General features: G+C 46.9%; 25 protein-coding genes and 1 CRISPR repeat array. Of the genes, 12 read left to right on the forward strand and 13 right to left on the reverse strand.

The window, feature by feature from the left end:
• The first annotated feature begins 347 nt into the window (after positions 1-347).
• From QUB61_RS01320 to QUB61_RS01330, 3 genes are read left to right on the forward strand one after another with little or no spacing between them, the layout of a single operon-like run.
• A complete protein-coding gene (locus tag QUB61_RS01320; RefSeq protein ID WP_333126673.1) occupies positions 348-3,971 on the forward strand; it encodes an AAA-like domain-containing protein in 3,624 nt (1,207 codons plus the stop codon).
• A 51-nt stretch (positions 3,972-4,022) separates the two neighbouring features.
• The gene (locus tag QUB61_RS01325; RefSeq protein WP_333126676.1) at positions 4,023-7,712 is read left to right on the forward strand and encodes an AAA-like domain-containing protein; all 3,690 of its coding nucleotides are present in this window, start codon (positions 4,023-4,025) and stop codon (positions 7,710-7,712) included.
• A 35-nt stretch (positions 7,713-7,747) separates the two neighbouring features.
• Positions 7,748-8,392, forward strand: coding sequence for a Uma2 family endonuclease (locus tag QUB61_RS01330; RefSeq protein WP_333126678.1), 645 nt, complete (start codon positions 7,748-7,750; stop codon positions 8,390-8,392).
• A 1,042-nt stretch (positions 8,393-9,434) separates the two neighbouring features.
• Here QUB61_RS01330 and QUB61_RS01335 read toward each other — a convergent pair.
• A complete protein-coding gene (locus QUB61_RS01335) occupies positions 9,435-12,686 on the reverse strand; it encodes a DUF4347 domain-containing protein (RefSeq protein WP_333126681.1) in 3,252 nt (1,083 codons plus the stop codon).
• A 1,591-nt stretch (positions 12,687-14,277) separates the two neighbouring features.
• On the opposite strand from QUB61_RS01335, the gene QUB61_RS01340 reads away from it, so the two are divergent.
• Complete coding sequence (locus tag QUB61_RS01340; protein WP_333126683.1) at positions 14,278-14,460, forward strand: hypothetical protein; 183 nt, start codon at positions 14,278-14,280, stop codon at positions 14,458-14,460.
• A gap of 363 nt (positions 14,461-14,823) precedes the next feature.
• Here the strand turns inward: QUB61_RS01340 and QUB61_RS01345 are convergent, their stop codons facing one another.
• A complete protein-coding gene (locus QUB61_RS01345) occupies positions 14,824-18,423 on the reverse strand; it encodes a DUF4347 domain-containing protein (protein WP_333126686.1) in 3,600 nt (1,199 codons plus the stop codon).
• Positions 18,424-19,596: 1,173 nt separating this feature from the next.
• Between QUB61_RS01345 and QUB61_RS39710 the strand changes: the two genes are divergently transcribed.
• The 4 genes from QUB61_RS39710 (at position 19,597) to QUB61_RS01360 (ending at position 22,392) form a co-directional block, all read left to right on the forward strand.
• Complete coding sequence (locus QUB61_RS39710) at positions 19,597-19,911, forward strand: transposase (RefSeq protein WP_445300205.1); 315 nt, start codon at positions 19,597-19,599, stop codon at positions 19,909-19,911.
• Positions 19,912-20,106: 195 nt separating this feature from the next.
• Complete coding sequence (locus tag QUB61_RS01350) at positions 20,107-20,550, forward strand: hypothetical protein (RefSeq protein ID WP_333126689.1); 444 nt, start codon at positions 20,107-20,109, stop codon at positions 20,548-20,550.
• A gap of 931 nt (positions 20,551-21,481) precedes the next feature.
• The gene (locus QUB61_RS01355) at positions 21,482-21,835 is read left to right on the forward strand and encodes a helix-turn-helix domain-containing protein (protein ID WP_445300613.1); all 354 of its coding nucleotides are present in this window, start codon (positions 21,482-21,484) and stop codon (positions 21,833-21,835) included.
• 272 nt (positions 21,836-22,107) lie between these two features.
• The gene (locus QUB61_RS01360) at positions 22,108-22,392 is read left to right on the forward strand and encodes a transposase (RefSeq protein ID WP_333126742.1); all 285 of its coding nucleotides are present in this window, start codon (positions 22,108-22,110) and stop codon (positions 22,390-22,392) included.
• Positions 22,393-22,645: 253 nt separating this feature from the next.
• Here QUB61_RS01360 and QUB61_RS01365 read toward each other — a convergent pair whose 3' ends face one another.
• The 4 genes from QUB61_RS01365 to QUB61_RS01380 form a co-directional block, all read right to left on the reverse strand.
• Positions 22,646-22,798: a hypothetical protein gene (locus QUB61_RS01365; protein ID WP_333126695.1), complete on the reverse strand. Its 153-nt coding sequence runs from the start codon at positions 22,796-22,798 to the stop codon at positions 22,646-22,648.
• Between the two features lie 570 nt (positions 22,799-23,368).
• Positions 23,369-27,025, reverse strand: coding sequence for a DUF4347 domain-containing protein (locus tag QUB61_RS01370; RefSeq protein ID WP_333126698.1), 3,657 nt, complete (start codon positions 27,023-27,025; stop codon positions 23,369-23,371).
• Positions 27,026-27,966: 941 nt separating this feature from the next.
• Positions 27,967-28,503: a DUF4347 domain-containing protein gene (locus QUB61_RS01375; protein ID WP_333126701.1), complete on the reverse strand. Its 537-nt coding sequence runs from the start codon at positions 28,501-28,503 to the stop codon at positions 27,967-27,969.
• Between the two features lie 314 nt (positions 28,504-28,817).
• On the reverse strand, positions 28,818-30,305 hold the full coding sequence (locus tag QUB61_RS01380; protein ID WP_333126703.1) for a hypothetical protein: 1,488 nt from the start codon (positions 30,303-30,305) through the stop codon (positions 28,818-28,820).
• A gap of 73 nt (positions 30,306-30,378) precedes the next feature.
• On the opposite strand from QUB61_RS01380, the gene QUB61_RS01385 reads away from it, so the two are divergent.
• The 3 genes from QUB61_RS01385 (at position 30,379) to QUB61_RS01395 (ending at position 33,838) form a co-directional block, all read left to right on the forward strand.
• On the forward strand, positions 30,379-32,040 hold the full coding sequence (locus QUB61_RS01385) for a glycosyltransferase family 39 protein (RefSeq protein WP_333126705.1): 1,662 nt from the start codon (positions 30,379-30,381) through the stop codon (positions 32,038-32,040).
• 289 nt (positions 32,041-32,329) lie between these two features.
• A complete protein-coding gene (locus QUB61_RS01390; RefSeq protein WP_333126707.1) occupies positions 32,330-32,944 on the forward strand; it encodes a Uma2 family endonuclease in 615 nt (204 codons plus the stop codon).
• Positions 32,945-33,229: 285 nt separating this feature from the next.
• Positions 33,230-33,838, forward strand: a complete 609-nt coding sequence (locus QUB61_RS01395) for a transposase (protein ID WP_333126710.1) — start codon at positions 33,230-33,232, stop codon at positions 33,836-33,838.
• An 864-nt stretch (positions 33,839-34,702) separates the two neighbouring features.
• Positions 34,703-35,044: direct repeats of the CRISPR family, unit length 36 nt; unit sequence GTTTCCATTCAATTAGTTTCCCCAACGAGTGGGGAG.
• Positions 35,045-35,348: 304 nt separating this feature from the next.
• Here the strand turns inward: QUB61_RS01395 and QUB61_RS01400 are convergent.
• Genes QUB61_RS01400 through QUB61_RS01425 form a run of 6 tightly spaced genes read right to left on the reverse strand, consistent with a single transcriptional unit; the run spans position 35,349 to position 42,744 of the window.
• Positions 35,349-36,926, reverse strand: coding sequence for a hypothetical protein (locus QUB61_RS01400; protein ID WP_333126713.1), 1,578 nt, complete (start codon positions 36,924-36,926; stop codon positions 35,349-35,351).
• Complete coding sequence (locus tag QUB61_RS01405; RefSeq protein WP_333126716.1) at positions 36,923-38,668, reverse strand: RAMP superfamily protein; 1,746 nt, start codon at positions 38,666-38,668, stop codon at positions 36,923-36,925. Before QUB61_RS01405 ends, QUB61_RS01400 begins: the two co-directional genes overlap by 4 nt.
• On the reverse strand, positions 38,665-39,090 hold the full coding sequence (locus QUB61_RS01410; RefSeq protein WP_333126718.1) for a hypothetical protein: 426 nt from the start codon (positions 39,088-39,090) through the stop codon (positions 38,665-38,667). The genes QUB61_RS01405 and QUB61_RS01410 overlap by 4 nt, the downstream gene beginning before the upstream one ends.
• A complete protein-coding gene (locus QUB61_RS01415; protein WP_333126722.1) occupies positions 39,090-39,920 on the reverse strand; it encodes an RAMP superfamily CRISPR-associated protein in 831 nt (276 codons plus the stop codon). The genes QUB61_RS01410 and QUB61_RS01415 overlap by 1 nt, the downstream gene beginning before the upstream one ends.
• On the reverse strand, positions 39,896-41,038 hold the full coding sequence (locus tag QUB61_RS01420) for a type III-B CRISPR module-associated Cmr3 family protein (protein WP_333126726.1): 1,143 nt from the start codon (positions 41,036-41,038) through the stop codon (positions 39,896-39,898). Before QUB61_RS01420 ends, QUB61_RS01415 begins: the two co-directional genes overlap by 25 nt.
• Entirely contained in the window at positions 41,017-42,744 is a 1,728-nt protein-coding gene (locus QUB61_RS01425; protein ID WP_333126728.1) for a Cas10/Cmr2 second palm domain-containing protein, read from the reverse strand. The genes QUB61_RS01420 and QUB61_RS01425 overlap by 22 nt, the downstream gene beginning before the upstream one ends.
• A gap of 249 nt (positions 42,745-42,993) precedes the next feature.
• On the opposite strand from QUB61_RS01425, the gene QUB61_RS01430 reads away from it, so the two are divergent.
• On the forward strand, positions 42,994-44,172 hold the full coding sequence (locus QUB61_RS01430; protein ID WP_333126731.1) for a WYL domain-containing protein: 1,179 nt from the start codon (positions 42,994-42,996) through the stop codon (positions 44,170-44,172).
• An 83-nt stretch (positions 44,173-44,255) separates the two neighbouring features.
• Here the strand turns inward: QUB61_RS01430 and QUB61_RS01435 are convergent.
• Positions 44,256-45,104, reverse strand: an 849-nt coding sequence (locus QUB61_RS01435; protein ID WP_333189782.1) for an Hpt domain-containing protein, incomplete at its 5' end; no start/stop codon positions are given.

The following is a 45,104-nucleotide window of genomic DNA, read 5'->3' on the forward strand; positions in this document are numbered from 1 at the left end:
GATCGGGATAATTCGATTGTGTTAACAGGGCGCGTTCAAACGGCAGAACAAAAAGCATTGGCAGAACAAATTGCTCGGCAAAATGCACCGAATATTTCGCTCAACAACCAAATCGTCATTCAGTAGTTCGTAACAGTGATATCATGTCCGCTCGATAGCCCATAATACAATTGCCGGGGCGGGTTTGTGAGATTGTCCGTTTTTGGCAAATATTATTGGTGAACCCGCCCCTACAGGAATCAGGGTAACATACCGGACATGATATCAGTAGAGATGGTGACAAAAATAACGCTCCGACTGCCTCTTCTTCTACTCAACTTTCACTTTTAAACCAACCCATAAACGGCATGACCAAGGTTACATACCAAATTGGTGGCAGTCTCGCCAGTGATGCGCCTACATACGTAGTGCGGCAAGCAGATTCCGAACTTTATGAAGGTTTAAAAGCTGGCGAATTTTGTTACATCCTCAACTCGCGGCAAATGGGCAAATCTTCGCTGTTAGTCCGCACCCTGCACCGACTTCAAGCAGAAGGTTTTCAATGCAGCACGATCGACATGACCCATATCGGCAGCGAAAATATCACTCCTTTACAGTGGTATAAAGGAATGGTTGGAGATTTGTGGCGCGGGTTCAATCTTTTTAGACAAGTTAATTTAAAAACCTGGTGGCGCGACTCAGAAGATGTCTCGTTACTACAAAGATTAAGTCATTTTATAGAAGATATCCTACTGGTTCAATTTCCCCAAGAGCGCCTCTTTATATTCATCGATGAAATCGATAGCATTCTCAGTTTGGATTTCGCTGTCGATGATTTTTTTGCCCTGATTCGGTTTTGCTACAATCAGCGAGCGATTAATCCCGAGTATAACCGCATTAGTTTTGCAATCTTTGGAGTAGCCACGCCGAGCGATTTAATTGCCGACAAAAATCGAACTCCTTTTAATATCGGTCGTGCAATAGATTTGCAGGGTTTTGAACTGTCGTCAGCCCAACTATTAGTTAAAGGATTAGAGACGGTTGTCAGTAATCCTGATGCGGTTCTCAAACAAATATTAGCTTGGACTTGTGGACAGCCATTCCTTACCCATAAAATTTGCTATTTGGCCTATAGAGCCAGCCGGGAAACGGCGGAGGGATTAGTAAAGATTCCCCCGGGAACAGAGGCATTTTGGGTGGATAGTTTGGTGCGATCGCGCATCGTCACTAACTGGGAATCGCAAGACGAGCCAGAGCATCTGAAAACGATAGCAGATCGCCTCCTCCGTGACGAACAACGCGCCGGAAGATTGCTAGGCATTTATCAGCAAATCTTACAATCAGCCCCCCCCCTAACCCCCCCTTATCAAGGGGGGGGAAACTCAGTACCCCCATTATTAAGGGGGGCAGGGGGGATATGTGCCGACGACAGCCGCGAACAAATCGAACTGGTGCTATCTGGATTAGTCGAAAAAAAAGCTGGATTACTCAAAGTTAAAAACCGCATTTATGCAGAAGTTTTTAACCTCGAATGGGTAGAAAAACAATTAGGAAAACTGCGTCCTTACTCCCAAGCTTTCAACGCTTGGATCGCTTCAAAACAAACCGATAAATCGCGACTGTTGCGCGGACAATCGCTAAAAGATGCTTCCTACTGGGCGCAGGGGAAAAGTTTGAGCGATTTGGACTATCAATTTTTAGCCGCTTCTGGCGAATTAGATAGGCTGGAACTGCAGCAGGCGATCGAAGCAGCCAGAGTCAGAGAAATTGAAGCTAGGCTGGCAGAACAACGCCAGCGGTTAGATTTAGAGCGAGAGACAGCTTCGCGACAGCGAAGGTTGATTGGGGCCTTGAGTGGGGCATTAATGGTGGCGATCGCCTCCGGCATTTTCGCCCTGTGGCAATATCACCGCGCCGTCACCAGCGAAATTCAAGCCCTCGCCTCCTCATCCTCGGGGCAATTCGCCTCCCAACAGCGATTAGACGCCCTCACGATCGCCATCAAAGCAAGACGCAGGCTGGGCAGTCTCGCTAATTCCAGCCCCCAGTTGCAATCTCAAGTTCAACAAGTGCTGCAACAAGCTATCTACGGAACGGCAGAATTCAATCGCCTGTCGGGGCATTCCAGCCCGGTTCTGGCAGTTGATGTCAGCCCAGACGGTCAACTCATCGCCACCGGCGGCGGCGACCAAACAGCCAAGCTTTGGCAACCGGATGGCACCTTGCTGCATACTCTCCAACACACGATCAGCAGCGTCTACGCCCTTCGTTTTAGTCCCGACAGCCAGCGCCTGGTGACTTCCAGCGTGGACGGCAACATTTATCTGTGGAGTCGAGAAGGCAAGCTGCTCAAAACCTTTCAGGGACACAAGGCTGCGATCTGGGCGATCGCCGTGAGTCCAGACGGTGAGCGCATCGCCTCCGCCAGTGAAGACAGCACCATTCGGCTGTGGAGTGCCGATGGCAAACTGCTCAAAACCCTGACCGGACATCAAGGTGCAGTTTGGGGTGTTGCCTTTAGCCCGGATGGAAACCTGCTCGCCTCTAGCAGCACAGATAATACGGTCAAGGTTTGGACTCTAGACGGTCAAGTGGTGAGAACCATGGAAGGGCACAGCGCCACCGTTTGGGACGTTGAGTTCGCTTTACTTGCAGACAATAGCGGCACCAAACGTCCCGCCATTGTCTCTGCCAGCGCTGACAACACTGTCAAACTGTGGCAACTCGACGGAACGCTGCTACAAACTCTTAGCGGTCACAGTTCGGAAGTGTTTGAAGTTGCCGTCAGCACAGCAGGCGATGTCATTGCTTCCGCCAGCGCCGACCAAACCATAAACCTCTGGAAGCCGGACGGGACACTTTTGAAAACCCTCAAAGGGCATCAATCTGGAATTAGAGGCGTTACCTTTATTCCCAACAGTCCAATGGTTGTCTCCGCTAGCGACGACAATACCGCTCGACTCTGGAATCCGACAAACCCCTTCTCGAAAGTCCTTTACGGACATGGCGCCACGATTTGGGATGTGGATTTCAGCCCGGACGGCAAGATGCTAGCTTCAGCCAGTTCCGATGGCAGCTTCAAACTGTGGGCGCGAGACGGCACCTTGCTGAAGTCTTTTGCCGGAAATAAAACTCCCGTTCGCTCAGTTGCTTTCCTCTCTGGTACTAACTTTGCCAATCCGGCGATCGCGCCCATCCTTGCTACCGCTGGTGAAGATAAAACGATTCAATTCTGGCAGTTCGACGGGACGCTGCTGAAAACCATTACAGGACATGGGGCGGGTGTGTGGGATGCCTCCGTCAGTCCAGATGGTCGGCTACTGGCTTCTGCTAGCAACGATAAAACCGTGAAACTGTGGAACAAGGACGGCACTTTGCTGAAAACTTTCACAGGTCATCGGGCTAGGGTTTACGATGTGGACTTTACCCCTGACGGACTGAAACTGGTTTCCGCTAGTAGCGACAGCACTGCTCGGTTGTGGAGTCTTGACGGTAGGTTTTCCAAAACCCTAAAGAGTCATCGCAGCCCTGTTTGGGAAGTTGCCATCAGTCCCGACGGTCGCACTTTGGCAACTGCCAGCAGGGATGACACGATTAAACTCTGGACGAGCGATGGTACGTTGCTCAAAACCCTCAAGGGAAATACTAGAGGCATGATGGCAGTTGATTTCAGTCCTGACGGTCAAATGCTGGTGGGGGGAGGCTCAACGGGCGCACTCAAACTCTGGAAAACTGACGGGACAGAAATCACGACGCTAACCGGACATGAAGGGAATGTTTGGGGAGCTGCGTTTAGTCCCGATGGTAAACTCATTGCCTCCGCCGGGGACGATCGCACTGTGATTTTATGGGATCTAGAGCGCATTCTCAAAGGCGATGAACTGGTCTATGCGTGCGATCGCGTCCGGGATTATTTGCGAACGAATGCCGAAGTGAAGGAGGAGGACAGACATTTGTGCGATCGAATTACCAACAATACTCCCAAACAGTGATTTTTTTACTACATAATTAAAATTTCGCCCGCTCCTAACTTACTATTACCTATGAGCGAAATCACCTATCAAATTGGCGGCAGTCTCAATACAGATGCACTCACTTATGTCAAGCGAAAAGCTGATGACGAAATCTACCAAGCCTTAAAAAACGGCGATTTTTGTTACGTCCTCAACTCGCGGCAAATGGGTAAATCTTCCCTGTTAGTCCGCACCTTACATCGACTGCAAAATGAAGGATTTCAATGCAGTACGATCGACATGACGCGCATCGGCAGCGAAAACATCACTCCTTTACAGTGGTATAAAGGTATGATTGCGGAACTGTGGCGCGGCTTCAATCTTTTAGGACAAGTTAATTTAAAAACCTGGTGGCGCGACGCAGAAGATGTCTCCTTACTGCAAAGATTGAGTCATTTTATAGAAGATATTCTACTGGTTCAATTTCCCCAAGAGCGCCTCTTTATATTCATCGATGAAATCGATAGCATTCTCAGTTTAGATTTCGCTGTGGATGATTTTTTTGCCCTGATTCGGTTTTGCTACAATCAGCGAGCGATTAATCCCGAGTATAACCGCATTAGTTTTGCAATCTTTGGAGTAGCCACGCCGAGCGATTTAATTGCCGACAAAAATCGAACTCCTTTTAATATCGGTCGTGCTATAGATTTGCAGGGTTTTGAACTGGACGAAGCCCAACTATTAGTTAAAGGATTAGAAAATGCCGTCAGTAATCCTGAGGCGGTTCTCAAACAAATATTAGCTTGGACTTGTGGACAGCCATTTCTCAGCCAGAAAGTTTGCTATTTGGCCTATAGAGCCAGCCGGGAAACGGCGGAGGGATTAGTAAATATTCCCCCGGGAACAGAGGCATTTTGGGTGGATAGTTTGGTACGATCGCGCATCATCGATAAATGGGAATCGCAAGACGAGCCAGAGCATCTGAAAACGATACGCGATCGCCTCCTCCGTGACGAACAGCGCGCCGGAAGATTGCTAGGCATTTATCAGCAAATTTTACAATCCGATCCCCCCCTAACCCCCCCCGATCGAGGGGGGGGACAATCCGATCCCCCCTTAATAAGGGGGCGGGAATCGGAAGCCCCCTTATTAAGGGGAGCAGGGGGAATCTGTGCCGACGACAGCCGCGAACAAATCGAACTGGTGCTATCGGGATTAGTCGAAAAAAAAGCAGGATTACTAAACGTTAAAAACCGTATTTATGCAGAAGTTTTTAACCTCGAATGGGTAGAAAAACAATTAGGAAAACTACGCCCCTACTCCCAAACTTTTGAATCTTGGAGTGCAGCCAAAACCACCGATTATTCTCGTCTCCTGAGAGGACAAGCATTAAAAGATGCACAATTATGGGCGCAAGGAAAAAGTTTGAGCGACTTAGATTATCAGTTCTTAGCTGCTAGCGAAGAAATAGACAGGCGAGAAGTTCAACAAGCTTTAGAAGCCGAACGCAGCAAAGAAGTTGAAGCGCGACTCAGCGTCGAGAAAAAAAATGCCAGACGGCAAAAGTGGTTTATTGCTGCACTCTCTTTGGCATTAGCGATCGCCCTCTTTCTCGGAACAACCGCATATTCGCAATATCGCCATGCTACCTTGAGCGAAATCAAAGCGATCGCCACCTCCTCCGAAGCCCTCTTCACCTTAGAGCAAAAATTAGACAGCCTGATTGCTGCCATCATTGCCAAGCGCAAACTGCAACAACTCGGTATGGCAAATCCCGAACTAGAAAATCGCGTGCAATTATTACTAGAGCAGGCAGTTTATGGAGCTTCCGAGTTCAACCGCTTTACAGGACATCAGGCGACGACGTTTAGATTAGCAATCAGCCCCGACTCTGAGACAATTGCCTCATCAAGTATGGATAACACGGTCAAGCTCTGGAAGCGAGACGGCACTCTGCAAGCGACTTTTGCCAACAACGGTTTTGTTTGGAGAATGGCTTTTAGCCCCGACAGTAAACTCCTCGCTGGCGCCAGTGGAGACGGTACAGTTAGACTTTGGCAGCAAGACGGTACATCTTGGGCCGGTCCCAAACTCCTACACGCCCTCAAGGGACACAGTACAGAGCTTTCGGGCCTAGCATTCAGCCCAGATGGCGAGACTTTAGCCGCATCCGGTGAGAATAACACCGTTAAACTCTGGAATAAAAACGGCACTTTATTAACCACCCTCGATGATGGCGCTGCGGTTCAGAGCCTTGCCTTTAGTCCCGACGGTGAGATTCTCGTTAGCGGAAATGGGGAGGGTACGATCCATTTGTGGAAAAAAGATGGCCAAGGCTGGGACAAAGCAAAGTTACTGCAAACGTTTCCAGGTCATCCAGCTACTATTCGGGACATCGATTTCAGCCCTGACGGCGAAATATTCGCCTCTGCGAGCGTTGATAGTACGGTTAAACTTTGGCGCTCCCATGCCCCGGCAGGCAATGAGCCACAGCCCCTAGGCACCCTTAAGGGTCACACAGGAGGCGTTGAGGCTATAGATTTCAGTCCTGATGGTGAGATTATCGCCACAGCCAGCGACGATCGAACAATCAAATTTTGGAGCAAAGACGGCAAAGAACTGGCAACTTTTGCAGGGCATCGCGATGCCGTGTGGGATATTGATTTCAGCCCTGACGGCACTTTCATTGCTTCGGTGGGTTTGAGAAATACCGTCAAACTTTGGCAGCCGAAAAACATCTTTCTCTTGCCCTTGCGCGGTCACAGCGCTGCTGTTTATGGTGCTGCTTTCGCTCCTGACGGTAAAATCGTCGCCACTGCAAGTCTTGATGGCACGGTGAAACTTTGGCAGCGAGATGGTGGGGCAGGCACGGAGCCCGAACCCCTACGGACTCTCAAGGATGGCAAGGGAGCGGTTTGGAATGTGGCATTCAGTCCTGACGGTGAAGTCATTGTAATGGGGGGCGACAAAACAGTTAAACTTTGGCACAAGGACGGCAGATTGCTGAAAATTTTGCAGGCACACAAAGGGTTAGTTTACGCAATTGCTTGGAGTCCTGACGGTAAAATGTTTGCCACCGCAAGTACAGACGGCACGGTAAAACTCTGGGAGCCCGACGGTGTGTTACTGCGAACTCTGAAGCTAGATGGCAGCGCGTTTTGGGATGTGGTCTTTAGCCCTGATGGCGAAGCTCTAGCCGCCGGTAATGCCAATGGCGCGATCGCTATCTGGAAGCGCGATGGCACTTTGTTGCAGGCTGTAGATGCCCATCAGGGTATGGTTTACGGAGTTAGTTTCAGTCCAACTGGCAAGACGATTGCCTCAGCGAGTCTCGATGGCATCGTCAAGCTCTGGAAATTCGATTTCTCTTCGACTCTTCAAGGCACCTCGCTTCCTCCCAAGGCAGTGCTCCTACGAACGCTCAAAGGTCACACACAGGGAGTGCCGCAAGTTTCCTTTAGCCCGAATGGTGAAATTATCGCTACGGCAAGTCTGGACAACACGGTGAAACTCTGGAACTCTCAGGGTACAGCAGGCACCGGGCCCGAGCCCCTACGGACGCTCACCGGGCATACAGGTGGGGTGGCGGCAGTTGCTTTTAGTCCCGACGGCACCCAACTTGTCTCCACCAGCCTTGACAAAACCGCGATTTTATGGAATGTAAAGCGCATTCTCAATACAGACCCCCTGGCTTTTGGTTGCGACTGGGTGCGGGATTATTTGCGAACAAATGCCGATGTGAAGGAGGAGGATAGACATTTGTGCGATCGTATTCAGTAAATTAGAAGGAAGACAACCTAAAGCAGGTAATACTAATGTTTACAAGCGATCTCAAAGCGCTACTCGACCAACAAACACTCCAAGGCCAAGATCCTGAATGCCGCTACATTACCGATCGCGTTAACTGGGAGCAATATGAAGCCTTGCTCGCCAGAAATGGCGATACTTCGGCATATCGAGTCACTTATTTAGATGGAGCCTTAGAAATTATGTCACCTTCCCGCCGCCATGAAAGCAGAAAAACTCGCATTGGAGATCTTTTAGTCATTTACTTCTTAGAAGCAGACATCAACTATTTTCCCTTTGGCTCTACAACCCTGCGACGAGAAGAGAAAAGTGGCGGTACCGAACCCGATGAAGCTTACTGCATTGGCACAGACAAAGAATTTCCCGACCTGGCAATTGAGGTGATTGTTAGCAGCGGTGGCATTAACAAATTGGAAGTTTACAGAAGGCTGAATGTTAAAGAAGTTTGGTTCTGGCAAAATGACCGCTTCAGCCTCTACTACCTGCGAGAAGAAATCCCAGTTCAATTTGTCCAAACCTGCGGTTATGAACCAATTGCTCGCAGCGCAATTCTCCCTAATCTGGATATAGAATTGCTGGCCGAATACATTCGATATCCCAATTCGCTAACAGCAGCTAAGGAATTTCGACAACGGCTGCGATCTGGTGCTTAAAAGAGTGGTTGACGATTTGAATATCCAGCCTTAGTTCCTTTAGCCGCACCCTTTAGAGTCTGGACATATATTTGCCAAAGTGAGATGCACCTAATCCTAGGTTTCAAACCTTACCAAAAACAACAAATTTTGAATATTTTCTCGAACGGAAACCAGACGGCATCCTCTATGAACAAGACGATCGAGTAATTGTTGAAAGGCAGCAAATTCGAGAGCATGAAGAGATCGAGGGTTTTTTAGGTGGTGAAGTAACTGTAGAGTTGAAACGATTAAGCCTCCCTTATTTCATCCCCAAGCAAGCATTAATTAAAGTTCCCGATCGAGAGTCTGCTTATTCACCTGATGTGTTATATAGCCTTTCTCAGTAACATGAGGTACTCTGGCGGGCATAGGGCATAGGGCATAGGCCTCCGTGGGCATAGGGCATAGGCATAGGACTCGCCCCCATACCTCAATTTCTTGAAAACCGCTATATCAATTCTATCTGCGCCGGAATGATATTAAATCCGCGCTTTGAAAGTCGGGCGTAAAGTCAAATCCCGAGGCCAACAAATAATTCGCGCAATTTTCATTTTTTTGACCCCTCCTTCTACAGTCAACTGTCAATCGATTTTAGATTTGAGATTTGAGATTTGAGATTGAAGCATTGACAAGGCCCAAAAACGGATACCGTGCCACGTACTTAAGTCGTGGAAAGATAAAAATTTTAGACCCTAGTTCAAGCTCCCAGATTTATCTGTGGGGTAAATCTAAAATCTAAAATCTAAAATCGAAAATCTAAAATCGACTGACCCCACGGATAAATTCGGGGGGCAAGTTTCATCCGATACAGGCTTTTTATTTCTGGACGGATGAATCCGGGGGCTTGTATCCTGGATGCTTTCGGTCAACAGTCAACAGTCAACAGTCAACAAGCACGGACGGTGCCACCGGAATCGATATTATCTGTTAGTCCCCTCTGGTCGGACGAGAGGCAATTGTACTAGCGGTTGCAACCGCCGAAGCATAAAGGAAGTAGCGTTCCCCAGATTTGGCATGATAACTACACACTCATGAAATCCTTAGCGTCAAGAGTACCCGCCACTACACCGTTCAATGTTGCCAGCAATTGATTGGTGTCCGTCACGCTAATCAAAGTTTCATTGTTGCTCGAACTAATACTAAGTTGATCGAAACTCAAATCCGAATTTAACTCAATTAAGTCCTCGCCTTTGCGGAAATCAGTAATAATGTCGCTACCCAAACTTTGATTTAGGAAAAATACATCACTTCCCGAACCGCCGCTCAAAGTATCGTCCCCAACATCGCCGCTAAGGAAATCGTCCCCAGTACCGCCGCTGAGAATATCATTGCCTTTCCCCCCGTACATGGTATCGTTACCGATGTCGCCACAGATCGCATCATTTTCATTGTCGCCGAACAGCAAGTCGTTGCCCTCAGCGCCATCGAGACTGTCGTTTTCTTTGCCGCCGTAAAGCGTGTCATTTCCTTGGAAGCCAAAACTCAGGTCTGCACCTTCATTGCCAAAGGCAATATCGTTGCCGTTTCCAGCATTAATTGTGTCATTTCCTAAGTTGCCTAAAATGTAGTCCTGGCCATCTTCACCCAGCAAGATATCGTCATCTTGGGCGCCAAAAATGCTGTCGTTGCCACCGCCGCCGGCAACAGTATCATTGCCGATATCTCCCCTCAAAAAGTCGGATCCATCGCCACCAACAACAGTGTCATTATCCTTGCCAGCGTAGATGGTATCGTTGCCAGCGTCGCCTTGAATGAAATCGGTGCCTTCATTGCCAAAGATTGAATCGTTATCGGCACCGCCATCAATGTTGTCATTGCCGCCCATACCGTAGAGAGTCTCATTCCCAGCCAGCCCGTTAATTGACTGATTTTGGCTGCTGCTGATGATGAAATCATCAGTTTCACCGCCGTTGATAGTTTGCGAGACGGGGTTGGGAGTCATGGTGGCAGAGTTGAATTCCGGGACACTGACTCCATCGAATAGGCAATCATCTGCAGGCGGTGTAGGCGGCGTTGGTTCAGGTGTAGGCGGCGTTGGTTCAGGTGTAGGCGGCGTTGGTTCAGGTGCAGGCGGCGTTGGTTCAGGTGCAGGCGGCGTTGGTTCAGGTGCAGGCGGCGTTGGTTCAGGTGCAGGTGTAGGCGTTGGTGCAGGTGCAGGTGTAGGAGTGGGAGTCGGTGTCGGAGTATTGGTGAATTCAAAAGCGCCGATATCAACGATCGTACTTCCGTTACCATCACCATCTTGAGGGCGACTCACACCGCGCTGATCCTCCGCCGGCGCGCCCGCAACAGTACCGGTATCAATTGCCGGACTTCCTGCTAGCAGCGGCAGCACAAAAGTACCGTTAATCTTTTCCAAAAGACCGAGTTTCGCATCGACGATCTTCACATTTGCCGTAACATTATTGTCGTTAAGGTCCCCCGTCGTGAGTTTAACGGGAAATTGTAGATTATTTCCCCCGTCAATTAGTTCCCGTCCAGTTTGCTGCTTGAGCTTAAAAGGATTACCCGCCGTATTGCTATCAAAAATCGAATTCTTCACAGTAATTGGCTGTTTTCCAGGATTGTTAAAGGTAGCAATAGCTCCCGAATACTCCCCAGCGCTATTCTTAGCAAAAGTCGAATTGACGATGTTAGTCGAAAAGGAATCTTTGTTACCGACAACCATTCCCCCGCCCTGGTTAGCAGCACTGTTGCCGAAAAAGGTACTATTAAAAATACTGACATTTCCCTCTTCTCCTAACCACAAACCGCCACCGTTGTCATCAGCTTTATTATTAGCAAATGTGCAGTTTGTCACGGTCAAATCGACATTTCCGTGACGGACTCCTCCTCCAGAACCGCCTTTACCTGATGAATCCTTGACAGCTTGGTTATTAATAAAAGTGCTGTTTTCTAAAACGACTTTATCTTGGAAATAACCAAACAAAAAGGCGGCTCCTCCTTCTGCTGTCCCGATATTGCCATCAAAAACGCTGTTGCGGATAGCAATATTTCCGGCAACAGAACCAGGGGTTGCATTGGGCCCCGAAGCATTAGCGCCATCGACGTAAACTGCCCCGCCAACGCCTTTATTTGTGCGGTTGCCGGTGAATTTAGAGTTTTCGATCGTCAAGCTGCCCAACAGGTTATTAACAGCTCCGCCGTAGCTGCCTTTGTTGTCGGTAAATTCGCTATCTCTGATAGTCAGAGAACCACCGCTTTTAGTTGCGATCGCGCCGCCACCGCGTTCGGTATTGCTAGCCAAAGAACCGTCATTGCCGCTAAACTTGCTGTTAATTACAGTCGTCGTGCTGCGGAAACCCGTGTAAATGCCGCCGCCGAGACCGGCAACATTATTGTTGACTTGACAATTGTCTAAAGTTAAAGTGCTGTTACCTCCCGTTTGAATGCCGCCGCCGCTGCTAGTTGCCTCATTATTCGCATCGGTTCCAGAAACTTTGCCGTTGGCAACAATCAGGTTTTTTAGAGTAACATTGGTTGAACCTTCGATCAGGATCACCCGCGAAGTGTTGTTGCCACTGATGGTTAAATTGCTAGCACCAGTTGCATCAATTGTCAAGTTTTTATTTATGACAAGTTGACCGTTCGAGAGAGTAATTGTTTGGCTGGCAAGACTGGAGGCAAATTGAATGGTATCGCCGGCTGCTGCGGAGGCGATCGCATCTCTCAAGGAACCGGGCCCGCTATCATTATTGTTGGTAACGGTAACAGTCCCCAAAGTCCCTCGGTAATCCGCCATTGCTTCTGGAGTCAAGGCTAGCGGTGCTTCAATATCCCCTGTGGCAAACTCCAAATTCCAGTTACCACTGCGGCCAGTGCGGTCTGTAGATGCTGCAATGTCAGCCCCGGTTAACTCACCCAGGCGATCGACAAAATCCCTCCCGGAACCTGCAGCAACACAGCAACCGTAAAGCACGATATCAGCTTTTTCGCTCAGTGCATTTCGCCACCCTTGCAACAGATTTTCATATTGCTGCAAATTATCCGAATTCAACGTCGCAGAACCTAGCTGCAAGCTGCCAGAATTGCCGTGAGAAAAAATGTGAACTTGGTCTACAGTTCCTCCAGCAGCAGCGATTGTTTGCAGTTTTGCAGTAATTTGCTCGACTCCGTTGCCATTTTTATCTAATATGATTGTCTCGGTACCGGGAAGTACGCCGCCCACAAGACTTTGATAGTCATCTAAGTCTGAGCCAATGAAGACAATAGATTTAGGAAGAGAATTGCGGATAACAGATTGTGAATCTATACTGGCAAAAATCGAACTCATTTTGCATCACCATGAGAATCTTTAATATTTGCTGTAGATTCACCTTAAAAGCAGAAGGTTAGAGATGCTGAAGGCAGCAAGCAGAATGAAGACCTCAGCGATAAACCTGGGGAATTCCAATTAAGGAAAAAAGTTCCTTGTTCTGCATTATTGAAATCCGGTACCTGTATCCGGACGCAGGTTTTGATCTGTTGCGACTGCGAGTTTGATAGCGATTAACGGCAGATGATGTAATGTAAACAGTCTTGAACGCAGAAACTCTTTATTGCAAGTTTGGAATGCGCACCTTACCGATATAAGTAGCGCATCAATATTTTATTTGAGCAGAGTAAATTTAAAAAAGATGTCGGAGGCTCCGAATTTCTAATAATTACTCTAGCTAGGGCTTTATACATTCGCTTTACCTAAAACCCGGAAATCTAGAGCAAAGCTTGGTTAAATTTCTGGTGGGGTGACAACCCCGCCAGAACCCAGATAGCGTCAGGTGTTGACCTACTTGTGGTAAAAAAAGATAGGAGTTATGGAAGTTACGTTACCAACGACCTATCAAAAAATATGCTACCGCTATTTTATCAGACGCATCTCCAACAACACTTAACTCGTGCTCAGTTTTTAGTATTAGGCATCTTGCTCAATCTCCTGCAATCGTCCAGGCAAGTGGAGTTGGAGCCATGAGCCTCTGCGTTTCCCTACCCCATTACCACGCCCCTTTCAGCGTCGGAAATTACAGAGGTTATTGAATTTGGCTCAACTAACAATCAGTCAGATTTGGTATCTCTTCATCACTTATTAGTTAACTACCTATTGCCAAGTGGGTCAGACTTTATCAATTGCGATCGCACCTGGCAGGGGTTAGATCGATATACTCTTGGTTTGCCTGGTGTGCCATTCGAGAGCTATCCCTTTATTCTGGTAACTGTTACCTAAGCTAGTCCGTAGCAATGTAACTGAGCAAAGGGATGCGATCGCAAAAATTTTACCGCTATTGAAAGATTATAAAGTAGTAGTTATATCGTTTCCGGTTGGAGGGGAATAATAAAGTCAAAGTCAATAATTCCACATTCCCCCACTGCCAACGGACGACGGACGACGGACGACTCCCCATCATTCCGGTTGCATGGGAATGATAAAGTCAAGGTCAATAATTCCACATTCCCCCACTGCCGACGGACGACTCCCAACGGACCATCATTCCGGTGTAACCGGAATTGATATCAGACTGAAATGCTCGCTCGTGTATCAAAACCGAACCTCAGATACGGGAAGCATTGAATGAGGTAGGATTGGTTCCCCGAATCTCTCTCTATTTCTCTTGAGTCAAAGTCCGAAAAACTCAACCGGTAGGGGGATTTGATGTAGCTTGTAAATGGAAAACGAAATATCGAGGGGTATCCGTTAAGGAGGGTTGGTTTATTAGACCTCTTGCAAAAGTCCTTCTCATAAATTTATAGGACGGGCAAGATGCCCATCCCACAAGAGTTATTTTTTTTTGTGGGATGGGCATCTTGCCCGTCCTAGTTATTTTTGCAAGAGGTCTATTCTGACAAATTTAGGCTCTTTCAAGAGTGCGCTCGCCGCCTATCCGAAGCAGATGGGAATTGAAGAAATGTGCCGAGATTATAAAACTGGAGGCTATTATTTAGAGGCAACAGCCTTAAAAGGTCAGCGAGTGATGGCCTTAAATTTATTAATAGCACTTGCCTATAGTAGTGCTGTCATGCAAGGGACAACTCTCTTGCATGAAATCGGTTACAGAGTATATTGTTCGTCATAAAGAGTCCAAAAGAAAGTATCCAAGACCGAGTAGCTTTGAGACTGGTCTAGATAGCCAACAATGGCTAACATACCTGGACAAATAGGCCGGATAGATTAAGCGAGTTAATGACATTAACCCCGAATAAACGCTACTTTTACCAACGGGGGATGAGGGCTGTAAGTCAGATTCAGTCTAGCTCTTAGCCCTCTTTGTCACCCCCCCCCAGGTGAATTTTACCTGTTTGCCCGATCGCAAAAACTTCCAAAAAATCCGAAATTTAGTTTTTGAGAAAGCTTGCTTTATTCGGGCGGTACCCGTTGTACACCCTACCAGATGTTCCGCCTCTGCTAAGGTGCTTATGGCACACCCTACCAGAGGCAGTTACATTTTTACCTCAACGCAATCGCTAGCGGTGAAACTACCGGGCGTAACACCGTTAAGCTTCGCTAACAATTGATTGGTGTCCCTCACGGTAATCAAAGTTTGATTGTTGCTCGAAATAAAACTAAGTTGATTGTAACTAAAACCGGAAGGTAACCCAATTAAGTCCTCGCCTTTGCGGAAATCAGTAATAATGACGCTACCCAAACCTTGATTTAGGAAAAATACATCCTTTCCCGAACCGCCGGTCAAAGTATCCTCCCCATCATCGCCGCTGAGGAAATCGTTCCCAGCACCGCCGCTGAGGATATCATTACCATTACCACCGTAAAGGATATCGTCATCGGTGTCGCCGCACAGCACATCGTTTCCATCGTCGCCTAACAGGAAGTCCTTGCCCTCACCGCCATCGAGACTGTCGTTTTCTTGGTCGCCGTAAAGCGTGTCATTTCCTTGGAAGCCAAAAATCAGGTCTGCACCTTCATTGCCAAAGGCAATATCGTTGCCATTTCCAGCATTAATTGTGTCATTTCCTAAGTTGCCCTCAATGTAGTCGTCGCCATCTTCACCGAGCAACATATCGTCATCTTTGCCGCCAAAAATGCTGTCGTTGCCACGGCCGCCGACAACAGTATCCTTGCCGATCTCTCCCGTCAAAAAGTCCTCGCCATCGGAGCCAAGAACAGTGTCATTATCTTTGCCGGCGTGGATGCTATCGTTGCCCGCGCCGCCTTGGAGGAAATCGTTGCCTTTATTGCCGAAGAGCAAGTCGTTACCTGCACCGCCTTCGATGTTGTCATTGCCGCCGAGAGCGTAAATAACATCGTTGCCGGCAAGTCCGTTAATCAACCAGTTCATGCCGCCGGCGATGATGTAATCGCCATCCTTACCGCCGTTGAGAGTTTCTGCGACGGGGTTGGGGGTGAGGGCAGCAGAGTCGAGAGCCGGGGGGGTGAGCTCATCTAGCAGGCAATAATCCGAGGCCGGTGTCTCAGTTGGAATCGGAGTCGGTGGTGTAGTCGGTGCAGGAGTCGGAGCCGGAGTCGGTGCGGGAGCCGGTGCCGGTGCGGGAGCCGGTGCCGGTGCGGGAGCCGGTGCCGGTGCGGGAGCCGGAGTCGGTGCGGGAGCCGGTGCCGGAGCCGGTGCTGGAGCCGGTGCCGGAGCCGGTGCTGGAGCCGGTGCTGGAGCCGGAGCCGGTGCTGGAGCCGGAGCCGGTGCTGGAGCCGGAGTCGGTGCTGGAGTCGCAGTCGGTGCTGGAGCCGGAGCCGGTGCTGGAGCCGGTGCTGGAGCCGGAGCCGGTGCTGGAGCCGGAGCCGGTGCTGGAGCCGGAGCTGGTGCTGGAGCCGGAGCCGGTGCGGGAGCCGGTGCGGGAGCCGGAGCTGGTGCTGGTGCTGGAGCTGGTGCGGGAGCCGGAGCCGGTGCGGGAGCCGGAGCTGGTGCGGGAGCCGGAGCCGGTGCTGGAGCCGGTGCTGGTGCGGGAGCCGGAGCCGGTGCGGGAGCCGGAGCCGGTGCGGGAGCCGGAGCCGGTGCGGGAGCCGGAGCCGGTGCGGGAGTCGGAGTCGGTTCTGGAGGGCGACCCGAACCGGACGGAGGGGTCGCCGGCGCGATCGCACCAATACCTTTGTTAATTACCGGACTTGTGGCTAGCAGGGGCCTGACTAAAGTGCCGTTGAGGTTTTGCAAAGGGGCGAGTAACGGGTCTGCGATCGAAACCTTTGGGGTCACATTAGTATCGTGAGCCACATTCGACGTCTGTTTAGCGGGAAATTGAATATTGTTTCCCCCGTCAAGTAGCGCCCCTGTCGTGTGCTGCCAAATTTTATAAGGATTAGCTGCCGTATTCCTATCAAAAATCGAATTTTTGACAGTAATTGGCGATTTCACAAGACTGCCAAAAACACTAATACCTCCCCCATATTGACCAGCAGTATTATTAGCAAAAGTGGAATTAGTGATGTTAGTCCAAAAGGAATCGTACCTAACGACAACCAATCCTCCACCCTGATTAGCAGCGCTGTTGCCGGAAAATGTACTGTTAAGAATGGTGGTATTTCCCTCTTCTCCTAACGACATAGCGCCGGCGTGATCCAGGGCTGTGTTGTTGACAAAGGTGGTGTTTATCACACTCAAATCCGTATTGCCGTGGCGGACAGCGCCTCCAGTACCTCCACTTCCCGATTTATTTTTAACAGCTTTATTGTTAATAAAAATGCTATTTTCCAAAACCATCTTATCTTTAGAATAGCCAAATAAAAATGCTGCTCCTCCTTCTCCCGCTCCGATATTGCTATCAAAAGTGCTGTTGCGGATGACAATATTTCCGGGAACAGGGCCAGGCATTGAATTCGGGCCGGAAGCATTAGCACCATCCACGTAAACTGCCCCGCCTGGGCCTTGATCTGTCACGTTGCCGCTGAATTTACTGTTTTCGATCGTCATGCTGCCCAACAGGTTATTAATAGCACCGCCGTAGCCGCCTTTGTTATTTGTAAATTCGCTATCTCTGACAGTCAGCTCACCCCCGCTTTTAGTGCCAATCGCGCCGCCACCGCGTTCGGTATTCTTCGCTAGCGAACCGTCATTGCCGCTAAACTTGCTGCCAATTACAGTCGTCTTGCTGCGGAAACCCGCGTGAATGCCGCCGCCCAAACCGGCAACATTATTATTGACTTCGCAATATTCTAAAGTTAAAGTGCTGTAACCTTCCGTTCGAATGCCACCACCCGCGCTAGTTTTCTCATTATTCGCATCGGTTCCAGGAGCTTTGCCGTTGGTAATAATCAGGTTTTTTAGAGTAACATTGGTTGAACCGTCGATCAGGAACACCCGCGAAGCATTGTTGCCGCTGATGGTCATTTTTCCAGCACTAGATCCATCAATTATCACGTCTCTTTTAAGGAAAAGTTCACCGTTCGAGAGAGTAATTTTTTGATTGGCAAGACTGGGGGCAAATGTAATCGTATCGCCGGCCGCTGCGGAGGCGCACGCATTTCTCAAGGAACCGGGCCCGCTATCATTATTGTTGGTAACGGTAATAGTCCCTAAAGTCCCTCGGTAATCCGCCATTGCTTCTGGAGTCAAGGCTAGCGGTGCTTCAATATCCCCTGTGGCAAACTCCAAATTCCAGCTACCACCGCGGCCAGTGCGATCGCTAGATGCTGCAATATCAGCCCCGGTTAACTCGCCCAGGCGATAGACAAAATCCCTCCCCGAACCCGCAGCAACATAGCAACCGTAAAGCACAATATCTGCTTTGTCGCTCAGCGCATTTCGCCACCCTTGCAACTGGCTTTCATATTGCGGCAAATTATCCGAATTCAACGTCGCAGAACCAAGCTGCAAGCTGCCAGAATTGCCGTGAGAAAAAATGTGAACTTGGTCTACAGTTACCCCCGCAGCAGCAATTGTTTGCAGTTGCGCAGTAATTTGCTCCACTCCGTTGCCATTTTTATCTAAAATGATGATCTCTGCACCGGGAAGCACGCCGCCCGCAAGAGTTTGATAGTCATCTAAGCCGGAGTCAATGAAGACAATAGATTTAGAACGAGAATTGCGGAGAACAGATTGTGCATCAATGTTAGTGGCAAAAGTTGAGTTCATTTTGTATACCAATGAGAATGTTTACTATTTGCTGGTAGATTCACTTTGAAAGCTGAAGGCACCAGATGCAGAAGGCAGCAGGCAGGATTAAAACCTCAATGATAAATCTGGGAAATTAAATTTTATGGAAATTTTTATTTTTCTCCCTGAATGCATCCGAGACTTGTATCCATAATCACCTTTTGCTCTGTAAGGATAACGATTGCGAGTTTTCTAGCAATTAACCGCAGAGGATGTCATGTAAATATTCCAGGACGCAGAACCTATATATTGCAGGTTTGCAATGCGCACCTTACCGATATAAGTAGCGCATTAAACCATTTTTTTGCCTGAGTCGTGGTAAATCCAAAAAACATATCTGCGGTTCCGAATTCCTGAGAATTGCTTTAGCCAGTACATCATACATTCGCCTTATCAACAACCAAGTAACCTGGATCACAGCTTGGTGCTTGGTTAATCGGAACTTACCCCCGGCTCCTCAGGTTCCGTGGAGAGCTATCGCCCACGAGCTATAGGTTTCCCCCATTTGAGAGTACCGCAGTCGCAGTCATGTCAATTCAGATTTTCTTCAGATTGTTGGGTGGAAAGTGTGAGAAAATGATAATAATCCGCCTCAAAAAAGCCCCCAACCGCAATTCCCCACCCGCCGCCCTCTTGCGTCAGTCCTATGGATAGGATGGCAAAGTACGCAAGCGCACCCTAGCTAACCTCTCTAAATTGCCGGATGATGCCATCGAAGGGCTGAGAGTTTTGCTAATACGGCGACGCCGCTATTTATAACTTAGAATCCGTTTTTGAGATCCAACGTTCCCTATCTCACGGTCACGTCGCCTCCGTGTTACGCACACTCAAAAATATTGGACGCGAATCACTAATTAGCCATCGAGCAAGTCGCCAAGGAGAGTTAGTCACCGCGATGCGCGGTGGCTGGAATTATCCACCCCGCTGCCAAAGCGAGCTACGGCTCGCGGACTATCCACAGATACAGTCAGCAGCACACTCTCAGAAATCTTAAAAGTTCAAGATGCACACTCTGACGAGCTTTATAAAGCAATGGATGCGTTGGGTGAACGACAACAGGAAATCGAACAAAGTTTAGCCGCCAAACACCTGTGTGATGGTAGCTTAATTCTCACCAGATGTGACTTCCACTTATTTTGAGGAACCTGTCCCATCGCCCGATACGGCTATTCGCGGGACAAGAAAAAAGGGAAATTACAAATCATCTTCGGATTACTCTGTGACGCCGCTGGATTTCCTATCGCCGTAGAAGTCTTTGAAGGTAATATCAACGATGCTAAAACTTTAAGCCCTATACTGGAAAAAGTCCGGGAGCGGTTTGGGATTAAACGGGTAGTCTTGGTGGGCGATCGAGGTGTACTTACTTGGGCGCCAATAGAAGAAGAGTTGAAGGGGAGAGAAGATTTAGACGCTGATTACCGCGTTAAGAGTACCGCAAGTCCGAGAGTTGGTCGAACACTCTTGTGATACAACTGTCGCTGTTCTCTTGCAAGCGATTTAGCTTCTATCCAATCACCGGATTATCCAGGAGAGAATTTAATCCCCTGTCGGAATCCGTTTTTAGCATCTTTACGAGCCGCCACCTCAGAAGCACTGCTACAAGCAACAGAGAAAGAATTAGATAAAATTGTCGCAGATCCAACACCCTCGAATCGTCGGCTGGTGGGAGCAGAAAAATTTGGGGTGAGAGTGGGGAAAATTATCAATCGCTACAGTGTACCAAAGCATTGTCTTCTCTTGATTACCGACAACAGTTTGAGTTACGAGCGCAATAGTGAGAAAATTGAAGCAGAAGCGCATTTAGATGAAATGTATGTAATTCGTACTTCAGTCTGTGCCGAGGTATTAGATGACTCTGAAACCGTGAAAGCCTATAAGAGTTTGTCCCAAGTCGAGCAGGCATTTCGCTGTTATAAAACTATCGATTTGAATATGCGTCTGATTTATCACCGCGCCAGCCCTACGGGGTACGATCGCACCTGTTTTGATGTTTGTTGGCTGATTACGCGGAATGGCATATGTGGAGCAAGATTAGCACCGTTGCTGTTTGAGGATGAGGAGTGGTTAGATACCGGGCGAGTCTGGTTCGGTGGTTGTCCCGGTTAAATCTGATATCAAGTCCGGATGATTAGTTATAATTAAGCCGAAAAGGGGTTTGAGGGACCAGTCCGATGCGTGAGTGCGATCGCACGTGGCTGCCAAACACGGTTCATCCAGTTGCCGGCTCCTGTTAAATCTGCTGTTTGTAACCCGCGATTACCAACAATAAATTGTGTTGATTGTCGTGAGCGGACCCTGTCTGGTCTGGTAAAGAAGACCCTCAAACTCGCTAAAATTTGTTGCTGGCACTCACGCCCTGGGGCTGGGGAAAGAGAGACTTCTTCGCTATTGCACATGAGGAGCGATTAAGCTGCCCGGCGTTCTCGGCCACCAGTAATATCAATTCCGGTTACACCGGAATTATGGTCCGTTGGGAGTTGTCCGTCGTCCGTGGGGGAATGTGGAATTATTGACCTTGACTTTATCATTCTCATCCAACCGGAAACGATATAATAGCAAGTTAATCCTTTGATTAAATCGTGCTGTTTCATCAGCTTGCAGGCAACGGTAGACTAAAAGTTCTTCGAGTTCATCTCAGGATACTGGAGAAAAATTGGCAACAACTTCATGGGTGAGAGGCCATAACCGTTGAGCAGGTGGCAATCAGGGTGAGTATGCAGGTAATTCGATTAAATCAATCCCTTCAGGTAGGACTAAATCATTACGGGCTCTGCCAGCCAGCAGAGTCGAGTCTCAGAAGAATCCGTTGGTTTTTTCCCTAGCCTTATTCAGCAGCAAATTCCGCTAAAACCGATTAAATACAGAAGTTTTCACACAGGGTAGAATCCACCAATATGTTTCACCTTCAGCTGGATGTACAAACCCATATAACCACATCCATTGATACAGCACTTCCGGATGTTATGAGATACAATAGAATCGACTAAAAATAATATTATACCAATGAAAGCATACTCAGTAGATTTGCGCTCCTTTCATAGTAGCAGCCCATTTAGAACAGAAGCTGTCGATCAGAAAAACAGCAGAAATATTTGCCGTGAGTAAAAGCTTAGTTCAAAAACTTGTCAAGCAACAAAAAATAGAGGGTAATTTACAGCCGAAACCCAGGGGTAAACCGAGATACAGTTATTTGAATAATGCGTCAACTGAATTAAGAGAAATAGTGGCAGCACATTCCGATGCAACGTTGGTAGAATTGTGTGAGTTATTCGCCCAAAAGACAGGAAATTGGGTAGGTAGAACAGCAATGTGTAGCGCGTTACAAAAGTTGGGATTAAATCTAAAAAAAAAACAGTTAGTCGTAGCCAAGCAGGCACAGAAAGAGTCATGAAGTTAAGGTTAGAGTATTGGGAAAAAGTCAATAATATCGAGCCCAAAAATTTAGTATTTTTAGATGAGACTGGAGTTTTGCTAGGTTTAAGACGAACTCATGCACGCTCGAAGGAACTAGAGCCTCGGGAGTAAAACCTTTTTATCGAGGGAAAAAAGTCACAGTAATTGGTGCAATTACTCTCCCGGAAGTAGTGGCATTAATGACAATAGATAACTCGATGGATAGCCAAGCATTTGAAGTATTTACCCTTGAAATGTTTGGTCCCACGATTGTGGTCGGGAGCCGTAGTAGTTATGGATAATTTACCCGCTCATAAACTAGCTTCTATTAAGCCTATGATTGAAGCTGTGGGTTCTTCTATATTGTGTTTGTCCCCCTACTCTCCTGATTTTAATCCGATTGAATTATGGTGGTCTCAGCTTAAATCTTTGTTGCGACAGTTTTCACCAACCACTACTAAAATGGTTGACACCATAATTGCTGTGGCTCTTGACTTAATGAATCCCAAACATCTCAAAAACTGGTTTACTAATTGCTGCTACTGTACCTCATAACATCCGGAAGTGCTGTACTTTTGTTGGTAGGTAGCTCACGGCTGTTCTGGCAACGGTATCCACCTCCTTTCTTCGTCGGGGATGAAGGCCCAATCTGTGTTCATCCATAATCCAAACTTCTCTCTCAGCATTTGGATATTGAGCTGGGAAAAAGTAGGGCCGGGCCTGAAGTTTTTTTTCCAATTTTCAAGTTCGATTGGGTCTGCTTCCCGAAGCTCAGGTCGAGTCACACGTAGACGAAAAGTCATTTGTTTTAGGTATAACCTGTTACTTGAGATACCTCCAAAGCCGTCAAACCTGTTGCCAACAACCAAATTATTTGGTAATGACCCAGTTCCATTGGCGGCGTTGCTTGACGGTAACGGGAAAACAGTTCTTCGATACCTAAGTGGCGATCGAGCGCCATAGGTTTTGGCCAAAGCTCAGATGCACTGTAAAGATTCCATCTTTATTATAAGTCATTACCCGGACATGATATGAGACTCCAGCGAAACGGAAAGCTGCAACGAAACGCACTTCTGAACGTTTTCCGGTTCAAAATTTTCGGATATTGCTGATGAATTTGGGGACGATTACTAAAAATCGAGTGTAGCCTAAATTAGGGGGTGTTTCGGTTAGTTTTGATAAGCTGACGACGCCGATTTCTTTGCTGCAGAGAGCCTTCGATTTACAGGGGGTTTCACTGACATTGCAGTCATGTATCGGGCGAGGGATCTCATCCCGATTCCCCCACTGATGGGGGTTTGCTTGGAGGTTTAATATCGCGCGGGGCAAGGTCCGGTTAATTTAACTTGTTTTCCAAATCGCAAAAACTTCGGAAAAATCCGAAATTTAGTTGTTGAGAAAGCTTGCTTTATTCGGGCGGTGCTGATGGCGCACCCTACCCGATGTTGCGCCCGTAGTAAGGTGCTGATGGCGCACCCTACCCGATGTTGCGCCGTAGTAAGGTGCTGATGGCGCACCCTACCAGAGGCAGTTAGATTGTTACCTGAGTGAAATCGCTAGCGGTGAGAATACCGGGCGCAACACCGTTAAGCTTCGCTAACAATTGATTGGTGTCCGTCACGGTAATCAAAGTTTGATTGTTGCTCGAACTAAAACTAAGTTTATCGAAACTCCAATCGGTAATTAACCCAATTAAGTCCTCGCCTTTGCGGAAATCAGTAATAATGACGCTACCCAAACTTTGATGATTTAGCAGAAATACATCATTTCCCGAACCGCCCATCAAAGTATCGTCCCCAACATCGCCGCTGAGGAAATCGTTCCCAGCACCGCCGCTGAGGATATCATTACCCTTACCACCGTACAAGGTATCGTTATCGGTGTCGCCCCACAGCACATCGTTTCCATGGCCGCCTAACAGCAAGTCGTTGCCCTCACCGCTATCAAGACTGTCGTTTTCTTTGTCGCCGTAAAGCGTGTCATTTCCTTGGAAGCCAAAAATCAGGTCTGCACCTTCATTGCCAAAGGCAATATCGTTGCCGTTTCCAGCATTAATTGTGTCATTTCCTAAGTTGCCCTCAATGTAGTCGTCGCCATCTTCACCCCACAACATATCGTCATCTTTGCCGCCAAAAATGCTGTCGTTGCCACCGCCGGCGGCAATAGTATCATTGCCGATATCTCCCATCAAAAAGTCGGATCCATCGGAGCCAAGAACAGTGTCATTATCTTTGCCGCCGTAGATGGTATCGTTGCCCGCGTCGCCTTGGAGGAAATCGCTGCCTTTATTGCCGAAGAGCAAGTCGTTACCTTCACCGCCGATGATGTTGTCATTGCCGCCGAGAGCGTAAATAACATCGTTGCCGGCAAGTCCGTTAATCAACCAGTTCATGCCGCCGGCGATGATGTAATCGCCATCGTTACCGCCGTTGAGAGTTTCTGCGACGGGGTTGGGGGTGATGGCAGCAGAGTCGAGAGCCGGGGGGTTGAGCTCATCTAGCAGGGAATAATCCGAGGCCGGTGTCTCCGTTGGAGTCGGAGTCGGTGCTGGAGTCGGAGTCACTGGTGGAGTCGGAGTCGGTGCTGGAGTCTCAGTTGGTGCTGGAGTCGGAGTCGGTGCTGGAGTCTCAGTCGGTGCTGGCGCCGGAGTCGGTGCAGGAGTCTCAGTCGGTGCAGGAGTCTCAGTTGGTGCTGGAGTCGGAGTCGGTGCAGGAGTCTCAGTCGGTGCTGGCGCCGGAGTCGGTGCAGGAGTCTCAGTCGGTGCTGGCGCCGGAGTCGGTGCTGGCGCCGGAGTCGGTGCAGGAGTCTCAGTCGGTGCAGGAGTCTCAGTCGGTGCTGGCGCCGGAGTCGGTGCAGGAGTCTCAGTCGGTGCTGGAGTCGGAGTTGGCGCCGGAGTCGGAGTCGGTGCTGGCGCAGGAGTCGGTGCAGGAGTCGGTGCAGGAGTCGGAGTTGGCGCCGGAGTCTCAGTCGGTGCAGGAGTCGGAGTTGGCGCCGGAGTCGGAGTTGGCGCCGGAGTCGGAGTTGGCGCCGGAGTCGGAGTTGGCGCCGGAGTCGGTGTCGGTGTCGGGACGACAGTACCTGCGAATTCAAAAGAGCCGCTGTCCACGATCGCACCTGGAATTATGTCGCCATCTTGAGGACGACTGACGCCGCGCTGATCTGTAGCTGGTGCGCCAATTGCAATCCCTTTATCAATTGCCGGACTTCCTGCCAGCAGCGGTCTGACTAAAGCGCCGTTAATGTTTTGCAAAGAGTCGAGTAAGGGGTCTGCGATCGTAATACTTGCGGTCGCATTGTAATCGTTGGAGCTAGTGGTTTTTTTGACCGGCCACTGAAAATTGCCTCCTTTGTCGGTTAATTCGCTGCTGGTGTGCTGCTGAATGCCATACGGATTCCCGGACGTGTTATTGGAAAAAATCGTGTTTTGGACGCTGACAGGCTTACCTTCGGCGGCTGAGATACCTCCGCCAGCCCCGCTGGCGTAATTGTCGGCAATCGTATTGTTGACAATAGTTGTGGGGGCATAAAGAGCCATTGCACCGCCGACAAAGCCAAAGCTATCAACAGCAGTATTAGTAACCTTGTTGCCAGAAAAAGTGCTGTTGGTAATTGTGGTAGGTGTATCGATGACCCAAAGGGCGCCACCTTGAACGGGAGCTTTATTGCCAGTAAATGTGGTATTCGAGATGGTAAATCCCTGGTTGTTGCCGTTGTTCATTTGCACCAAAGCGCCGCCAATTCCGCCGTTGCCGCCGCCGGGAAGCGGCAGAACTTCGTTGTTTTCGAAGAGGCTATCTGCAAGAGTTACGCTGTCTCCAGGGGCGGTATACAGGTAAGCTGCTCCGCCTTCGCCCCGGCCTTTGTTGTCTTTAAATTCGCTTTTGGTAATCTTAATTGTGCCGGAAGACTCGTTAGTAGAACTGGCTCTGTCTGTGTAAAGGGCGCCGCCGAAACCCCTTAAAAAAGGATTGCCGCTGCCTGTGGCGTAAACGCCTGCGGTGGTGTCGTTGCCAATAAATCGCGAGTTCTCAATTGTTAGTTTGCCGTTTAGGCTATTAATTGCCCCGCCGTTAATTCCCTTGTTGTTGATGAAGTCGCTGTTGCGCACGGTCAGGTTTTTAGGGCTGACAAAAGCAATAGCCCCAGCACCGCGTTCGTCGTTGCCTGCGGTGGCATTATTTTCGGTGAACTTACTGTTGGTAACGGTCAGGCTGCTGTTCCAGCCGAGGTACATTGCACCGCCGCCTTTATCGGCAACGTTGTTGGTAAACTGAACGTTTTCTACGGTCATCAATACTTCGTCAGTTGTAAAGATTGCCCCACCGTTCTCCGCCGTTTTGCCGTTGATAATAGCGAGGTTTTTGACAGCAAAATTGGTAGCAGTCACAACGTTGGCATTGACATAAAAGACGCGGGATGCGTTGTTACCGCTGATGGTTAAACCCGGTGCTGCGGCGCCGTCGATGGTGATGTTTTTGCCAACGGGAATATCGAGTTGACCGTTGGTGAGGGTAATGGTTTTGCGGGCTAAAAGTGGATCGAAGGTAATTGTATCGCCTGCACTAGCGCTGTCGATCGCAGCCCTTAATGAACCGCGCCCGCTCTCGCTATTGTTGACTACCACGATAGTAGCTAAATTACCTTGGTAACTTGCCATAGCCTCGGGTTCCAAGGCTAAGGGAGATTCAATTTTGCCCTTAACAAATTCTAAATTCCAGTCGCCGTCGCGGCCGGTTATGTTGGTGGATGCGGCAACGTCAGCCCCGGTTAATTGACTGAATCGATCGACGAAACGAGCACCTGTACCGGCGGCTACATGGCACCCGTAGAGCATCATGTCTGCTCCTGGGGCTAGTGAAGTATGCCACTTTTCCAACTGGCTTTTGTATTGCTCTATGTTATCTGAATCCAGAGCGGTATTGCCGAGTTGTAGGCTGCCAGAATTGCCGTGAGAAATAATGTGAACCGAGTCTATCGCTCCGTTAGTAGAGGCGTAGTTTTCAAGTTCAGAGGTGATTTGTTCGATGCCGTTTTTGGTGCGATCGACTATTACTACCTGCTGTCCAGGCAGCACTCCCGCTGCAATTGACTCGTAATATTCCACGGCAGAGTCAATGAAGACTAAGGAGCGCAGTGGCCGTTTTTTTAAAAAAAATTGTGAGTTAACTTGAGCGAATTTAGAACTCATATTCGATACTCCATTAAGGACTTTACTAGTAGATATACCCGGGAGCCATCTCATCAGGCTTATGTGATTACATCTTAACACCACATTTCGAGCTGCGGCCATCTTAAAATATATTTTTTTTCATCTATTTTTATCCGCATTAATTTTTTAGTGGTGTTACCCAATGGGATTTTTGACCGTTACAGATGAGAAACAACTGCCAAATTTATCGTGAATTTTTAAATAAATTCAGCTTCTACTATCCGGATTCTTTCAGCCTTATTTGGCTAACTGTAGCCATCATTTCACGCCTTAGGAAATGGTGTAGGTAAATTCCCCCTGAATAACCAATCTGAACTATATTTAGTAGTTTTCATTTGAGCGTGTAATTTTAGGTAGAGGGAAACGGTACTGCCATTTTTCGTGTCAACAATCGCCTAAAACCCTTGATAAATATCGCTTTTACCTAAGTCTATATCCCCCTCGAATTCCCCTTAATAAGGGGAGTAGGGGTTGACTTTGCAGACTCTTGTCCCACCCCCTACTCCCGGACGCTACGCAGGCGCCGGAGGGATATAAGTTTAATAGTCAAACAGCAGTCTGTGACTGAGTTAGAAGTTAAGTTGACACCAATGGGGACTACCGTTTCCCTACCTCTATTTCCTCCCATGGAAAACTGAATTATGTACATTTTGAAGAATTATATATGCTTTCAAGCTGCTAGATTTTCGATACACTAAAATACTGATTCCAAGTGGGTTTCGTCGCAATTCCTAACAGGCAAAACACTCTCATATTAAGTGCCAGTTAATCGCTGGCAATCAACGGGTTGGTGTGCTGCCGCGGACACTTTGAGGACTGCCGCCCTCACTACAAACGTAACTATACTTATTCACGAGGAGTGGAGATGATTGCAGATTGAGGCGCGCTCAAATCGTTGATTTCGATCGCGCCTGGGTTGCCTAATTACAATTGCATTCATACCAGTTCCGCTCCGCACGCTCCACACCCTCAATTGCATCACTCTCCTTATTACCAAACCGCCGATCGCCCCCACCGCCGTTGCCGAGTGTGCCACTATCTCGATCGGCATAACCCCAACCAAGTCCCCTTTTTTTACTCAGGGAACTCTCCCATTTTGGCAATTGGCTTTTGTATGGTTCGAGGTAATCTGAACAGAGGATAATAGAGCCTAATTGCAGTTTGCCCGATCTACCACCAGAAATTGTGCGAACTTTGTAAGTTTTTCCAACGATACAGGCATTGTGTTGAAGTGCCGAGGTAATTTTCTCGATGCCGTCAGAGTTGGAGTTGAGTAAAATTACTTCATCCCCAGCCAAAATTCCCGAAACAAAATATTCACCGTGATTGCTGGTGGAGTAATGGAAGACAAAGCTTTTGGATGGGGGATTTCGGGATTCCGAGGCGGGATTGGTTTCGGTCATAGAAGTGAAAATATTTTCTACTCCCAAAGGGTATTTAGTGGTAGATATACCCATTGAGTCAGAGTGTCAGAAACTGCCAGCGACCTTGTTTATTTCCCTCATTCTTATTTAACCTGTCTATCAGTTTCCCCTCTTTCTGCTACACTGTCATCCGCGATCGCACGGAATTTATATTCTGCGTGTTTTGCCCTACTACTTCCAGGCCCGCAATTACCGATTCTATATTTTATCGCTGACACCGCTTTAAAAAAAGAATCCAACTCTAGCCCCGTGCTTCAAACCTCGATATTCATCAGTCATTCCCCGTTCTAAAATCTAAAATCTAAAAGGCTATGACAGTTAGTTACTCGGCGGGGAAACTGCACCCATCAAGATTCTGTAGCAGATGGCGGCTTCTTCCCTGCATTGCGCATATTAATAATCTTGTTGAGCGCCTCGAACCAAAAACCAGATCCCATAGAAATAGCTACCCCGCTCAATATCCAACCAAACAATTTTTCCATGAAAGCCGGCCACAATAAATTCCCCTGCCTATCTCGTTCTAACCTGTTCGGTTCGCTCCATCCAAAAGGCAGAGCTACATTATCCAAAGCTCGATCGACATCCTGTTGCACTTTTGTCAGACTGGCTAAATTATCTAATTTAGTGTTAGCATTTTTTTCCACCAACTGCTGAGCGTACAAATTAACAGTCGATCGCAGCATCGAATCCTTCGACAAGCGATTAATAATATTAATGGTATCAGCATTAGCAGCGACAGCGATCGCAGTGCCGAGCAAAATAGCAACCCCTTTTGCATTCCGCTTGTAAACGCCAGAAGCACGCTGCATCGATTGGTCAAACCAAATTTCAATTTCTTTCTGAAACCGCTCCAACTGCTCTTGAGTATCTCCGCCGCCTTTTTCAGCGCGCTGCGCTAAAACATAAAGGCTGCGTTTCAAAGATTCTGGCATAATGTCCCAGGTTTCTTGAATTTGTTTGTAAATCCGACTGTCTTCTTTCAGCTCCATAATTTCTCCTACCGTATCCTGACTTTTCCTAACTGTATTTAACAGATTGCTCAAACTCGGTTGCAGTTGCCCTCGCAGCGCCACGCGCTCAAATTCGCTGTCAAAACGAGCCTTAACAAATGCCATCTGCCTCTGAAATTCTCTACCTACTAGCTCGGTTTCTGGTAGATAAACCTGAGAATCATTAATATAAAACCCCAGCTTTTCAGACATCCGATCCAAGCTGTTGTCCAAACTTCCCAAATCATTTTTATAATCTTCACTAACTCGATTGAACTCCGCAGTCAGCCAGCCCAATTCTTGCTCGATAATCGGTTTAGTAGAGTCCGGGAGATTCAGGCTTTCTCCAATCAGTTTAATTTGTGCCAACTGTAAATTTTTAAATTTCTCCAATCTGGTTTTAGAGATAGAGCTGAGCCAACTAGAAATCTTTAAAGTATCCAAAAGGCTAGCCGAAAAACACTCTGCTGGAATATAAGAAGGCGCAGTGGATTTATTGCCGAAAACATTTTTAGTACCCGTAACTCCGCGGTAAAAGTCCCCCATGCGGTGGGTAACAGAGCGGAATCCCTCTGATAAAACCCCTTTCGCTCCCTGATTCAAATCCTTGATAATCGGATTGGCGTAAATCGCATAAGCTAACTGTGCGACTCGCTGAAATTGCAGGGGATCTTTCGCGCCTTCGCTGCCGCCAGAAATCAGCACTTCGATCGACTTTTTTAAATGTTCCGCCCGCCACTGCAAAACAGTAGCAATCAGTTCCTGAATTTCCGTAGCTAGCAAGCTTAAAGTCAGGTAGATAAACACTAAGCCAATGATAATATCTATAATTACAGGCAAGTTCATGTATTTTCCTAGTCGCAAATAACTGCTTTCTAAGTTTACCTTCAGTTTGGGACGCTCAAAACTCTCTTAACTTATGTCAGAAATCTTTCCATTCCTGGGCAGCAAACCGAAAAATCGCTGGAGTGACAGCTTTACAGACAAACTGTGGATGCTGGCTTTTCTGTTGGCTGCAGTGCTGATTTTCGGGCTGAATCTGGGTGGTGTGGCGTTGCGGGATTGGGATGAAGGCATTGCAGCGCAGGTAAGCCGCGAAATTTGGCGCGGCAACTTAAATTGGCTGTATCCGACGATCGACTCAATGCCTTATTTCAACAAACCGCCGCTGGTACACTGGCTAATCGGGCTGTGTTTTGCAGCAGGTGGCGTCAGCGAATTCACGGCGAGGTTGGTACCGGCGATGCTGACGGCCGCTTCTGTGCCCGTGGTTTACGCCATTGGCAGGGAGTTGTTTCCCAGACGGTCGATCGCCATTTTTTCGACTTTGGTTTATCTGACGCTGTTACCGGTGGTGCGGCACGGACGTTTGGCGATGTTGGATGGGGCGGTTTTGTGTTTTTTGCTGGGGGCGATGTGGTGTTTGCTACGATCGCGCCGCGACTTGCGCTACGCTTTGGGCGCGGGGATTGGGTTGGGACTCATTTGCCTGACTAAGGGCGTCATGTTGGGGCTGCTGTTGGCTGCTGTTGGCTGTATTTTTTTGGTTTGGGATACCCCGCGACTCCTCACTTCTGGGTATCTTTGGGGCGGATTGGCGATCGGAACATTCCCAGTAGCTGCTTGGTATTTTGCCCAATGGCTGCACTACGGCCAATATTTCATCAACACTAATTTAGTTAACGAATCTTTCCGGCGCATTGCGGAACCTGTAAGCAGTCACAAAGGCCCGCCCTGGTATTATCTTTTAGAAATTTTAAAATTAGCTTGGCCGTGGCAGTTATTTTGGCTGCAAGGGCTGCGTTTGAGTTGGGAAAATCGCAGTTTTCCCGGATCCAAATTAGTATTGGTTTGGACAGGAGTATATCTGCTGGCTATTTCTGTGATGACTACTAAATTGCCTTGGTATGTTTTGCCAGTTTATCCAGCTTTTGCTCTAGCCGTTGGCAGCTATCTCGCTGAAGTTTGGGAGCAACTGTGGCTGCCGCCAGAACCGATCAAAAAGGAAGCAGAAGAACATTTTGATGCTATTTCTTTGTTGCCTCATCCCGCGATTTTGGCAGTGCTGGCTGTACTTGGTGTTGTCGGCTGCATTTACTTCAGCGGCTTAGTGCAAATTGGGAACTACATTGTGCCGATCGAGCGAGATTTGCAGTTAATGCTGATGTTTGTAGCTTTGACAATGACACTGGCGGCCGTGTTGCTGCACCGGAAAGATCGGCAGTTTATATTAGTTTTAGTTTGGGGAACTTACCTGACGCTGTTGGTATTGGTGGCTTCTGATAACTGGGTTTGGGAACTGGCGGAGGATTATCCGGTTAAGCCGATCGCCGAAATTGTCCGCACAGGAACTCCGGCCGGTCAACAGGTGTTTACTTCTCACCGCTTGGGCCGTCCATCGCTGAATTTTTACAGTCAACGCCAAGTTATTGTCGCCGACGCGCCGACGCTCAAACAGAAATGGCAATCTCCTCCTCAACCTTATTTTCTGTTAGAAAAACCAGTTTTAAAACATTTAGGTTTGCAGAATGCTGAGGTTGTGAAAACAGCGGACGATTGGGTTTTGGTAACTCGAAAATAAGCGTGTTTCCCCAAATTACCGTAGGGGCGGGTTCACCAACCATAATCGCCTCAGACCAAAAATCTCGAAAACCCGCCCCCACCCAACGACAAATCCGAATCTACATTTTTGGGATGCAATCGCATATCAGATAAATCTAGGCGATCGGCTGGGTGCGGACGAGTTTACCAACAATTCATACGAGAAACCAACAATCTCAAAAACCCCCTACACAAACTCAACCTTAAAAAGCTTACCCAAAAATGTTACACTAAACAAAAGCCTCAGTTAAATGCTCTCTAATAGAACTATGCAACTTACTGAACAACGATACTACTCGATCGAGGAATATCTAGCACTAGAAGAAGCTGCGGACTACAAAAGCGAATACATTGACGGTGAAATATTTCCTATGGCCGGTGGCTCTACAAATCACAATCAAATAGCGCTCAACTTCAGTACCGAACTAAATTTTGCGTTCAAAAAACTAGACTATCGAGTTTTCATGAGCGATGTCCGCTTGTGGATACCCAAGAAGCGCATCTATACTTATCCCGATGTGATGGTAGTATGTGGGGAGCCGGAGTATTATAATAACCGCACCGATACGATTACCAATTCCATGGTAATTATTGAGGTTTTGTCAGCTTCAACGAAAGGATACGATCGCAGCAAAAAGTTTGAGGGATACCGCACGATTCCCACTCTTGAAGAATACTTATTGATCGACCAAAATCGGAGATATATCGAACATTTTTCTAAGATGGATAATAACCGATGGTCGTTTGCTGAGTACAATGAATCGGATGAGACGATCGCGCTTGCTTCAGTATCTTTTGAAATTGCTGTGGCAGATATCTATAATAAAGTGAATTTTGAACAAGTAGATCGAGAAATTGCACCTGAAATTGGAGAAGTTGAATGAGGCTCAAAGCCCGCCGACAAAAAATCTCGAGCGACATAATTTTTCTGCGATAGCCCGCAATTATTGTAGGGGCGGGTTCGCCAACCATTTTTGCCACTAATTGAGAAAATAAATAAACCCGCCCTGCCCAACGACAAATCCGAATCAATATTCTTTGCATTCGATCGCACATCGGGTTAATCTAGATTATTGGTTGGGCGGGGGCGGGTTTATATAAATTGTTTGTATTCATCAAATATTGTTGGTGAAACCCGCCCCTACCGGCTCTGTTTTTAGAAAGAAATTATGAAATACGATCGCAACAAACACCACCGCCGCTCAATTCGCCTCCCAGGATATGATTATAGGACTCCCGGTGCGTATTTTATCACTATTTGCAGTTGGCAGCGCGAATGTTTATTCGGCGAAGTCATTGATGATACAATGCAATTGAGTCCCTATGGTAAAACTGTTTTTTTCAATTGGAGCATTCTTCCCAAACGTTACCCAAACGTGGAATTAGACAATTTTATTGTGATGCCAAATCACGTCCACGGAATTATCGTTTTGAAAGACAGCCGAGAAATAAATTATACAGAATCCGATAAATTGGCGCTGAAAAAATCAAAAATCCATCCTTTATCGGAAATTGTGCGGGGTTTGAAAACATCTTCAGCGCGGCGAATTAACCAAATGCGATATTTGACTGGCGTATCGGTATGGCAACGCGGTTATTACGAACATATCATCCGCAATGAAGAATCATTATTTGCCATTCGCGAATACATCATTAATAATCCTTTGTCGTGGGGAAAAGATGAATTATATCCTCATAATTCAGTCAAAATCAATGAATCTAGTCCGCTGTCGATCGCATGGAATGGCAAATCTTACATACAGTCGATCGTACTGTAACATTGCGTAGATGGCCCTCCGGGGCGGGTTTCACCAACTCGGCCTAAGACCAAAAATCTCAAAAACCCGCCCCCACCCACCGACAAATCCGAATCTACATTTCTGAAATGCGATCGCACCCTACGGTCAATCTGGATTATCTGCTGTGCGGGGGCGGGTTTACCAGATTGTTTGCGGTCAATCTTATATTGTTGGTAAAACCCGCCCCTACAGACCATTGTAGGGGCGGGTTTCACCAACCATCTATGTCAGAAACCAACAATATAATAAACCCGCCCCCACCCAAGAACAAAAGCGATCGTGCGTGTCCAAATTCTCGTAGGGGCGGGTTTCACCAACCATCTCTGTCAGAAACCAACAATATAATAAACCCGCCCCCACCCAACGACTGAGAATACTTATATTTTGCCCCGATTATGGGGCTTTTTTTTGTGCTTGTTAATTCTTCGCAACTAGGATTGATTGCAGAAATTTGAGTTGTAAAAGTTTGTCTTTGGAGTTTTCCAGGGCTTAAAAATTTAGAGCTTTTGGCACTACAGAAGGCTCTGATTTTTTTATTTCTGTTTGCGGTGTCGGGGGGGGTCGAAGCCTCCTTCGATTCCGCATTAATAGAAGACTTCGACACACTTTGTCTTAGCTATGTATTTCTAGCAAGTGACAAGTTAACTTGCTAGACAGTGCCGTAACCCTTCGGCTGGGGGATAGGACGATGCCTTAAAGACGTTATTCTATGCGGTAGAGGCGTCCTATAAAGGCATCCCCCCAAAACTAGACTATTAGAAATCTAGTCTTTTGTCAACAGCTATTTATGGTTTCCCTTAAACTGTCGCATTAATAGAAGACTTCCACTAATTTTGTTTTAGCGTTTCCATTCAATTAGTTTCCCCAACGAGTGGGGAGTGGGGAGTACCATAAATTTTCCATCCGTAGCGCCACAAAAAGTTTCCATTCAATTAGTTTCCCCAACGAGTGGGGAGGGGTGTATTCCGCCGTGCAGGGCAGGGTACTACAGGCGTATCGTTTCCATTCAATTAGTTTCCCCAACGAGTGGGGAGTGCTACTTTTTATGATGTTCTCGGAACCGTGCCATGTCTGTTTCCATTCAATTAGTTTCCCCAACGAGTGGGGAGCTGTTTCTAGTCAGTTTCAAGGCAACACAGGAATATTTATGTTTCCATTCAATTAGTTTCCCCAGCGAGTGGGGAGTCCTCTATGATACACCCAATACAGCGCAAGGTGTCTAAAGGCCATTGGCGAGGCTCAGATATTTTTTGTGGAACATAAACCTGTGCTTGTTCAAAAAATATTCCTGAAACCCTTGCCCAGTAATGCTGCGAGGCTCATAACGCAAAAAGGTCGTTTGAGCTAATTTACCGCCAGCCTCGCAGCATTAACTAAATAATCACTGACCTAGGTGCTTTTGTCACCTGTGCTCGCACTCCCAAAACCTCCACCTGTCCCAAAGTATGGCGCGACACCGGATAAAACCGGATGCTGCGATATATCAATTTTAGCTTTGGAAGTTGTTAGGGGCGATCGCCCCTACTAATTCCTTATGCACTTTCGCCATCAAACTAGCTTCTTCAAGCGATGTAAATTCTTGTAGCAAATCTTGTTTGGCAATAAAATTCATGCAGCTTAAAATCCGCTGTTTCCACTCATCCTTATTTTGAGTATCCCAAGCAGCAAAAACCTCTGATTCTTGTAAACCTTCTAGACGGTGAAAGCACTTATTGCGTTCTTTTTTAGCAACTTCCCAAACAGTTTTAATGTCTGGATGGTTTTGCCAATCAGGTCGAGCTTGTTTTAGCAACTCATAAAGTTGATCGCCATACAGTCCTAATTTGCGCCGTTCTTGAAAAATTTTTTGCAGATTTTTAGACAGTGCATTTAAGTAGTTAGGTAATTCTTGACAAATGGAAATCTTAATTTGAAGTCCATATGTTGGATCTTGAAAGATGTGAGAACGAAAACGCTTTTCCGCCCATTTAATAATCGAGCCTTCAGCAGCCCGGAAGCTATGGAATAAAGCATCAACAGTGCTACCTTGCTCAAAACGAACCCAAGCGAGATAGATCGATTCAAATCCTGACTGATACCACGGAAAATTATGGGCTGGTAACAATTTGCGATCGGCTAAAATTTTCTTGAAATTTTTAAATTCAGCAAAATTCCACTGTTCTCCTGCATCTAGTAAATATTTGATTCGTTTCTCTTTAGGATTATTTTGAGCTATTTTTGTCAGCCCTAAAATATCCCGAACACCTGCATAGTCATGCCGCTCCAAAAGTGCATTTGCCTCCTGTAGTTGAATAGCTCCGAGATAAGTAGAACGAGGTATCTTACGAGTTTCTAGATTATACTCATTGCTAACTAAAAACTCGACATTGTTTCTAAACCGTGCCAAAGTGACAAACTGTACAGCCGATGAAATTGCTGGAGTTCCTGCTTGATGGCTAACATATACCGTCTTAATTTCTTCATTTTTGATTTCTTCACCATCCAACTTAAAAGTGCGTAGCTTTTCACGAACCAAGTCGAGAACGTAGTTCCAATCATCTAGTCCTTTATCCGCAGATGTCGGAGACAAAAAAACTGGTTCGCATTTTGCTTCGGGGAATTTATCCTGAAAATACCTCTTCAAAATTGGCTCCAACTTGCAGGTATCTTGCCAGTAAGCACATTTCGGTTTCTGTCTCGCTTTGTTATCTTTGAAAATCTCAGATTGATCTGTTAGTATAATAGCCATCGCATCTGGGTGAGATATTTTGAACTCTCTGACAAAGTTATCTAGCAGGGGGAAGGTTAGATACGACCAAATTTCATCTTGTACTTTCAAAGAACTTGACTCATAAACCGTCCCCAAAACTCTTGCTTCAATCCGGTAAGACTCATCACTATCCTTATCAGATTGCTTCTTGGGTACAAAAAGTATATCGTGGCACTCTTCCTTAATCGCCTCATCATACCATTCAGACCAAACCTTATGGCTTCTTTGCTTCTCTGTTAGCCCCTTTTCACGATTTATTTTATCGCTCTCAAGCTGCACATCACTGCTACCGATTGTGAGAATCCAAATATTCATCATTGCTCCTCTTCCCAAAGTAGTTTAAATCCATCAGGTTTAGTATTCAGAAAATCCAAAAAATCATTTGACTCTCTTGAACCATCTGGAAAGAGCGCGATCAGTTCCAAATAGCGAGGAGTTGGTTTAATAATAGGCTTTCTCGGATTTTCCGGATTATTTTTAACAATGATTAAAGGGTAAAGTCGATGCCAGATAAGACTAATTTGCCCAATTTTTCCTGTTACAGATGATTGATAAATTGATTTTTCTGGCTGAATGCCTTGTATTTTTTGTTGGTAGGGTTTGTGAAACCAGCGCACGGCTGCACTTTCATCATTATTGTCTGCAATTCGACCCCAAACCTGAACATTACTTGGATGCCAAGCTTCTCGCCAATCTTTTGCCCATTCAGTTTCTCGTAATGGCTTGTTTTGAGATTGTATCCACTCTCTAGCTATTTGTCGAACTCTCTCTAAAAATTCACCTACCTTCTCTAATCGGCTAACCTGCACATTTCGCGATCGTGTATTCTCTCCTAACCATTGCCAGTGGCAACCAATCAACGCTTTGTAGTTATTTTCGTAATATTCTTCAAAAAAATTGCGGTGATCGACTCGTCGCCATGATTTACCAAATCCTCCCATAATCATTGCAAATTGCATTAACTTGCTAACCAACTTGTCTAGAATAAGTTTTTGTTTAGGGTCAGATAATGGTTTAGCTAAAAACCAAATTAGTTCTCCCTCTACTTCGTAGGCAGGTTGAGCATAGTTTCCAGAACCAAAAGACTTAATCTCTAATCTAGAAGGCTGAAATTGGAATCCTAACAATCCGACAGTTCCTTCTTTTTTCTCGATACCCCCAAACAAGCTTTGTACTAATTCTTTAGCGCTTTCACTATCTGTTATACCACCAAAAATCCTTAAGGCATGACCGCGCAGTGCAGCTCGGAAAATATTAGGACGAAACTCTCCCGTACCATCAATCAGTTTAGCAGCTTGTCCTTGTCCTTTGAGTTTTGCCCGGTAAACAATCGGGTGAGAAGTTTTGGTAATTTGTCCATAGCCTGTAGAGACTTTTGAACCTAATCCGGCGGCGATGGCTCGTTCCCAAATTTGCCAAATTTGCTGCCACCGATCGGATGATAGCGGTTTAGAACAGGAGATAGCAAATCTTAGGGTCGGCTGGTAAAGAGAAACTTGAGCATATGCACTCTCTCCTTTTGGTTTCTCATCAGTATCACGAGTCATAACTTGCCAACCCTGTTGAGGATGAACTAAGTCTAGTAACCCTTTTGTCCAATCATTAGTAGGGTAAGCCCCCTGAAAACGCAAAATTCCTGGTGTAATTTCAGACTCATCGCCACAATAATTATTACAGGTTCCTAGCGGTATATCACCTGCTTTTTCCGCTTGTTCGCAAGCTTGGCGAAACGCTCCTTTCATACTGCTACCAGGATAAAAGGGCATCCCTGAAGCACCGATTACAGGACGAAGCATTCCATCATCTTGCCCGCCATTGGTGACAAACCGCCAAGAGATTTGATAAGATTTGGCTCCGTATGTCTCAGTCTGTACGTCTTGTGCATCTTCCGTAGAAATAAACTCAGCTTTGTCAGTCCATTCATCTGCCCACCTTTCAACATCTTGTTGCTCGCCTGCCCTTTTCTTCTCAGGGTCGAGATATTGCAGTTGCGATCGCCCCTGCACCTGTGCCCGAAACATCATGGGAATCTTTTTGTGTGCATTAGGAATCAATTTCATTGACGACCCTCCCGAACTTTATAGCGTTGCGTCCACCACACCAGACAATCGCATAATTGAGTCAAGACTGCGATCGCCACTCGCTGATCTTCCACAGGCAACGCCCAGAGACTTTCAGACATAGCCTGAATTTCTTTAGTCGGAATCTTGCCCTTACTGTCAGGATGTAAAGGCTGGTTGGGAATTGTCACCCCTCCCTTGCCCATGATTGTTTCTAGAGCATCCCAGGTTTCTTTCCAGAAAATTGATTTGTTTTCTTCTTTACCTTTAAGTCGCAAGTGTTCGCCCCAAAAACGCTCTAACCCATAAGCTACAGCCATTCGCATATTATGGGACTGATTGAGGGATTTTGGATCGCGCTCCCGTGCGTTGAGCACTAACTTTTGAGCAGCGCGATCGAGTTCGTAAGATTTCCAACCCATTACTGATAATCTCCTGAAAGCGATACAAGACAACGACCAAAACCAATTGATTCCAAACCACCGAAATATAATTCTGATGAATTCTCCTTTTCACCAAAGGGTTTCCAATCGGTTTGCTTCAACGCAATCGGAAATACTAAAATACTTCCTTCTGGCAAAGCTTCAGTATTGAAAAAAGCACCACCATCAACTTTTTTTTCGTTGGGTTTTTCTTTCGATCCCAATTTGACACGACTTTGCCGATAGAGTGCCATATCGTGCAGCATGGCAATATCGTTATCGTGAACCACCACTAACTTATTAGCATCTAAATCTGTCGTCCGCGCGGGAATCCAAGCTGATAAATCCTCCTCATGCTCAATTTCCAAAAACCCTAAATTAAAAAAGAGAATTTTGCCTCGGTCTTCCATCTGCCGACCCTGTAAACCTTTCTGTGCCGTGTAAGGTTCAGGAATATCTGCTGTCACGCCTGCAATGCGTTTAAACCGTTTCAACAGTAGAGGGCAACTTACCCAAACCACAGGCTGGCCAGGACAGAACACGGGGAACCAAACCAGTGAAGCATATTCAAACTTCACAAGTGCTTCTGTTGTCCCGCCATCAGAACGACCATCAACGACTTCATGTCCATACCATAGTTGTTCTTCGCCCGGTTCCCTATCTCTTAAGTCTGCGCGAAACCGTCCCCGAATAGAACTGCCAGGAATAATCCCTGTTTGCGTAAACTGATCGCGAAAAATCAGGTTGAGATTGCCAGTTTCTTCCCCTGCGGTTGCCCCAACATGGACAGGTGCAAGGGTTTTAATTACTCCGTAAGCTTTGTGGTACATTGCGGTAATCCTTGAATATCAATAGGTAAACACAAACCACACCCCAGATGTTTGAGATGAAATCCTTCTTTTGGGAACCACTCATCTGGGAAATCCCACCAAGTACGTTCGAGAGGATGCTTAACAACATAAACGCTTCCTGCTGGAACGGCGTAGCGTCCCCGGCTGAGTCTGCCGGTTTTCTTGGCATCGTAGCGCGAGCCCTCACCTTCTGTTTCTTCCTCTTTCCTGGAATGACCGATGCGATAGCGGTAGGGCACTGGTCTATCAGTCAACATTTTGAGTCCTTGCCGAGGAAAACTGGGATGGTTAGGGTAACGGTAGGATAATTTATTCGACCCCCAGACTCCAGGTGCAATCAGAGCAAAGGCTTGTTGAATCTTATTCTTAGGGTTAAGTAATCGATTGATTTTGTGTTTTTCTGAGAGAAAGTGACTTTCAATTTCCACCAGATGTCCTTCACCGCCCAATCGATACCACCCACTATGTATTTCATAGTTAGAGAGATATACTAAGCAGTAATCTTCAGGGATCTGCACGGCGCTTTCTAAGAAAAGTCCGTTCTTTTCGACAACGTGACGCTCTTCTGACTTGATTTTGGGATGCAGAAACGAGACAAATTCCCACGGTGCTTTGGCGAGCGCTTTTCTTTCTCGCAGTTCTTCTGCGGGTAAATTCCAGGCATCAATCGACTGCCAACTATATTCTGGTTTTAAATCTTTGTTCTGGCGCTCCCATTGATGCTGACCCAGACACCATTTATCCTCATCTGCTTGAACAATGCCTGGTTCATCAGATTTCTTTTTTACAAAAACCCACTCATCATCCTCTTTTTCAGCAATTACTTGATGCCAAGGAATTGGCACGTAGAATTGTTTAGGTGTATCCTGTTTTGCCCAAAAAGGGCCTGAAATTACGAGCTTATCTCTAAGCTCTTGGTGAGAAGCAAACTTCTGTTCGCGATTGGCATTCAAAAACAGCCCAGCGATCGCGACACTATCCGGTGGAAACTTACTACCCGATCGCCCGACTAGATTTTCTGGAGACAGAAAAGCTCCCGCACTGCCATACATGAATCCCAAAGGGGAAACCGCAATTAAATATTGGAATTTCGACATAGCTGCCATCCCACTTGAACAAGGTCATCGATCCAATTCACGATCGCAGAGTCAGAGTTATCCCCTGCCAAATCGATCCATTTCCTTTCTTGCTTAAACTTCTCTCCGGCGTTATCGAAATATAAATTGAATAGTGCAAGAGCTAGTTCCTTGTTGATAGAAAGCTCTTCCATTTCTTGAAGTCTAATTGCATGACGCGCTTTTAGTTGCGCCCAATCGTTGTAGATGTGAGTCCAGTTGGGTTTTTCCCCCCAAGTTTTACCATCTCGATCGCGATAAATCCTCAACACATGAAGATAGTCCCAAGGGCAAGTCCACTGCACAAATTGACCGCTGTTAAAAACTACTCGAAGTGTAACCCGATCGCGCCCCAAACTTTTTGCCCGTTTTTCCGCCTCCCGACAGTGTTGCAAAATATCTCGCTGTGGCACCTGATGCCCCGCCCAAACAAAACCTACACTATAGGTAAAATCAAGATTAAATTCCTGATTTATTGTGTTTTGATATTCTTTCCAGTGGTCTTCTAGCGTTAACAACCAATTCAAAGCCTCTATCGGTTTAACTTTTTCTGGCTTTTCTGGCTTTTTGATTTCCTTACTGTAAAGCACTCCGAGAAATTCATCGCCACCAGCATAGATGACACGACCTTTACCTTGAGGAAATAAATCTTTTTTATTCTGAAAACCTTTTCCCCACTTCCTCATTAGGTCAGTGAAGTTTTTGAGGTCATGTTCTTGCTTGTTTTCATCACTTTCAGGGCGCGTGGCAAGAAATTTAAGCTTATCTCCAACCTTGTCACCATCGCCCATAAACCAGCCTGTCCAGTATCCAGCTTCACGGTGGATATCTTTGAACTCTGGGTCATCTGGTTGTTTTTTGAGTTTCTCCATCTCGATAGCATCAGCGATTTTGTCGTAGGTGACTAAACGCTTGACCAATTCGGGAATACTCAGACGTTCGTTGACAGCAATGTATTTCCCAATATCATCAGGCTTAGATTTCTCATATTCTCTCAACTTTTCCAGCGATAGACTTGGTTTCCCAACCCTGTAATCTGGGTTGTCCAGCAGCCAAGACAATCGGCGATAAAAAAGTTCTTGTGACTCCTGTTCCTGTTTTGTGAGGGATCGCCCTGGTTCTTTTGACTCTTTACCTAGTTGATGCCATGCGATCGCATCCGTCCCCGTCAAACTCGAACTCTCACCTATCCAGTTGATAGCTGTCCAACCTCGCTTAAGCTTGCGAGTCTCCAAGTCATCCATTGCCTTTTTGATAGCTTCTTTTTCAGATTCACCGTATCCCCAAAAAATTTCCCAGGTATAGCTTCCCCATCGTTCCCACTCTCCTTTTTGTCTGCCTTTTGTATCTTCTGTTTGTGACCAGTAATATTGGTCTTTGGGGATACCGAGGTTGTCTTCTATCCAGACTCGGGAAATTTGCAAAATCTTTTGCCATTCTTTTAAGAGAGTATTTTGGACATCATTGCGCTCAAATTTTCCCTTAATGAGAATTCGGTTTGGCATTCCTTCTTGTATAGTAGGCAATCCAGGGGAAATCACCTTAAGTCCTAAAGACTCTGCTTTTTGTACAAGCTTAAAACTCAAAAAAGATAAAATCAGCGAGGCCCCATACAAATCTCGGAGTTTGCGGGATTTCTCGATAAAGCCTTGAACGGGGGCAAAGGCGATCGCAGTGTATGCAGACATAAATTCAATTTTAAGGCGGGCAATGCCCACCTGAATGCTGCTGGTAGTGTCCCAAATCGCTAACTGCTTAAGTTCTACTCAACTCAATATATCAGCCGAGCCAGCTTCATGTCTTCAGAGTCACAATATTTATCAAACTTTTTTCAATACCTAAAGCTCTCCAAATAAGCGCTTTCAGACATTTATATATTTTTATGTGCATATTGTCTTTTACTTGACTTTTCAGCAACTTACCAGCATCCACCCATCATGGCCAAAAAACCAACCCCTCACCCCTACGCCGACAAACTAACGTTCGATCGCATCATGCTCCTCATCGCGACATTAGTAAACCATCCCGGAATCGGACACTCGGACACCGAAACATCCGACAGTAAATATCACGATGCTTTGCTAGAAGTTCAATCTCAATTACAGAAAACTGCCGCCGAATTCAACATCGAATTTCCCGAAAATTATCCCGCAACTCCCACAATTCGCAAAGATTTAGAAACTTTGCGCCACTACGGAATCCTCGACAAAAGAATGTATCGCTTCGGCTACTATCTCGGCACCGGCGCAATGAATCGCGAAGAACTACTATTCGCATTTCAAGCTATAGCATCTCAAGCCAAATATCAGGGAAATCCCCAAGCCCGCAAAATTTGTGAAAAACTCACTAAACTGTTGCGCGGATTAGATATCGAACTCAAAGGTCAATTGTTTTATCCCGTTCGCGAACACCTAAATCGTGCGATTATTTACACCGATCCTGTAGAAATGCTCGATCGCCAAGAATATCGCAATACCCTATTTCATAAATTAGGAATTGTAGAGACAGCAATTGTTCGAGGCCAGGCGATCGAACTTTACCGCCTTGACGATTATTACGGTAAAGGCAAGGTCGGTTTCCGGCGAATTTGGCCCCTGCAACTGATCTATCACGATATCGCTTGGTACCTGATTTGCGAAGATTGCGACAGCGGACACTTGAGCGTAGAACGGGTGAATCGCTTTAGTGACTACTGCGAAATGATCGATTCAGAAGGGCGCGGTTTAGCCGTACAGGGACAACGTTTGAAAATAGCTCAAAAGTTGTTAAAAAACGGCTGGGGGCTGTTCTTGGGCAAGCCAGAGCAACAGCAGGCCGAATTGCAGGGCCAACTGAAGTTAGAAAAAGTGAAAGTGCGGTTTTTTGAGAAAGTAGTGGGGTTTATTTTAGAGGGCGATCGGCGGCATCCGCGACAAAAGATTAAAGAAGGCCCAAGGGATAGTTTTGGCAAAGTGCTTTATGTGGATTATAAGATCGATTTGCCCGATCGCTCCCTGAACGAATTTAGTCTGTGGGTGAACAGATATATGGATAGCGCCCAAGTGCTTTCCCCGCCGAGTTTGGTAGAAAAACACCGACAAGCAGGGAGAGCTTCGATCGATCGATACAGCTTGTAATCCTGGGGAGGGTTTTACCAACCATCAATGCCTGTGCCTAAAACCAACCATATCAAAAACCCTCCCCCACCCACGAACAATAGTTAGTTATCACTTGTTAATGATTCTGTGCTTGTTTCGCTGTACTGCCTTTCTATTTTCAAAGCCGTTTCGACTCTTTGATACTCGGCCTCAATCTCTTCTAAAAGCGCGCCGGATGCTGCCGGTAAAGGCTTGTTCGCCTCTGTTTCCATGCGGCCCATGACTTCGAGTTCCTCGCACAGCTCAAACAAGCGAAAAGCACCGAGAGTACCGCTAATCGACTTCAAAGAGTGAGCCGATCGCCGCAAAGCCTGCGGATCGGCGTTGCCCAGGGCAATAGAGATGCCTCGCAGCAGTTCGGGAGCTGTTTCGAGGTAAATCTCTATTACCTCGTCCAAAGCTTCCACTTCTCGCAGTCCCTCTATAATCTTGGCACTCAGGGAAGCGCTGTTTACTGACAAAGCCCGATCGAGATTTGATGCACCCCACCCGACGACGGCGGGCGAATAGGGAATTGTCAGTTGTGGATTTTCCGCAACGGCCCCATTCGATCCCACTTCTAATTCACTCGTTCCTCCCATCTGTTCGGGCTGTGAGTTCAAACCAACAATCGGCTGCGGGATCTCGAACTCCCCATTCGAGCGAGATTTACTCGCGCTCAAAGCTCGCACCAACTGCTCAATTGCGATCGGCTTGCTCAAATAGTCGTCCATCCCCGCAGCCATACACTCTTCGCGATCGCCCTGCATCGCATTTGCCGTCATCGCCACAATCCAAGGCCTTGTGGATTTTAGATTTTCGATTTGGGATTTTCGATTGTTAGATTCCTCAGTCGATTTTAGATTTTCGATTTGGGATTTTCGATTGTTAGATTCCTCAGTCGATTTTAGATTTTCGATTTGGGATTTTCG

Source organism: Microcoleus sp. C2D2, from assembly GCF_036702495.1.
GTDB lineage: Bacteria > Cyanobacteriota > Cyanobacteriia > Cyanobacteriales > Microcoleaceae > Microcoleus.

What these genes read in the sequence shown, in the direction of transcription:
- QUB61_RS01320 (WP_333126673.1), top strand. Translation starts at nt 348, where the DNA reads ATGACCAAGGTTACATACCAAATTGGTGGCAGTCTCGCCAGTGATGCG.
- QUB61_RS01325 (WP_333126676.1), top strand. Translation starts at nt 4,023, where the DNA reads ATGAGCGAAATCACCTATCAAATTGGCGGCAGTCTCAATACAGATGCA.
- QUB61_RS01330 (WP_333126678.1), top strand. Translation starts at nt 7,748, where the DNA reads ATGTTTACAAGCGATCTCAAAGCGCTACTCGACCAACAAACACTCCAA.
- QUB61_RS01335 (WP_333126681.1), bottom strand. Translation starts at nt 12,686, where the DNA reads ATGAGTTCGATTTTTGCCAGTATAGATTCACAATCTGTTATCCGCAAT.
- QUB61_RS01340 (WP_333126683.1), top strand. Translation starts at nt 14,278, where the DNA reads ATGGGAATTGAAGAAATGTGCCGAGATTATAAAACTGGAGGCTATTAT.
- QUB61_RS01345 (WP_333126686.1), bottom strand. Translation starts at nt 18,423, where the DNA reads ATGAACTCAACTTTTGCCACTAACATTGATGCACAATCTGTTCTCCGC.
- QUB61_RS01365 (WP_333126695.1), bottom strand. Translation starts at nt 22,798, where the DNA reads ATGGCGCTCGATCGCCACTTAGGTATCGAAGAACTGTTTTCCCGTTAC.
- QUB61_RS01370 (WP_333126698.1), bottom strand. Translation starts at nt 27,025, where the DNA reads ATGAGTTCTAAATTCGCTCAAGTTAACTCACAATTTTTTTTAAAAAAA.
- QUB61_RS01375 (WP_333126701.1), bottom strand. Translation starts at nt 28,503, where the DNA reads ATGGGTATATCTACCACTAAATACCCTTTGGGAGTAGAAAATATTTTC.
- QUB61_RS01380 (WP_333126703.1), bottom strand. Translation starts at nt 30,305, where the DNA reads ATGAACTTGCCTGTAATTATAGATATTATCATTGGCTTAGTGTTTATC.
- QUB61_RS01385 (WP_333126705.1), top strand. Translation starts at nt 30,379, where the DNA reads ATGTCAGAAATCTTTCCATTCCTGGGCAGCAAACCGAAAAATCGCTGG.
- QUB61_RS01390 (WP_333126707.1), top strand. Translation starts at nt 32,330, where the DNA reads ATGCAACTTACTGAACAACGATACTACTCGATCGAGGAATATCTAGCA.
- QUB61_RS01395 (WP_333126710.1), top strand. Translation starts at nt 33,230, where the DNA reads ATGAAATACGATCGCAACAAACACCACCGCCGCTCAATTCGCCTCCCA.
- QUB61_RS01400 (WP_333126713.1), bottom strand. Translation starts at nt 36,926, where the DNA reads ATGATGAATATTTGGATTCTCACAATCGGTAGCAGTGATGTGCAGCTT.
- QUB61_RS01405 (WP_333126716.1), bottom strand. Translation starts at nt 38,668, where the DNA reads ATGAAATTGATTCCTAATGCACACAAAAAGATTCCCATGATGTTTCGG.
- QUB61_RS01410 (WP_333126718.1), bottom strand. Translation starts at nt 39,090, where the DNA reads ATGGGTTGGAAATCTTACGAACTCGATCGCGCTGCTCAAAAGTTAGTG.
- QUB61_RS01415 (WP_333126722.1), bottom strand. Translation starts at nt 39,920, where the DNA reads ATGTACCACAAAGCTTACGGAGTAATTAAAACCCTTGCACCTGTCCAT.
- QUB61_RS01420 (WP_333126726.1), bottom strand. Translation starts at nt 41,038, where the DNA reads ATGTCGAAATTCCAATATTTAATTGCGGTTTCCCCTTTGGGATTCATG.
- QUB61_RS01425 (WP_333126728.1), bottom strand. Translation starts at nt 42,744, where the DNA reads ATGTCTGCATACACTGCGATCGCCTTTGCCCCCGTTCAAGGCTTTATC.
- QUB61_RS01430 (WP_333126731.1), top strand. Translation starts at nt 42,994, where the DNA reads ATGGCCAAAAAACCAACCCCTCACCCCTACGCCGACAAACTAACGTTC.